The following is a 52720-nucleotide window of genomic DNA, read 5'->3' on the forward strand; positions in this document are numbered from 1 at the left end:
GTATGCCGGGCCAGCGGCAGTTGCAGGTCCTGGCCATCGTCGCCGCCGCCGAGGATGATCTGTGCCGGCAGGCTGAGACGGTCAGCGGCGTAGACCTGTTGCAGCGGGGAAATCATCAGGGCAACCGCCAGGGGCGTCAGCCTGAACAGGGGTGCCAAGGTGGCTACGGTATGACTGGGTCCTGTCCGCATGGTCGTGTCCTTTTGTTATTGGCAATCATGCTGCTCGGCACTTTGCCGGTGCGACCAGTTAAGCAGCGAGGCGTCAGCCTCCCCATGGTACTTTGGGCGTATTTATCCCCCAGTTTGGTAGTAGGGCCTGTTGCCGTTTCATTCGCCAGCGCGTTGCATAAAAAAAGGCCCCGAAGGGCCTCAAGATACGCGATAAGCAACCTGCAAGCGTACCGGTGGAGCGGACCGGCACGCCCTCCTCACCCGCTGACGGTCAGAAGAAACCCATCGGATTCACGTCGTAGCTGACCAGCAGGTTCTTGGTCTGCTGGTAGCTGTCGAGGATCATCTTGTGGGTCTCCCGGCCGACACCGGATTTCTTGTAGCCGCCGAAGGCGGCGTGGGCCGGGTACATGTGGTAGCAATTGGTCCACACCCGTCCAGCTTGAATGCCTCTGCCCATGCGGTAGGCGACGTTCATGTCCCTGGTCCAGACGCCTGCGCCCAGTCCGAACTCGGTATCGTTGGCAATGGCCAGCGCTTCGGCTTCATCCTTGAAGGTGGTGACACTCACCACCGGGCCAAAGATTTCCTCCTGGAACACCCGCATCTTGTTATGCCCTTTCAGCAGGGTCGGCTCGATGTAGTAACCACCGCCCAATTCGGCCTCAAGGCGCTCGGCGTTGCCGCCGATGAGAAATTCCGCACCCTCCTCCCGGGCAATCTCCATATAGGACAGGATCTTGTCGAACTGCTGCTCAGAAGCCTGCGCGCCTACCTGGGTCTCGGTATCCAGCGGATTGCCACGCTTGATGCGGCGGGTCCGCTCGAGTACGCGGCCGATGAAGTCATCGTAGATGCTTTCCTGGATCAACGCGCGGGACGGGCAGGTGCAGATCTCGCCCTGGTTGAAGAAGGCCAGCACCAGGCCTTCTGCGGCCTTGTCGATGAAGCTGTCTTCCGCTTTCATGATGTCGGCGAAGTAGATGTTGGGAGACTTGCCACCCAGTTCGGTGGTGGACGGAATGATGTTTTCCGCCGCGCAACGCATGATGTGGCGGCCTACCGGCGTCGAGCCGGTAAAGGCGATCTTGGCAATGCGCTTGCTGGTCGCCAGTGCCTCACCGGCCTCGCGGCCATAGCCGTTGACGATATTGAGTACGCCCGGTGGCAGCAGATCGCCAACCAGTTCAGCCAGTACCAGAATGCTGACCGGGGTTTGCTCGGCTGGCTTGAGCACGATGCAGTTGCCTGCGGCCAGCGCCGGCGCCAGTTTCCAGGCCGCCATCAGGATCGGGAAGTTCCAGGGGATGATCTGCCCCACCACCCCCAATGGTTCATGGAAATGATAGGCCACCGTGGTTTCGTTGATCTCCGCGGCGCCGCCCTCCTGGGCTCGGATACAGCCGGCGAAGTAGCGGAAATGATCAGCCGCCAGCGGGATATCGGCATTCAGCGTCTCGCGCACGGCTTTGCCGTTGTCCCAGGTCTCGGCTACCGCGAGCATTTCCAGGTTCTGCTCGATGCGGTCGGCAATTTTCAGCAGGATATGGGAGCGCTCCTGGACAGAGGTCTTGCCCCAGGCATCCTTGGCCGCATGGGCGGCATCCAGTGCCAGATCGATGTCCTCTGCGCTGGAACGGGGGATTTCGCAGATGGCTTCGCCGGTCACCGGCGTGGTATTGGTGAAGTACTGCCCTTTGACCGGCGCAACGAATTCACCGTTGATGAAGTTGCCATAGCGGTTCTTGAAGGTAACGAGGGAGCCGGCAGCTCCGGGATTGGCGTAAATCATTGTTATGAGTCCTCTGTGCGCAGCCTGCCCCCACGGGCCAGGTCATGATTCGATACTAGTGACTCCATGCGATTCCCGTGAATGCCTCCTTGGCAGGGCTGGGTTCGTTATTTAGTAGTAGGCTCCCCAGGTACTGGGGCAGCACGCTCGGGTGGATGACGGCTGATAATGGTCTGCAGCCTCTGCACCTGCCCCGGCTCGAGCAGCCGTGCATCCGGCCCGGCATTGGCCGCTTCGATGCATACCATGCTGCGATAACCCTCGGCCGGAAACTGGCTCAGGCGCGCGCCCTTTTCCTGCCATGGATTCCATACCACCACCGACTGGCTGTTGCGGCGCTGCACCCACAGTGGCTCTGCTGAAGCATCGATCAGTTGCACATCCGCTGCGGTATCGAAGTACACCCGATCCAGCTCGCCACTGAACCGGATCGGTTCCTGCTCACGGCAAACCGCATCCGCCTGCAATTTGTCGATATAGCTCACCCCCTGCAGACCAAGAACCTCGGTGCTGGCGATATCGTCCACCGGCAGATAGCTGTGCAGGGCCTGACTCAACTGCTGTGCCCGGCTACCGGTGTTGGTGGTGATCAGCGTCACGCTCAGGCTGGCACCCAGCAGCATCTCGACCTGGACGGCCCAGCGCTCATCCGGCAACTGGCGGGCGATTTCCCGTTCGGGAAGCTCCAGCACCAGGCGTACCTGATGCGCATCGGCTTGCGCCAGGCGCAATTGCCAATGGCTGGTACGCGCGATGCCATGCGCCGGGCCAGGGCGTTCATCGGCGAACCACGGCCAGCACAGCGGAATACCGCCGCGCAGTGCGGTGTCAGGCCTGGCCGGATCCACTGGACTCATCCACAGCAACGGTCGCTGGCCGCAGGGCACGCAATCGATGATCTGCGCGCCCTGCTCCGCCACACGGGCACGCACCGATGGGTGATCGATGTCGATGAAGCGGCGCCCATGTTCGTTGCAGGTCAGGGTGATCCCCGATGGTAGCTCCGTCATGCTCTATTGCGCTCCCATGCACAGGTACTTGAGTTCGGTATATTCGTTCAGCCCATGCCGCGAGCCCTCGCGTCCGAGTCCGGATTCCTTTATGCCGCCGAAGGGCGCCATGGGATTGGAAATCAGCCCCTCGTTGATACCGATGATACCCGCCTCCAGCGCATCGGCCACCCGCCATACCCGATGGATGTCGCGGCTGTAGAAATACGCGGCCAGTCCATAGGGCGTGGCGTTGGCCAGGGCGATGGCCTCTTCCTCGGTATCGAAGCGCATGATAGCGGCCAGCGGGCCGAAGGTTTCCTCGTGGCAGAGTTTCATGTCGGTATTGATGTCGGTCAGCAGCACCGGCTGGACATAGTTGCCACGGTCGGTATCCGGCGCGGGTCCGCAGACGCGCTTGGCGCCCTTGGCCAGCGCATCTTCGAAGTGCTCGACGACCTTTTCCACCGCGTCACCGTTGATCAGTGCCGACTGGGTTACGCCCTCCTCGAAACCGTCACCGACACGCAGTTTGCCCATTGCCTCGGCGAGCGCGGCAACAAAGTTGTCATGCACGGCGGACTGCACCAGAAAGCGGTTCGCACAGACGCAGGTCTGGCCGGTATTGCGGAACTTGCACACCATGGCGCCCTCCACTGCCCGGCCGATATCCGCATCATCGAACACGATGAACGGTGCGTTACCGCCCAGTTCGAGGGAGATCTTCTGTATGTGTTCGGCGCATTGGGCCATCAGCCGGCGACCGACATCGGTCGAGCCGGTAAAGCTCAACTTGCGCACTGCCGGGTTGCCGGTCAGGGTTTCGCTGATGGTATCGGCGCTGCCGGTCACCACATTGAATACCCCGTGCGGTATGCCCGCCTCCTCCGCCAGGACTGCCAGAGCCAGGGCCGAGAATGGGGTTGCACTGGCTGGCTTGACTACCATGGTACAACCTGCCGCCAGGGCAGCCCCCACCTTGCGGGTGATCATCGCTGCCGGGAAGTTCCACGGTGTGATCGCCGCGCAGACGCCCACTGGCTGGCGGGTGACCACGATATGCTGGCCAATGCGCGCTCCGGGGATGGTCTCGCCGTACATGCGCCGGGCCTCTTCGGCGAACCAGCGGATGAAGGAAGCGGCATAATCGATTTCGCCCCGGGACTCTCCCATGGGCTTGCCCTGCTCCAGGGTCATCAGGGTAGCCAGATCTTCACGATGCACGAGCATCAGATCATGCCAGTCCATCAGCCGATCCGCCCGCTCCTGCGCGGTACGCGAGCGCCAATGCCGAAAGGCCGTCGCGGCCGCGTTGACCGCCGTATCTATCTCATCCGCCTCCAGCACCGGCACCTGGCCAACCAGCTCGCCATTGGCCGGATTATGGACGTCAAGGGTCTTGCCAGTGCCGGCATCTATCCAGCGGCCATCCACATAGCATTGCTGACGAAACAACCGAGGGGATTTCAGACGGGAAAGGGACATGTGTCCTCCTGCGCGTATGAATGGGAAGGCCCAGGCAGGGATATCGGAGCGGGATACCCGCCGAGGCAAGCCGGCGGTGCAGACACCGCCGGAGGGGGACAGCCGGTCAACTGCCCTCGATACGAAAGCCGACCTTCAGCGTGACCTGAAAGTGCGCGACCTTGCCATCGACAATGTGCCCTCGGGTTTCGGCCACCTCGAACCACTCCACATTCTTCACGCTCTTGCTGCATTCAGCGATTGCGCTGTGGATGGCATCTTCGATGCTGGTTGTCGATGACCCAACCAGTTCGAGTTTCTTGTAAGTGCGATGATCTGACATATCAACCTCCTCTTTGCCTGTTTTGAGTATGGCAAAGGATTGGCTGCTTGGTTCACATATCAGTGGCACCACCGCGCCGCATCTTGCGATTGTCGATGGCCTTGGCTGGGCAACCTGGTGCCCGGCATTTCTCGCCGCGACTGCGCTCCAACTCCTGCAACGCGTGCCACGCACGGCACAGGGATCGGGATGTTCCTGCCATCAAGGTCACATTGCTCATTGGAGCGGCCTCCGGGAATGAAATGGATGAACCGAGTATTGGTCCGCCTGCCCCGCCTGTCAATGAGAATTATTCGCGTTTCATCCAATATTTCCCTACTCGCACATTGCAATATGAAGATACAAGCCTATAATCGCAACGCAAATCATTATCACCGGAAGACGGGAAGCAATTTATGGTACGCACCTTTCGCTACACTTCGCTGGCTCTAACCATCTCTGCTGCAATGCTGCTGACCGCATGCGACAACAAGCAAGACGATCCCGTCGCACAATCTCCGGTGACTACCGAGTCCGGCAGCATCGAGGCTGACCAGAGCGCCGCCAATATCGACACCCCGGCAGAGACCAGCATCAGCGAAGCGGACGTGGCTACCCATTATGCCGACCTGGCCCATGCAACCTATCTCGACGCACTGACTACCGCACAGGCGCTCGACAAGGCCGTTGATACCCTGCTGGCCGACCCTACCGAGGCCAACCTGGAGGCAGCCAAGCAGGCCTGGCTCGCCGCGCGTGTCCCCTACCAGCAATCCGAGGTGTTCCGTTTCGGCAATGCCGTGGTGGATGACTGGGAGGGTCAAGTCAATGCCTGGCCGCTGGATGAAGGGTTGATCGATTACGTTGCCGCCGAGGATTATCAGTACGAAATGGGCAACGAGGGTGCCACTGCCAACCTGATCGCCAACCAGACATTGACCATTGGCGGCGAGACCCTGGATGTCAGCGAACTGACTCCCCAGGTGCTGGCGGATCTGAACGAGGTGGGCGGCTCCGAGGCCAACGTCGCCACCGGCTACCATGCCATCGAGTTTCTGTTGTGGGGTCAGGACCTGAACGGCTTCGAGGCGGGCAGCGGCGAGCGCCCGGTGACCGATTACGCCCAGGGCGATGATTGCACCAATGGCAACTGTGACCGCCGCGCCAGCTACCTGGACGCTGCTACCGACCTGCTGGTCAGCGACCTGCAATGGATGGTCGATCAGTGGTCCGCCGATGAAGGCGGCAATTACCGCGCCGAATTGCTCGCCATGCCGGCCCAGGACGTATTCCAGAAGATGCTGTTCGGCATGGGCTCGCTGTCATTGGGTGAGCTGGCCGGTGAGCGGATGAAAGTCGCGCTGGAGGCCAACTCCTATGAAGACGAGCATGACTGCTTCAGCGACAACACCCACAACTCCCACTACTACAACGGCAAGGGCATCCAGAACGTCTACCTGGGCAGCTATGAGCGCCAGGATGGCTCGGTCATCAGCGGCCCTTCGCTCTCTGCCCTGGTGGCCGAGAAGAACCCGGAACTGGACCAGAGCCTGCGTGACGATCTGGACAACACCATGCGGGCGCTGACCACCATGAAGGAGGCTGCCGAAGGCGAACCGGCCATGGCCTTCGACATGATGATCGCTCCGGGCAATGAAGCCGGTGCCAAGATCATCAACGACGCCATCGCCGCACTGGCCCAGCAGACCGGTTCCATCGAGCAGGTTGCTAGCGTGGTTGGTGTGGAATCCCTGCAGCCCGACGATGCCGGCCATTCCTTCTGATCAGCGATGATCAAGTCCAAGCCATCGGTGAGCCACGCGCTGCCGATGGCTTTTGCGTTCATGCTTTTATCCAGGCGATATAGATCCGTATACATGAAACCGCTGTTATTGATACCCGCTCTGGCCCTCTGCTTGGCTGCCGGCCCGAGCCTGGGTGCTGACCATCCGCTGCAGGATACGCCGCAATCCGGCGGTGACGGCACCGTTGCCCAGAGCGATCACAATGCCTATTCCCTGCCCCAGGGCAACCTGCCGATATCCAAGCGACTGGATTTCAGCGTGGGCAACAGTTTCTTTCGCAACCCCTGGGTTATCGCCCCATCCAGCACAGATGCCCGCGATGGCCTGGGCCCGCTGTTCAATACCAACTCCTGTCAGGGCTGCCATCTCAAGGACGGGCGTGGTCATCCGCCTGCACCTGGCGAAGCTGCGGTCTCGCTGTTCCTGAGGTTGTCGATACCCGCCGGGCCGGATACCGATCCGCAGCTGCTGCAACAACATGGCTTCGTGCCCGCCCCGGTGTATGGCAGCCAGCTGCAGACCGCCGCCATACCCGGCATGCTGCCCGAGGCCCAGTTGAACATAGAGTGGCAGGCGCGCGAGGAAACACTGGGTGATGGGACCAGAGTAAGTCTGCGCAATCCCGTGTACCGCATCGACAACCCCAACTACGGCCCTCTACCCGACAACCTGTTGATCTCCCCCCGGGTAGCTCCGCCGATGATCGGGCTCGGTCTGCTGGAAGCCATTCCGGAGCAGGCGATTCTTGCTGCCGAGGACCCCGACGACCTGGATGGCGACGGCATTTCCGGCCGTGCCAATTGGGTATGGGATCGCGTCGAGCAGCGCACCGCTCTCGGGCGCTTCGGCCTGAAGGCCGCCGAGGTGAACGTCATGCAGCAAAGCATGGCCGCCTTCGCCGGGGATATGGGACTGAGCTCCAGCATAGTGCCGGATACCGATTGCACCGCCGAGCAGCAGTGTGAGCGGTTTGTCGACGGCGGCCACCCGGAGGTCAGCGACAAGATTGCCGCCTTCGTCAACTTCTACGCCATGAGCCTGGCCGTACCGGCCCGCCGCGATATGGACAGCCCCGCCGTGCAGGAAGGGGCCCAGTTGTTCAACGATATCGGCTGCGCCGGCTGTCATACCCCGCGGCATACCACTGGCGAGCTGGCCGATCGACCGGATCTGAGCAATCAGGTGATCTGGCCCTATACCGATCTGCTGCTGCATGACATGGGCCCGGGTCTGGCCGATGGTCGCCCCGAATTCCTCGCCGACGGCAACGAGTGGCGCACCCCACCGCTGTGGGGGGTGGGGCTTGCGCAACAGATCAACCCGCGTGCGGGCTTCCTGCATGATGGCCGCGCGCGGACGCTGGAAGAAGCCATCCTCTGGCACGGCGGCGAAGCCCAGGCGAGCACCGAGCAATATCGTCAATTGCCGGCCGCACTGCGCCAATCGTTGAATGCCTTTTTAAACTCCCTGTAAACGGATCCCACATGCCTTCATTATCCGCCTCGAGCCTGCGCACCCTCAGACGGGCTGGCGCCGCCGCCCTGCTCACTGCCTCCTTCTGCAGCACCGTCTGGGCGCAAACGCCCCGCGAGACATGGCATGACTCGCTGGCCACCGGTTACGCCGCGCTGGCCGATGATATCGCCACCCTCGACCAGGCCGCGACGGCCTATTGCAATGCGCCCTCAACCGATGCCCGTGGCCAGCTCGAGGCTGCCTGGTATGAAGCGTTCGACAGCTGGCAGGCGGTGCGCTTCGTCGATTTCGGTCCGATCGAGCAGGACAATCTGTCCTGGCAGTTCCAGTTCTGGCCGGATTCCAAGAATACCGTCGCCCGCAAGGCGAACCAGTGGCTGGGCAGCGAACAGCCGATCAGTATCGACCAGCTCCGCAGCGACAGCGTGGCGGTCAAGGGCTTCCCGGCCCTGGAATACCTGCTGTTCGATCCGCAGGCAGCCAAGAGCCAGCCGTTGCCACAGGAACGGGCCTGTGCCCTGCTGACCGGCATCAGCGGGTTGCTTGCGCAGAACACTGCACAGCTGCAGCAGCAATGGCAGGCCTTCCGCCCCCATTACCTGGGCACCGAGCAATTTCAGCGCACCACGGTGCTGGCGGCCATGCATGGCGTCGAGACCCTGCGCAACAAGCGCCTGGCCGCCCCCATGGGGCTGGAAGGCAAGCCCCGCCGCAACCCCTATCTGGCGGACGCCTGGCGCAGCGAACATTCCCTGCCCGGTATGCGCGCCAGCCTGATCGGTTTGCAGCATTATTTCCTTCCCGGCCTGCGCGAACTGATGGTCGATGACCAAGGCACGGAACTGACTACCCGCCTCGACCAGCAACTGACGGCGACCATCAAGCGTCTGGAAAGCCAGGAGGCGGACATGCAACAGTTGCTCGCCGACGATGACGGATACCGCAGCCTGCAGTTGATATTCATCGAAGTCGACAAGCTGAATCAGTTACTGTCCGGCAACATCGCCAGTGAACTGGGGATCATCCGCGGTTTCAACTCGAGCGACGGGGACTGAGATGCAGCGCCGCCAGTTCATCCAGCTGAGCCTGCTCGGCGTCGCTGTAGCCTGCAGTTGGTCCAGTTATGGCAACGATCCTGAACAACCACAGCTGCGTTTTCTCAGTTCGGTCAATGATGCGTTTGGCGAGCATTTCATTGTCGCTGGCAATGCCGCCGGGGAAGAGTTGTTTCGCATAGCGGTAGCCGAGCGCTGCCATAGCGGCTGCCTGCACCCGGGCGCCGGGCAGGCAGTCATCATGTCACGCAGACCGGGTATAAACCTCTATGTAATCAATATGCTGGAAGGAACTCTTGATACGCTGGTTGAAGCTGGGGAGGACTTCCACTTCTACGGTCACGGGGTCTTCAGCCAGGATGGCACACGCTTCTACGCCACCGCCAACCACTACCCCAGCGGCGCAGGCTATATCCGCGTCTATGCCGCGGATGAGAACTACCGGCATCTGCAGGACCTTCCCGTGGCGGGCATGGACCCCCATGAGCTGCGCCTGCACCCGGATGGCGAGCGGCTGGTCGTGGCGCTGGGCGGAATCAAGACCCACCCGGACTATGGCCGCATCAAGCTGAACCTGGAGTCCATGCAGCCGGCACTGGTGGTGATGGACCGCCATAGCGGTGCGATACTGCAACGCTGCGAACCTTCCCATCATCAGCTCAGTTGTCATCACCTGGATATCAGCCGTGACGGCATCGTCATTGCCGGTTACCAGTTCGAAGGCCCGCAATGGGAAACACCGCCGCTGATCGCCCGACTGGATACCAGCACGGGAGAGTTCAGCGAAATCGCACTGCCGGGTCCCGATCAGGCCAGTCTGGGCAACTACACCGCCAGTGTCGCAATCAGCCGCCATTCGCCGGTCGCCGCGATTACCGCGCCCCGGGGCGATTGTGTGTTGCTGCTGGACTATCGTTCCGCAGAGCCCCTGCACATTGTGCCGCTGGCTGACCCGGGTGGTGTGCTGGCTGAACGGGACGGCAGTTTTATCGTGTCATCCGGGGCTGGTGGTGTGTACCGGGTCGAGGCGACCGGCAGCGAACCGCAGCTGCTGGTCCAGCATGCCTTGCATTGGGACAACCACCTCACCCGGGCCTGATATCCCGGTCGCTGGCGGCACCTGCGGTCAGCGGCTGGAAACCATGCGCTCTATGCAGCGGCGGGACTCATCGGGCAGATGGGTGAACTGCAACCCGGTCCAGTACTGACCGCCGGCCATGCTTTCCCGGTGCCAGCGGCTTTCCGCATCCAGCATGAACTCACTGACGCCGTTGAGCGTCATCGGCAGATTGACCTGCAGTGCCCAGGCCCGGTTCAGCTCGATCGGCCGCTCGCTCAGCAGCATCAGTCCCTCGGTATGGAGGTCCACAACGCGCCCCAGCAATTCCCCACTGTCCAGGTCATATACCTCCAGGCTGCTGCTCACGTGATGGCGCTCCAGTTTCCGTCTTTCGTTCATGACATGTTCTGCCTGATATAGGGCCACAAGTGTGAGGTTTTTGCGTAATGGCGAAAAGCTATAGTTCACGTATTTATGTAAACATTGAAGCGGTTTGTGACCCAGGTCAATTCTTTGTCGGCTTGCGCCTGGGAGGGCCGTCACCCATACTCGGGCCGACTCGAACAACAGGCATTCATCAGCCCATCAGCGGCTGTACACCGGGGGACAATCATGCGATTCATCCACATCAGTCTGCTGCTTGGCACAGCATTGTTCAGCGCCCAGTCGATGGCCCACGACTATACCGCAGGTGACCTGCATATCGAGCATCCCTGGTCCCGGGCGCTACCGCCAGTGGCCCCCACCGGGGCTGCCTATCTGACCATAGAGAATCGAGGGCAACACAGCGACAGGCTGCTCGCCGCCGACACGCCCATCGCCGGTCACGCCGAACTGCACGAACATGTCCACGAGGATGGGCTGATGAAGATGCAGCAGATCAACGATATCGAAATCGCCCCCGGTGAGCGGGTGGAATTCACCCCCGGCGGGCACCACATCATGTTGTTCGATCTCCAGCAGCCGCTGGTGGCTGGGCACAGCTACCCTCTGACCCTGACCTTCGAACAGGCTGGTGAAGTGGCTATAGAGGTGGTGGTCAGTGCCGACGATGCCAATCACGCGCATGCCGGTGATGGCCACCACCCCGCTCCTGAGCACCACGACCACCACCATTGAGCGATATGCTGGCCGGTCGGCGCCGACTCAGTCCTTGCGAGTCGGCGTGCGCATGGTGACGAACTCCTCCGCCGCGGTGGGGTGAATCCCCAGGGTGGCATCGAACACCGCCTTGGTCGCCCCCGCCTTGACCGCCACGGCCAGCCCCTGAATGATCTCCCCCGCATCCGGGCCGATCATATGTATGCCCAATACGCGATCGCTCTGCTGGTCGACCAGCAGCTTCATGAAGCTCTGTTCCTGATTGCCCGCCAGGGTGTTGCGCATCGGCCGGAAGCGACTCTCGTAGATGTCCAGCTTGTGCCCCTGGGCACGGGCCTGCTCTTCAGTCAGCCCCAGGGTGGCGATGTTGGGAATGCAGAACACGGCGGTAGCGATATCCGCATAATCCACCGGCCGGTACTCCTCCGGGCGATACAGCCGCCGCGCCAGGGCCATTCCCTCGGCCAGGGCAACCGGGGTCAGCTGGATGGTATTGGTTACATCGCCAACGGCAAAGATCGCCGGGTCGGTGGTCTGGTAGTCGTCATCCACCCGAATGAAGCCCTTGTCGTCGAGCGAGACGTCGGTGTTTTCCAACCCCAGACCATCCAGTTTCGGGCGCCGCCCGGTGGCATAGAGCACCAGGTCCGTTTCCAGAGTGTCACCGTTCTTCAGTGTTACCCGCAGGCTGCCATCAGCCTGTTTGTCGACCTGCGCGACGTCGGCGTTGAACTGCAGATTCAGCCCCTTGTTCTGCAGCGTCACCACCATGTGGTCACGTACACCCTGGTCGAAACCACGCAGGAACTGCTCGCCGCGATATACCAGGCTGGTATCGCAACCCAGGCCATGGAAGATGCTGGCGAACTCGATGGCGATATAGCCGCCGCCGACAACCAGACAACGCCTGGGCAACTCGTCGAGGAAAAATACCTCGTTGGAACTGATGACGTGCTCCCGACCCGGAAACGCGGGGATGAATGGCCAGCCACCGGTGGCGATCAGAATGCGCTCTGCACTGAAGCGCTTGTCACCAACCGCAACGGTGTGTGAATCCAGCAGTTGCGCCCGACCATGCACCAGCGTCACACCAGCGGAAGTCAGCAGATTATGGTATATCCCATTGAGGCGGGTGATTTCGGTATTCTTGTTTTCAACCAGCCGCTTCCAGTCGAAACCTGTGCCAGAGAGGTTCCAGCCGTAGCCCTGGGCGTCGCTGAAGTCCTCGGCGAAGTGGGCCGCGTAGGCGAACAGTTTTTTCGGCACGCAGCCGACGTTGACACAGGTCCCACCCAGATACAATTCCTCGGCTACCGCCACCCTGGCACCGAACCCGGCCGCCATTCGGCTGGCACGCACACCCCCGGAGCCGGCGCCGATCACGAAAAGATCAAAATCATATTGCGACATGCTTGCTGTCCTGCGACTGATACAAGGGGCACAGCATACCCGATTGGTTCATGGCGAGTGTAAACGTCGAGATAGACGTTTTTAATTTCCATAAGCGGTACTACACTGCCTGTCAGCGCTTTGATATTGAAAGGACGCAGTTGATGAGCCACACGGCCGCTCGCAAGACGCACTGGATAGTGAGCCTCAATCACAGGAACCGCAGCGGCTCATTCATCTTGCTGTTCGGCGCTCTGGGGTTACATCTGGCGGACCGGGGCTACGGCTTCATCACCTGGTTGCTGCTGGCACTGCAGTTCCTTGTCTATCCCCACCTGGTTTACCTGGCAGCGCTGCGTTCGAGCAGGATGCTGCAGACGGAAATGAACAACCTGATGCTGGACTCGACCCTGTTCGGCTGCTGGGTCGCTGCCTTGGGCTTTCCACTGTGGATCACCTTCACCCTGCTACTGAGCGTGCATATCAACCTCACCGTCTTCCGCGGGCTGCGCGGATTGGCCGAGTGTCTGCTGGCTGCGCTGTGTGGTATCGGTATCGGCTTGTTGATCGGCGGTGCGAGGGTGGACATGTATACCGCCTGGCCGACGACTCTGGCTTGCATCGCCTCCCTGACGTTGTATCTGCTGATGGTCAGCCAGGTCTCATTCCAGCGCAACCTGAGTCTGCGCAAGGCCCGTGAGCGGCTGCGTGACAGCGAACGCCTGCTGCAACGCCAGCTCGAGGAGATCCATGGTCTGCAGAATCAGCTGCGCGAGCAGGCCAGCCGCGACCCGCTGACCGGGCTGTACAACCGCAGGCACCTCGATTCAGCGCTGGAAAGGGAGCTGATCAGCCGCCGCCAGCAGGAATCTCTGTGCATGCTGCTGATCGATATCGACCACTTCAAGCAGATCAACGATGCCTTCGGGCACCAGGCTGGAGATCGGATACTGGGGAAGTTGGCAAGTATCCTTACCGGCCATTCCCGGCCGCAGGATGTCATCTGCCGTTATGGCGGCGAGGAGTTCATGATTCTTATGCCGAACATGACCCTGGAACTGGCCCGGCAGCGTGCCGAGTCGATTCGCCAGGCGTTTGCCGAAATGACCATCGGCTTCGAGGGTGAACAGCTGCAGGCAACCCTGTCGGTAGGCCTGTCCGCCAGTCCAGACCACGCCGAGTCGGTCAGCGGCCTGATCCGCTGTGCCGACCAGGCGCTGTATCAGGCCAAGGCAGGCGGACGCAACAAGACGGTGGTATGGGGCCCGGAAACGGTGGCGGTGCCCATCCCGGACAATTGATCAGGCCTGCCCGAGCAGTTCGTCATACTCGTCGTTGTATTGCTCGGCCAGTTCGCTCTTCTGCTTGTCGGTGAGCAGTTTGCCGGCCATCTGGAAGAACTTCTGTTCCTCCTCTTCGAGATGATGCAGCACCTTGTCACCCAGGGCACGGGCAGTGGCCAGCCAGGCGGAGCTGGACATCTCGATCTCATCCAGCTTCTCCATCAGCTCATCCATCTCATGGTGTTCGGCGATCGCATGCCGGCTCAGGTCGACCCCATTTTCATGGGCCATCAGCGGAATATAGAAGTAACGTTCTTCGGCGGTCTCGTGGGCCTGCAGCTCTTCCTTGAGTTGCTGATAGGCATCCACCCGCTCCGGCGTATCGCCACTGGTCAGCAACACAGCCTCGACATACTGCCGCTGCCTGTCGTGGCTCACCCGCAATGCTTCGAAGATGGTCATGGCACAGATCTCCGTTCAGCTCTGTAGCGCTTTCGACCCGCCTCCCTGAGCGAAGTTCAGCTCCCCCCTTTCATAACCTGGCCGGCAGGCATACAATACGGCAACTCGACGCGAACGGTAGTTCAGGTCCGCGCATATAACCAATAATCAAGCCGTTTCTCCAAGGAGTCCGGCATGCCTGATGCTGTATCAACACTGCCCCACAACTGGGCATTGGCTGCTTTTCTGCTGGGCGTTCTCGGCCTGTGCGCTTTCATGTTGCTGCTATCGAGCATCCTCGGTAGCAGAGCCTGGGGGCGCAGCAAGAACGAACCCTTCGAGTCCGGTATCGTTTCCACTGGCGATACCCGCCTGCGCTTCTCCGCCAAATTCTATCTGGTCGCGATGCTCTTCGTGATCTTCGATGTCGAAGCCCTATTCCTGTTTGCATGGGCCGTCTCGGTGCGCGAAAGCGGCTGGGCCGGTTTCATCGGAGCCTCTATCTTTATTTCAATTCTAGTTGCGGGTCTTGTCTACGAAGCGTCTATCGGTGCCCTTGATTGGTCACCGGCAGGCCGCCGCAGGAGGCAAGCGAAGCTAAAATGAGGCTTTTAACATGCAATATGAACTTATTCGGATCGATCCGGATGCCGTCAATGACGAGTATCCCATCGGTACCAGGGAGAATGTCGACGATTCGCTGCTGAAAGACCAGGTTCACCGCAACATCTTCATGGGCAAACTGGAAGATGTCATCAGCGGCGCGGTGAACTGGGGGCGCAAGAACTCACTCTGGCCGTATAATTTCGGTCTCTCCTGCTGTTATGTGGAGATGACCACCGCATTCACCGCCCCGCACGATATCGCGCGCTTTGGGGCGGAAGTTATCCGTGCCTCACCGCGCCAGGCGGACTTCATGGTCATCGCCGGCACCTGCTTCATCAAGATGGCTCCGGTCATCCAGCGACTGTATGAACAGATGCTGGAGCCCAAGTGGGTCATCTCCATGGGCGCCTGCGCCAATTCCGGCGGCATGTACGATATCTATTCTGTCGTTCAGGGAGTGGACAAGTTCCTTCCCGTGGACGTGTACATCCCCGGCTGCCCGCCCCGACCCGAAGCCTTCCTGCAGGGATTGATGCTGCTGCAGGACTCCATCGGCAAGGAGCGTCGCCCGTTATCCTGGGTCGTTGGAGACCAGGGTGTCTACCGGGCGGATATGCCTTCGCAACGCGAGCAGAATCATGACCGTCGTATCCAGGTCACCAATCTGCGTACCCCAGACGACGTGTGAATCGGCAAACGCCAACACCGCCGCCGTATTTCACCGTTGACCGATAGCGATTCATATGAAGACTGCAGACCAGGCGCTGTACATACCTCCATACCAGGCTGATGACCAACGCGTCGTCGCCGAGCTGACCGCCCATTTCGGTGCGCCCAGCCTTAGCATCCAGCCCAGCCTGACCGGCATGCCGGTGATCTGGGTGGCACGTGAACAACTACTGGCAGTGCTGCGCTTCCTGCGCCAGCTGCCGCAACCCTACGTCATGCTGTATGACCTGCATGGCGTGGATGAGCGCTTGCGCACGCACCGTCAGGGACTGCCTGACGCGGACTTCAGCGTGTTCTACCACCTCATGTCGCTGGAGCGGAACAGCGATGTGATGATCAAGGTGGCACTCAAGGAAGGCGACCTCAATGTGCCGACTGCCTCTACCGTCTGGGCCAACGCCGACTGGTACGAGCGCGAAGTCTGGGACATGTACGGCATCCACTTCGAAGGCCACCCGCGCCTGACCCGCTTGCTGATGCCGCCGACCTGGGAAGGCCACCCGCTGCGCAAGGACTATCCTGCACGTGCCACCGAGTTCGACCCCTACGCCCTGACGGCGGCCAAGCAGGACCTGGAACAGGAAGCCATGCGCTTCAAGCCCGAAGACTGGGGTATGAAGCGCGGCGGCGAGCATGAGGATTTCATGTTCCTCAACCTGGGGCCGAACCACCCTTCGGCCCACGGCGCATTCCGCATCATCCTGCAACTCGATGGCGAAGAGATCGTCGACTGCGTGCCAGAGATCGGCTACCACCACCGTGGTGCCGAGAAGATGGCCGAACGCCAGAGCTGGCACAGTTTCATTCCCTATACCGACCGCATCGACTACCTCGGTGGGGTGATGAACAACCTGCCCTACGTGTTGGCGGTGGAAAAACTGGCCGGCATCACCGTGCCGCAGCGGGTCGATGTGATCCGCATCATGATGGCCGAGTTCTTCCGCATCCAGAACCATCTGCTGTACCTGGGTACCTATATCCAGGACGTCGGCGCCATGACCCCGGTGTTCTTCACCTTCACCGACCGCCAGCGCGCCTACAAGGTGATCGAGGCGATTACCGGTTTCCGCATGCACCCGGCCTGGTATCGCATCGGCGGCGTGGCCCACGACTTGCCGCGCGGTTGGGACCGGCTGGTGCGCGAGTTCCTCGACTGGATGCCCAAGCGCCTCAACGAATACGAAAAGGCCGCGCTGAAGAACAGCATCCTGATCGGCCGTACCAAGGGCGTGGCTGATTACAACACCAAGGAGGCCCTCGAATGGGGCGTCACCGGTGCCGGCCTGCGCGCCACCGGTTGCGATTTCGACATCCGCAAGGCGCGTCCCTATTCCGGCTACGAGAACTTCGAGTTCGAAGTGCCGCTGGCGGTCAACGGTGATGCCTATGACCGCTGCATGGTCAAGATGGGTGAAATGCGCCAGAGCCTACGGATCATCGAGCAGTGCCTGAACAACATGCCCGAAGGGCCGTACAAGGCGGACCACCCGCTGACCACACCGCCGCCGAAGGAACGTACGCTGCAGCACATCGAGACGCTGATCACGCACTTCCTGCAGGTGTCCTGGGGTCCGGTGATGCCGGCCAACGAGTCGTTCCAGATGATCGAGGCGACCAAGGGCATCAACAGCTACTACCTGACCAGTGACGGCAGCACCATGAGCTACCGCACGCGTATCCGCACGCCCAGCTTCCCGCACCTGCAGCAGATTCCGTCGGTGATTCGCGGCAGCATGGTGTCGGACCTGATCGCCTATCTGGGCAGTATCGACTTCGTTATGGCTGACGTGGACCGCTGATTATGACTACGTTGATTAAGACTGATCGTTTCACTCTCAGTGATGCCGAACGCGCGGCCATCGAACATGAAATGCATCATTATGAGGACCCGCGTGCGGCCTCCATCGAGGCGCTGAAGATAGTTCAGCAGGCGCGGGGCTGGGTACCGGACGGTGCCGCCGATGCCATTGGCGAGATCCTCGGCATTCCGGCCAGCGATGTGGAGGGTGTCGCCACCTTCTACAGCCAGATCTTCCGCCAGCCGGTCGGGCGCCACATCATCCGCGTATGCGACAGCATGACCTGCTATATCGGTGGCCATGAAAGCATCCTGGCAGGCATCCAGTCTCAGCTCGGCATCGCCCCCGGGCAGACGACCGATGACAACCGCTTCACCCTGCTGCCGGTGTGCTGCCTGGGTAACTGCGACAAGGCCCCGGCACTGATGATCGATGACGATACCTTTGGCGATGTCACTGCTGACGGCGTGGCCGCACTGCTGGAGGCCTACCCATGAAAACCTTCGCTTCCTTCGGCCCTGCCAACCGTATTGCACGGACCGAAGAAACCCATCCGCTGACCTGGCGCCTGCGCGATGACGGCCAGCCGGTATGGCTGGAAGAGTACCAGCAGAAGAACGGCTACGCTGCAGCACGCAAGGCGCTGCAGGAAATGGCCGAGGCCGATATCGTCAGCACGGTGAAGGACTCCGGGCTCAAGGGCCGCGGCGGCGCCGGCTTCCCCACCGGGGTCAAATGGAGCCTGATGCCGGCGGACGAGTCGCTGAACATACGTTACCTGCTGTGCAACGCGGATGAGATGGAGCCCAATACCTGGAAAGACCGTATGCTGATGGAGCAGCTGCCGCACCTGCTGATCGAAGGCATGCTGATCTCGGCGCGCGCGCTCAAGGCCTACCGTGGCTATATCTTCCTGCGTGGCGAATATGTAGACGCTGCCACCAACCTCAAGCGCGCCGTCGAGGAAGCCAAGGCGGCAGGCCTGCTGGGCAAGAACATCCTCGGCTCGGGTTTCGACTTCGAGCTGTTCGTGCATACCGGTGCCGGACGCTATATCTGCGGTGAAGAGACCGCGCTGATCAACTCGCTGGAAGGTCGCCGCGCCAATCCACGGGCCAAACCGCCCTTCCCTGCCGCCGTCGGCGTCTGGGGCAAGCCGACCTGCGTCAACAACGTGGAAACCCTGTGCAACGTACCGGCGATCATCGGCAACGGTGTGCCCTGGTACACCGCGTTGGCGCGCCCCGACAGCGGCGATCATGGCACCAAGCTGATGGGCTTCTCCGGCAAGGTGAAGAATCCCGGCATCTGGGAACTGCCCTTCGGCATCACCGCCCGTGAACTGTTCGAAGAGTATGCCGGCGGCATGCGCGACGGTTACACCCTCAAGTGCTGGCAGCCCGGCGGTGCCGGTACCGGTTTCCTGCTGCCGGAACACCTGGAAGCGCAGATGTATTCCGGCGGTATCGGCAAGGTCGGTACGCGCATGGGCACCGGTCTGGCGCTGGCGGTGGACCACACCGTCAACATGGTCTCGTTGCTGCGCAACATGGAGGAGTTCTTCGCTCGCGAGTCCTGTGGCTGGTGTACCCCCTGCCGTGACGGCCTGCCCTGGAGCGTGAAGACCCTGCGTGCGCTGGAACGCGGCCAGGGCCGCCCCGAGGATCTGGAAGTCCTGCTGCGGCTGGTGGACTTTCTCGGGCCTGGCAAGACCTTCTGCGCCCACGCGCCAGGGGCCGTCGAGCCGCTGGGCAGTGCGATCAAGTATTTCCGCAGCGAATTCGAGGCCGGCATCGACCAGACGGCCACGGCCGGCAAGCCGACCGCCGAGTTCGTGCAGGCATGACGAGATAAGCGGATCTGCCGGGGATGTTGGGCGACCATTTCCCCCGTCGGGTCCGCCAAAGGTATTCCATTAGCAGCACCCGTATAACGGGTAAGAAGAAAGTACAACCATGGCCACTATTCATGTAGATGGTAAAGACTACGAAGTCGACGGGGCGGACAACCTGTTGCAGGCCTGCCTGTCCCTCGGCCTCGATGTTCCCTACTTCTGCTGGCATCCTGCGCTGGGCAGCGTGGGCGCCTGCCGCCAGTGCGCGGTCAAGCAGTACAGCGACGAGAACGATACCCGCGGTCGCCTGGTCATGTCGTGCATGACCCCGGCGACGGACAACAGCTGGATCTCGATCGACGACGAGGAAGCCAAGGCATTCCGTGCCAGCGTCATCGAGTGGCTGATGATCAACCACCCGCATGACTGCCCGGTGTGCGAGGAGGGTGGTCACTGTCACCTGCAAGACATGACGGTGATGACCGGCCACAATCAGCGCCGCTACCGCTTCAACAAGCGCACCCACCAGAACCAGGAACTGGGCCCGTTCATCGCCCATGAAATGAATCGCTGCATCGCCTGCTATCGTTGTGTGCGCTACTACAAGGACTATGCCGGCGGTACCGACCTGGGCGTGTTTGGTGCCAATGATCAGGTGTACTTCGGCCGGGTCGAGGACGGTACGCTGGAAAGCGAGTTCTCCGGTAACCTGACCGAGGTCTGCCCCACTGGCGTCTTCACCGACAAGACCCACTCCGAGCGCTACAACCGCAAGTGGGACATGCAGTTCGCCCCAAGCATCTGCCATGGCTGCGCCTCCGGCTGCAACACCAGCCCCGGCGAGCGCTATGGCGAGATTCGCCGCATCGAGAACCGCTTCAACGGCTCGGTGAACCACTACTTCCTGTGCGACCGCGGCCGCTTCGGCTATGGCTATGTCAACCGCAAGGATCGTCCGCGCCAGCCGGTCGTCCAGCGCTCCAAGCTGAGCATGGGTATCGATGCCGCACTGGATCAGGCCGCCGGCCTGCTCAATCGTCGCCGCATCATGGGTATCGGCTCGCCCCGCGCCAGCCTGGAAAGCAACTTCGCCCTGCGCGAGCTGGTCGGCGCAGAGGATTTCTTCTCCGGTATCGCCCGCCATGAACTGGACAATATTCATGCTGTTCGCAACATCCTGCAGCATGGCCCGCTGCCGGTGGCAACGATCCGCGACATGGAAAGCCATGATGCGGTATTCGTACTCGGCGAGGACCTGACCCAGACCGCAGCGCGCATCGCCCTGGCCCTGCGCCAGGCCGCCAAGGGCAAGGCTACCGAGATGGCCGAAGCCGCTGGCATCCAGAGCTGGCACCAGGCGGCAGTACAGAACATTGCCCAGGGCGCCTTGAACCCGGTATTCATCGCCAGCGTGGACAGCACCCGGCTGGATGATATTGCCGCCGAAACGGTACAGGCCGCACCGGATGACCTGGCCCGGCTCGGCTTTGCCGTGGCCCACGCCATCGACGCCAGTGCGCCTGCAGTGGCCGGACTGGAAGCCGAGGCCCTGGAGCTGGCACAACGTATCGCCGAGTCGCTGCTGGCTGCCAAGCGTCCGCTGCTGGTCTCCGGCGCCTCGCTGGGCAGCCGCGCGATCATTGATGCAGCGGCGAACATCGCCCAGGCCTTGAAGAACCGTGGAAAGGACGCTTCCATCAGTCTGGTGGTGCCGGAAGCCAACAGCATGGGTATGTCGATCCTGCTCGCCGACGAGCAGACCGACAGGTCCGTCGAAGCCGCCCTCGCCGCCTTGAGCGCCGGCCAGTACGACGCGCTGGTAGTACTGGAGAACGACCTGTATCGCCGGGCCGACAAGGCCAGCGTCGATGCGGCACTGGCCGCAGCCAATGTGGTCATCGTCGCCGATCACCAGCAGACACCGACCACAGACAAGGCGCACCTGCTGCTGCCCGCGGCCAGCTTCGCCGAAGGCGATGGCACCCTGGTCAGCCAGGAAGGCCGCGCCCAGCGCTTCTTCCAGGTATTCGATCCGGGCTACTACAATCCCGACGTGCTGATTCGCGAAGGGTGGCGCTGGCTGCATGCTCTGCGCAGTACCCTGCTGGGCAAACCGGTGGACTGGACCACCCTGGATCAGGTAACCGAGGCCTGCGCCGCGGTACATCCGCGCCTGGCATCCATTACCGAGGCGGCGCCGGACGCCGACTTCCGCATCAAGGGCCAGAAGCTGGCGCGTGCGCCGCACCGCTACAGCGGCCGCACCGCGATGCGCGCCAATCTCAGCGTGCATGAGCCGCGTCAGCCGCAGGATCCGGACAGCCCCTTCGCGTTTTCCATGGAAGGCTACGCCGGCAGCAGCGAACAGCGCCAACAGATTCCCTTCGCCTGGTCACCCGGCTGGAACTCACCACAGGCGTGGAACAAGTTCCAGGACGAGGTGGGTGGTCATCTGCGCAGCGGCGATCCCGGTGTGCGCCTGCTGGATGGCGCGCGCATGGATCTGAACTGGGCCCAGGCACCGGCTGCGTTTGCGCCGGCTGCCGGGACCTGGCAGGTGGTGCCCCTGCACCACCTGTTCGGCAGCGAGGAGAACAGCAGCCGGGCCGAGCCGATTCAGCAACGCATGCCCCAGCCGTATATCGCCCTGGCTGACGCCGAGGCTGCTCGCCTGGGCGTTACCGAGGGAGCCACGGTGAGCCTGGTACTGGGTGACCAGCAGTTGCAGTTGCCGGTACGCATCAGCAGCGATCTGCCGCTGGGCGTGGTTGGCCTGCCGGCAGGTCTGCCGGGTATCCCGCCGCTGACGGCCACCAGCGTGGTGACCGAACTGAGGGAGGTGGCACAATGAGCTGGTTCACTCCCGAGGTGATTGCCATCCTGATCGGTGTGATCAAGGCCATCGTCATCCTGCTGGCAGTGGTCATTGCCGGCGCCCTGCTGAGTTTTGTCGAGCGCCGCCTGCTGGCAGTATGGCAGGACCGCTACGGGCCCAACCGGGTCGGTCCCGGCGGCATGTTCCAGATCGTCGCGGACATGATCAAGATGTTCTTCAAGGAAGACTGGACGCCGCCGTTTTCCGACAAGCTGATCTTCACCCTGGCACCGGTGGTGGCGATGAGTTCGCTGCTGGTGGCCTTTATCGTGGTGCCAATCACCCCGACCTGGGGCGTGGCGGACCTGAACATCGGCCTGCTGTTCTTCTTCGCCATGGCCGGGTTGACGGTCTACGCGGTACTGTTCGCCGGCTGGGCCAGCAACAACAAGTTCGCCCTGCTCGGCGGTCTGCGTGCCGCGGCCCAGACGCTGTCCTACGAGGTGTTCCTGGGGCTGTCGCTGATGGGGATCGTGGCGCAGACCGGCTCGTTCAACATGCGCGATATCGTCGCCTACCAGGCCGACAACCTGTGGTTCATCATTCCGCAGTTCTTCGGCTTCCTGACCTTCTTCATCGCTGGCGTTGCGGTCACCCACCGTCATCCCTTCGACCAGCCGGAAGCGGAGCAGGAACTGGCCGACGGTTATCACGTGGAATATGCCGGGATGAAATGGGGCATGTTCTTCGTCGGCGAGTACATCGGCATCGTGCTGGTGTCGGCGCTGCTGGCGACGCTGTTCTTCGGTGGCTGGCACGGCCCCTTCGATCTGTTGCCGCAACTGCCGTTCCTGTGGTTCGCCTTGAAGACCGGCTTCTTCATCATGATCTTCATCCTGCTGCGCGCCTCGCTACCCAGGCCGCGCTATGACCAGATGATGGCATTCGGCTGGAAGGTCTGTCTGCCATTGACCCTGATCAATCTGCTGGTGACCGGCGCAATTGTGCTGGCAGCGGCCTGAGGAGAACGCCATGATCAAATCGATTATTCATGTAGTGCATGGCACCTATACGCAACTGCGCAGCCTGGTGATGATTTTCGGCCACGCGTTCCGCAAGCGTGACACCCTGCAATATCCGGAAGAGCCGGTGTATCTGCCGCCGCGCTACCGTGGCCGTATCGTGCTGACCCGCGACCCCGACGGCGAGGAGCGCTGCGTGGCCTGCAACCTGTGCGCCGCGGCCTGCCCGGTTGGCTGCATTTCCCTGCAGAAAGCCGAGACCGAGGACGGACGCTGGTACCCGGAGTTCTTCCGCATCAACTTCTCGCGCTGCATCTTCTGCGGCCTGTGCGAGGAAGCTTGCCCGACCACCGCCATTCAGCTGACACCGGATTTCGAGCTGGCCGAGTACAAACGCCAGGATCTGGTGTTCGAGAAGGAAGACCTGATGATTTCCGGCACCGGGAAGAATCCGGACTACAACTTCTACCGGGTGTCCGGCCTGTCGATTGCCGGCAAGCCCAAGGGCGCCGCGCAGAATGAGGCCGAGCCGGTCAACGTCAAGGGCCTGCTGCCATGATCAGTGTGAGGAATACCTGATGGAATTCGCCTTTTACTTCTCCGCCGGAGTGGCCGTGGCGGCCACGCTGATGGTGATCACCAATACCCGCGCGGTACACGCGCTGCTGTATCTGGTCACCTCGCTGCTGGCGGTGTCCATGTGCTTCTTCTCCCTCGGTGCGCCCTTTGCCGGCGTACTGGAAATCATCGTCTATGCCGGCGCCATCATGGTGCTGTTCGTATTCGTGGTGATGATGCTCAACCTCGGTAGTGACAGCCGCAACCAGGAACGCCAGTGGCTCAGCCCGCGTGGCTGGATCGGACCGGGTATCCTGTCCGCGCTGCTGCTGGCCCAGTTGCTCTATGTGCTGTTCAGCCAGCCCTCCTCCGGCACCATCAGCGGCGCCACCGTGGATGCCAAGGCGGTCGGCATCGCCCTGTTCGGCCCCTACATCCTGGCCGTCGAGCTGGCGGCGATGATGCTGCTGGCGGCCATGGTCACTGCCTTCCATATAGGTCGTCACGAAGCCAAGGAGGTGGCATGAACGGTGTCCCCATGGAACACGGCCTGGCCTTGGCCGCCGTGCTGTTCAGCCTCGGCCTGGCCGGGTTGATGATCCGCCGCAACATTCTGTATGTGCTGATGAGCCTGGAGATCATGATGAATGCCGCCGCGCTGGCCTTCGTCGTGGCTGGAGCCCGCTGGGAGCAGCCCGACGGCCAGGTGATGTTCATCATGGTGATCACCCTTGCAGCCGCCGAGGCGAGTATCGGCCTGGCCATATTGCTGCAACTGTATCGCCGCTTCAGGACCCTGGATATCGATGCTGCCAGTGAGATGCGCGGATGAACCTTCTATTTCTTACCCTGTTGTTTCCGCTGATCGGCTTCCTGCTGCTGGCGTTCTCCCGCGGGCGCTGGTCGGAAAACCTCTCGGCGCTGATCGGTGTCGGCTCGGTGGGTCTCTCAGCGCTGGTCAGCGCCTGGATCATCTGGCTGTTCAGTAGCGGCGCGCTGCAGGATGGCGCCTATATCCAGGTGCTCTGGCAATGGATGGCGGTGGGCAACTTCACTCCCAGCCTGACCCTGTATCTGGATGGCCTGTCGCTGACCATGCTCGGCGTGGTGACTGGCGTCGGTTTCCTCATTCACCTGTTCGCCAGTTGGTACATGCGCGGCGAGGCCGGTTATTCGCGTTTCTTCGCCTACACCAACCTGTTCATCGCCAGCATGCTGTGCCTGGTACTGGCCGATGACCTGCTGTTTCTCTACCTGGGTTGGGAAGGCGTGGGCGTGTGCAGTTACCTGCTGATCGGCTTCTACTATACCGAACGCAAGAACGGCAACGCTGCGCTCAAGGCTTTCCTGGTTACCCGGGTGGGCGACGTGCTGATGGCCTTCGGTCTGTTCATCCTGTTCGTGCAACTGGGTACGCTGAATATCCAGGAACTGCTGGTTCAGGCGCCGCAGATGTTCGCCGAGGGCGACTTCTGGATCACCCTGGCGACCTTGTCGCTGCTCGGTGGCGCCGTGGGTAAATCCGCGCAGTTGCCATTGCAGACCTGGTTGGCTGACGCCATGGCCGGCCCGACACCGGTCTCGGCACTGATCCACGCGGCGACCATGGTCACAGCCGGGGTCTACCTGATCGCCCGTACCCATGGCCTGTTCCTGCTCACGCCGGACATCCTGCAGCTGGTCGGTATCGTCGGTGGCGCCACCCTACTGCTGGCCGGCTTCGCTGCCCTGGTGCAGACCGATATCAAGCGTATCCTCGCCTACTCGACCATGAGCCAGCTTGGCTACATGTTCCTGGCGCTGGGTGTCGGCGCCTGGGAAGCGGCGATCTTCCACCTGATGACCCATGCGTTCTTCAAGGCGCTGCTGTTCCTCGCTTCCGGCTCGGTGATCCATGCCTGCCACCATGAGCAGAACATCTTCCGCATGGGCGGGTTGTGGAAGAAACTGCCGGTTGCCTACGCCAGCTTCATCGTCGGCGGTGCGGCGCTGGCGGCATTGCCACTGCTGACGGCCGGTTTCTATTCCAAGGATGAAATCCTCTGGGAAGCCTTCGCCAGCGGTAACAGCGCGCTGCTGTATGCCGGCCTGCTGGGCGCCTTCCTGACCTCCATCTATACCTTCCGGCTGATCTTCGTGGTGTTCCACGGCGAGGCGCAGACCCAGGCCCACCCGGGCACAGGGCTGGCGCACAACCTGCCGCTGATCGTGCTGATCATTCTTTCGACCTTCATCGGTGCGTTGATCACCCCGCCACTGGCAGGCGTACTGCCGCAGAGCGTCGGACACGCCGGTGGCGAAGGCCGTGTCGGTCTGGAGGTGCTGTCCGGGGTTATCGCCGTGGCGGGCATCCTGCTGGCAGCCTGGCTGTACCTGGGGCGCCGCAGCGTGGTCAAGGCGATCGGCAACAGTGCGCCGGGGCGCTTCCTGACTGCCTGGTGGTACGCCGCCTGGGGCTTCGACTGGCTGTATGACAAGGTGTTCGTGCAGCCCTACCTGTGGCTCACCCGGGTGCTGGCCCGTGACCCGCTGGATCGCACCATCGGCATTGTGCCGCTGCTGGCGCGGGGCGGCCATGCGCTGCTCAGCCGCAGCGAGAATGGCCATATCCGCTGGTATGCGGTGTCCATTGCTGGTGGTGCCGTCCTGGTGATCGGCATGTTGCTGCTGTCGGCAGTCTGATTATGAATTTACGCAAGGAAATGATCCCGTCATGATTCTGCCCTGGCTGGTCCTGATTCCCTTCATCGGCGGCCTGTTGTGCTGGCAAGCCGAACGCTTCAGCAGCGCCCTGCCCCGCTGGCTGGCATTGCTGACCATGGGTCTGGTGCTGGTCCTTAGCCTCTGGCTCTGGGTCAGTGCCGACTATTCACTGGCTGGTGTGACCGATGGTGTACCGGTCTGGACGCTGGAGTTCAAGCACGTCTGGATCGAGCGCTTCGGTATCAACCTGCACCTGGCGCTGGATGGTCTGTCGCTGCTGATGCTGATCCTCACCGGTATCCTGGGTGTGCTGTCGGTGCTGTGCTCGTGGAACGAGATCCAGCATCGCATCGGTTTCTTCCACCTCAACCTGATGTGGATTCTCGGCGGCGTGGCCGGTGTGTTCCTGGCCATGGACCTGTTCCTGTTCTTCTTCTTCTGGGAAATGATGCTGGTGCCGATGTACTTCCTCATCGCGCTCTGGGGGCACAGCGGCGAAGGCAAGAAGACCCGTATCAATGCCGCCACCAAGTTCTTCATCTTCACCCAGGCCAGCGGTCTGATCATGCTGGTGGCGATTCTCGGCCTGGTGCTGGTGAACTTCAACCAGACCGGTGTGCTCACCTTCGCCTATGACCAGTTGCTCGGACTCGAGATGCCGCCGGGGGTGGAATATATCCTGATGCTCGGCTTCTTCATTGCCTTCGCGGTGAAGTTCCCCATCGTACCGCTGCACTCCTGGCTGCCCGACGCCCACGCCCAGGCGCCGACCGCGGGCTCGGTGGACCTGGCAGGTATCCTGCTGAAGACCGCCGCCTACGGCATGCTGCGCTTCGCCCTGCCGCTGTTTCCCAACGCCTCGGTGGAGTTTGCACCGATTGCCATGACCCTGGGCCTGATCGGTATCTTCTACGGGGCGATCCTGTCCTTCGCCCAGACCGATATCAAGCGCCTGGTGGCCTATTCCAGCATCTCGCACATGGGCTTCGTGCTGATCGGCATCTATGCCAGTACCCATCTGGCCCTGCAGGGCGCGGTGGTGCAGATGGTCGCCCACGGCCTGTCGGCGGCGGCGCTGTTCATCCTCTGCGGCCAGCTGTACGAGCGCATCCATACCCGCGACATGCGCGAGATGGGCGGGCTCTGGGCGCGCCTGCCGTACCTGCCGGCGCTGAGCATGTTCTTCGCCATTGCCTCGCTGGGCATGCCGGGCACCGGTAACTTCGTCGGTGAGTTCCTGATCCTGTTCGGCAGCTTCGCCAACAACCCCTGGGTCGTGGTCATCGCCACCTTCGGCCTGGTACTGGCCTCGGCCTATTCGCTGATCATGATCCATCGCGCCTATTTCGGGGCTGAACGCTCCGGCGAAGCATTGCGCGGGCTGGATCGCCGCGAATTGCTCATGGTGCTGTCGCTGGTGGTACTGCTGGTAGGGCTCGGGCTGTACCCGCAACCGGTGCTGGATACTTCTGCGGCAAGCATGAGCGGTGTGCAGCACTGGCTCAGCGACGCTCTCTCCAACCTCGTTCCGGCCCGGTAGCAGCTTGATGGAAAATGACGCTATGCAATATACCCTGTCCCACTTCGTCGCCCTGCTGCCGCTGCTGATTGTCGGTATCACGGCCATTGTGGTCACGCTGGCCATCTCCTGGCGGCGCAAGCATGACCTGACCTTCGTACTGACCGCGCTGGGCTTGAACCTGGCCCTGCTGTCACTGATCCCGGCGCTGCAGGTAGCGCCGCTGCAAGTGACTGCCTTGATGCAGGTGGACCGCTTCGCGCTGCTGTACATGGGCATCATCCTGGTTGCAACCCTGGCCTGTGCGACCCTGGTCCATGCCTATCTGGGCAAGACCAACACCGGTGAGGGGTTTCCCGGCAATCGCGAGGAAATGTACCTGCTGATGCTGCTGTCCGCTGCCGGTGGGCTGGTGATGGTCAGCGCTTCACACCTGGCCACGCTGTTCATTGGTCTGGAGCTGCTGTCGGTCCCGATCTACGGTATGGTCGCCTACGCCTTCTTCAACAAGCGCTCACTGGAAGCCGGCATCAAGTACATGGTGCTGTCGGCGGCTGGCTCGGCTTTCCTGCTGTTCGGCATGGCCCTGGCCTATGCCGAATCCGGCAGTCTGGAGTTCGCCGCCCTGGGTGCGATCGCCGTCACCCCGATCCTGCAGATCGGCTTCGGCATGATGCTGATCGGGCTGGCCTTCAAGCTGTCGCTGGTGCCCTTCCACCTGTGGACGCCGGACGTCTATGAGGGTGCTCCGGCACCGGTATCGGCATTCCTCGCCACCGCTGCCAAGGTCGCCGTGTTTGCCGTGTTGCTGCGCCTGTATCAGGTATCTCCGGCCACCAGCGGTGGCTGGCTGAATGAATTGCTGACCGTCATCGCCATCGCCTCGATCCTGTTCGGCAACCTGCTGGCGCTGATGCAGAGCAACCTCAAGCGCCTGCTGGGTTACTCGTCGATTGCCCACTTCGGCTATCTGGTGATTGCCCTTATCGCCAGCGGCGGCCTCGCTACAGAGGCGATCGGGGTATATCTGGCCACCTATGTACTGACCACCCTCGGCGCGTTCGGTGTGGTCACGCTGATGTCCACTCCGTTCAAGGGTCGCGATGCCGACGCACTGTACGAGTATCGTGGCCTGTTCTGGCGCCGTCCGTACCTGACCGCGGTACTCGCGGTGATGATGCTGTCGCTGGCGGGCATCCCGCTGACAGCGGGCTTCATCGGCAAGTTCTATATCATCGCCGCGGGTGTCGAGTCGCAGCTGTGGTGGCTGCTGGGCGCGCTGGTGCTGGGTAGCGCCATCGGCCTGTACTACTATCTGCGGGTCATGGTCACCATGTTCCTGGTCGAACCGGGCATCCGCCGTCGCGACGCACCGCTGAACTGGGGGCAGCATGCAGGTGGGATCATGCTGCTGCTGATGGCGCTGTTGGTATTCGTCCTTGGCGTGTATCCGCAGCCGTTGCTGGAGCTGGTGCAGAACGCTACGCTTGCTACCCTGTAACGGAACAAGGTCCCGGCAAGCCGGGACCTTGTTCATCTGCTGGATCGATTTTACCCGCGGTACGGTCAATACTTGATCCATCCGCTATCTGGACAGCGGGCCTGGTTCGCGACGTCCGAAGAACTGAAAAAAGGATACCTCTCATGCAACGCATTCCCCTGATCATCGCCACTGGTCTGCTGGCCCTCGTCGGCAGCGCCCATGGCAGCAGCTTCATCGGCACCACCGATGCCATCGGTGGGTCCCTGGTCAACACTATTGACGCGACCAGTGATGCGACTTCCGGCAACAACAAGGTGGTGCTGGAAGCCCGCGAGGATGCGGCCAGCTTCGTCGGCAGCGATGGCCACCTGCGCAGTGCCCGCCTCGAAGCCGCCCTGCTGCACATTCGCCAGTCCAATCCCGAGCTGGAAGCAACCGACATGCAACTGGCCGAGGCGATTCTCGCACTGTGATGCATGTTTGAGGTCAATGCCCGTTATCCGATAGCTGCAGCGGTCGACCAGCTTGGGTAGGGTACTGTCCATTGCAGGCCGCCTGCTGTGTATCGGGATGCTGCTGGGTAGCCCCCTCGCCCAGGCAGAGCTGCAGCTGGTACTGGACCAGCGCAAGCTCACTCCCAGCCAGGCACGCGCCAGCCAGACACTGCTCGCTGAGGCTACCGCGCTTTTGCCACCCTCGCTGGTGGAGCAGATGAACCTCAGGGTGCCGGTGCGCTGGAGCGAGCGGCTATCAGAGCCGGTGTTCGGGCGAGCCACCCCTGGTGGCGCGCTGGAGTTGAACCGGCTCTGGCTGGCGGACCTCAGCGCCGGGCGTGACGGCCGTTTTCCGCAGGGGCGCCAACACGGTACCCTGCGCCAGGAGTTGCTGGCCACCCTGGTACACGAGATCACCCATCTGTATGACCGAGGCCGCCATTGGAACACTGAGCAGCGCTCGCTCTTGCAGCAATGCCGCAGCCGTTATCGAACCCAGGGTGAGGTCGGCCTGCCCTCGCAGTGCCGCGGCCAGACCGAGCGCCGCTTTACCCTGAGCGACGATCCGCGTTTCCTCGACCTGGCCGGTTGGCCCCAACAAATCGGGCGCCGGGGGGCGCGCGAGCCCACCAATCACCAGACCTACCGCAGCCCGGACAACTACGAGTTGCACAGCCCCGGGGAATACCTGGCGGTCAATTTCGAGTACTTCCTGCTCGATCCGCAATACTCCTGTCGACGTCCGGCCCTGCATGCCTATTTCACGGATCATTTCGGCTGGGCACCGCCGCAGGCGGCAGATTGTCCCAACGAAGTCCCATACCTGTATGCCGGCCTGGATGCACAGCGCCCGGCCCTTGGCTGGCTGGACCCGGAACGCATCTATGCAGTGCATTACCTGCTGGCTGAAGCCAATGAGCAATGGGCCAGCCGCTGGGGCCACAGCATGCTGCGGCTGGTGATCTGTGCGCCCGGCCGCACGCCCGGCCCCGACTGCCTGCTGGACCTGGACCACCATCTGGTGCTGTCCTTCCGCGCCTTTGTCGATGACCTGCAACTGTCCAGCTGGGATGGCTTGATCGGCAACTACCCCTCACGGCTGTTCATGCTGCCGCTACAGAAGGTGGTCGACGAGTATACCCGGCTCGAACTCCGCAGCCTCAGCTCGGTACCGCTGCGACTGGACGAACAGGCGCGCCGCCAACTGGCCCAACAGGCTGCCGCCCTGCACTGGAGCTATGACGGCACCTATTACTTCATCAGCAACAACTGCGCCGTGGAAACGCTGAAGCTGCTACGCAGCGGCAGCGCCCTTCCCCAGTTGCACGACTTGGACAGCCTTACCCCCAACGGCCTGCTTGAGGTTCTCCACGCGCGCGGGCTGGCGGATCTGCAGCCGTTGCAGGACCGTCAGGCAGCGCTGCGCCAGGGTTACTATTTCGACTCCCACCGGGAACGCTACCAGCATATGTTCGAGGTAATCCGCAGCAACCTGCAGATACCCACTGAACATATCGAGGACTGGCTGGCCAGCCCCGCCGAGCAGCGGCAGAGCTGGTTCGCCAGCGCAGACACCCGATCCACCGCAGCCCTGCTGGTGCTGGAAGAAGCCATTCGGCGTCGCCAGATGCTGCTGATTCAGCAGGATCTCAAGCAACGGTTCCTGTCTGCAGATGCCCCACCGGAGCTCACCGAAGTCGCCCAACTGGCACAGGGATTGATGAGCGCCAGCAGCTTTCTGAGCCGTCCCGGGGAGCTGTTGAGCGAAGGCTACGGCCTGCCACAGCCGCAGGAATCGCAGCGTTTTCTCGAGCTCGCCGGTGCCAGACAGCAGGCGCTGCTGGCCACAGCCGATGATGTGGAGCAGCGCCTGCTAGCACTGATCAATCCGCAACAGCGCCAGCAACTGGACGCCACGAGCGACAACATCAGTCTACTGGCCCAGCAATTGCGGCGGTTGCATGAAGAAGCCGGTGGGATTCAACTGCCCTGAATAGCTGGATTGGCGGCACCATTCAAAGCGGGTCGCTTCTATCGGGGATGTCCGGTTCATCATGCCCTTTCGGTATGGTTCCCGGCGGCTGCGCCCTGGGCCGCGGCACCATATCCGGCGCTTCCTCCGGCGCCTGCTGCGGCACCTCATCCGGTCCCGGTGGCTCCGTGGGTGAAGGTTCCGGAGGCGTGCCTGGATTGGGTCCCTGGCCGGGATCCTGCCCCGGCACCGGATCATGCGGCCCTTGCGGGCGATCAAGTGGATCGATACTCATGACTGACCTCCTGGAGAACCTGAATGGCTCTCTTGATTGGAGGTGGCGCCGGGATGATGGTTCAGATTGGCAGTCTGCTTCGTCAGTAGAAAGTTCTTGTTCCGGCGATATGATGTGTGTAACATTCTGAATCTCTTGGAATTATGGTCGGATTCAGTTCCATCATGCAGGCCATTTTCAAGTTTTAGGTGCCAGCCAGCCCGGATGGCGAAACTGGTAGACGCAAGGGACTTAAAATCCCTCGGTGGCAACACCGTGCCGGTTCGATTCCGGCTCCGGGCACCATTTAGATCAGCGATTCATCATTCGTATCTCACAAGTTCGACAAGCCGGAACTTGTGCCCCCTCTTTCCTGCACCAGCCTTCCCGTTGGGACAATATCCTCTGTATTGACTTGAGCTTAGCGGCCGTCGACCGAGTACTTGCCCGGCCCAGTCACCACCAGCAGCAATAGCCCGCCAACAATGCTGATGTTCTTGAAGAACTGGGTCATGTTCGCGCCTCTCTCCGGATCAACCATCGTCCAGTACTGGTGCCCGATCAATGCGGTACCCAGCACGAACAGTGCGTAAAGCAAGGCAACAGGCCGCGTATAGAAACCGATGATCAGCAGTATCGCGGCCAGGATCTCCATGACCACCGCGACAGCCGCGGCCACAGCGGGCAGCGGTGCGCCCAGAGAGGCCATATAGGCGACGGTACCGCTGAACCCCGTCAGTTTGGGCCAGCCCGAGAGAAGGAACAGCACCATCAGCAGAATACGGGCCAGTAGAATGACTTCATTGCGCTGATTGCCGAGCAGGGTATATCTCATGGTATGCACCTTCAGGGAGTTTCCATTGAGATTAGCTCACAATGTACGCTGCACCAGCCCGGAAGAGTCGCCCTAACCCAGAAGCAAAAAGCCCCGCAGCCCCCTATTTAAACGGGCTCGACCTACCCTGCATATAGGCAATGCCGAGCCCGCTGGCGATGATCATGCCGATGCCGAGCATCGCACCAAGGTCAGGTGCTTGATCGAAGGCGATGAAGCCGACAAGCCCTGCAAAGACGATCTGGCCATAGGTAAAGGGGGCCAAGGTTGCCGCGCTGGCAAAGCGATACGCATTGGTCAGTAACAGATGACCCAGCGTTGTTACGCATCCAAGGCCGACCATTAACCCTACGTCCGTTACGGTAGGCGTGCGCCAGTTGAAGATCACCAGAACGCTCAGTACCGTTGCTCCCACCAGACTTGCGAGGAAATTGCTGGTCACCGGGTGATCGGTACCGGCAAGACGGCGGGTAAGTAATTGGTAAACCGTGAACGACAGTGCAGCACCAAACGGCAACAGTATCGCCGGAGTAAACAAGGAACTGCCGGGGCGGACGATAAGCATCACACCCAGCAGACTGAAAACCACCGCAGCCCATTGGCTGCGATTGATATGCTCCCCGAGCAGCGCCGACGCCACAGTCACCATTAGCGGTGCCAAAAAAATCACCGCTGTCGCTTCGGCCAGAGGAATGTAGCGCAGGCCACTAATGAACAGAATGCTCACCGCAACGAGACTCACCCCGCGTAGCAATTGTGGCCAGGGGCGCAGGGTAACGAACACGCGGCGCCCCATGCGTGGCGTAAAAAGCGCCACCATCAGTACCGTCTGCACCAGATAGCGCACCCACACAACAAGTATGACGGGATACAGCTGCGTCAGGTATTTTGACAGACCATCATTAATGGCCAATAACAGCCCTGCCGCCAGAATCAACAGGGCGCCGAGCAACGGCTGATGTGAGTTATTCAAGGAAGGAACACCGGTATGATAGGCAGCAGCTTAAGGCCTGCGATTGAGCTTTGCATGGGCAACCATGGGGCAGAGGCCATAAAGGTGCTAGGGATTATTTCTTTCTGGAGAATTACGAATAGGCAAATGATCGACCGAACCCGGAAAGCAAAAATCCCTGCAGACCTGGAGGTCTGCAGGGATTTAATACTGGAGGCCGAGGTCGGAATCGAACCGGCGTTCACGGATTTGCAATCCGCTGCATGACCACTCTGCCACCCGGCCTCTAACTGGGCTGTTGAGCCGCGAACGCAGCACAACGAAATTGGAGCGGGAAACGAGACTCGAACTCGCGACCCCGACCTTGGCAAGGTCGTGCTCTACCAACTGAGCTATTCCCGCTTTGGAACGGCGCCTATTCTATCGTGCTGCGGCGCCCTGTCAAGTCATTGATTCGAAAAGTTTATCTATTATTTTCTTCGCCGGCGTCAGGGCGCAGATGCGGCCAGGCAGCGCGCAGATATACCACCATGGACCACAGGGTCAGTACGGCGGAAATCATCAGCAGTACATAGCCCAGAATGACCCAGCTGCCCATCGGTACTGCGGGATTGGCCAGCAGCACCACCAGCGCCACCATCTGCGCGGTGGTCTTGTACTTGCCCAGGTTCGACACTGCCACCTGCGAGCGGGCACCGATCTCGGCCATCCATTCGCGCAACGCGGAAATCACGATCTCGCGTCCGATGATGACGACTGCCGGAGCGGTGACCCAGAAGTTGCCATGGCTCTGAACCAGCAGGATCAGTGCCACGGCAACCATCAGTTTATCGGCTACGGGATCGAGAAAGGCGCCGAAGGGCGTACTCTGCTCCCATTTACGTGCCAGGTAGCCATCCAGCCAGTCGGTGATGCTGGCCAGGGTAAACACCACGGCGGCGGCGAGATAGCTCCAGTGAAAAGGCAGGTAGTACAGCAGGATGAAGATGGGGATCAGCGCGACCCGCATCAGGGTAAGGATATTGGGAATGTTCATGACGTCTCTGGGAACGGGTTTTGTCAGCATTCTAGTCGCTATGCAGAGCAGTATAAATCTGTTCCGCCAGTTTTTTGCTGATGCCGGGTACTTTGGCGATTTCCGCGCCACTGGCGCGGGTCAGTTCCTGGAGGCCGCCGAAGTGCTTGAGCAGCTCCCTGCGGCGCTTCGGGCCGACGCCGTCTATGCCTTCCAGGGTCGAGGTGTTGCGTGTCTTGCCCCGGCGCTGGCGATGGCCGGTAATGGCGAAGCGGTGCGCCTCGTCACGGATATGCTGGATCAGGTGCAGTGCCGGTGAGTGGCCGGGCAGCACCAGTTCGTTGTGCGGATCGTTGAGATACAGGGTTTCCAGTCCCGCCTTGCGGGTGACGCCCTTGGCTACGCCAAGCAGCGTCAGGTCATGGATGGCCAGCTCCTGCAACACCTCGCGGGCCATCTTCATCTGCCCCTTGCCACCGTCGACCAGGAGAATGTCCGGCATCTTGCCTTCACCGTCACGCAGTTTGGTGAAGCGCCGCATCAGCGCCTGGTGCATTGCCGCATAGTCATCGCCAGCGGTCACCCCTTCGATGTTGTATCGGCGGTAGTCGCTTTTCAAGGGGCCTTCCGGGCCGAATACCACGCAGGAGGCCACCGTGGACTCGCCACTGGTATGGCTGATGTCGTAGCACTCCAGCCGCGTAGGCATTTCCTCAAGCCCCAATGCCTCCTGCAGCGCCTCGAAGCGTGCCTGTACGTTCTGTCGGTTGCTGAGCATGGAGGCCAGCGCCTGTTCGGCATTGGTGACCGCCATGCTCTGCCAGCGGCTGCGCGTGCCACGCACCTTGTGACTGAAACTCACCGAAAAACCACGTGCCTGCGCGAGTGCATCAGCGATGACCGGCAGGTCGTCATGCACGGCATTGACGATGATCTCGCCGGGCAGTTCCCGCTCGGCACCGCCCAGGTAGTATTGCGGCAGGAAGGCGGCCAGCACCTCGCCGGGGCTCTGCTCGATCGGCACCCGTGGAAAATGGTTACGACTGCCCAGCACCCTGCCCTGCCTGACCATGATCACGTGCACACAAGCGCCACCGGGCAGTACTGCGGCGGCGACAATATCCACGTTGCCGTATTCGGTATCGATGTTCTGCTGGTCCTGCACCCGGCGCAGTTGACTGATCTGATCGCGCAGCTCCGCTGCACGCTCGAACTCCAGATTCTGTGCTGCCGTCTCCATCGCCTGGTTCAGCTCGTCGGTCAGGGCATTGCTGCGCCCTTCGAGGAACATGACCGAATGGCGCACGTCCTCGGCGTACTCCTCTTCGCTGACGAAGCCGACGCAGGGCGCCTTGCAACGCTTGATCTGATATTGCAGGCAAGGCCGGGTGCGGTTGCGAAAATAACTGTCCTCGCACTGGCGGACCTTGAAGGTCTTCTGCAGCAGTCCCAGACTTTCACGAATCGCGCCAGCGCTGGGGTATGGGCCGAAATAGCGCCCCTTGGCCTTCTTCGAGCCCCGGTGCAAACCCAACCTTGGGTAGGCATCGAGACTGGAGAGATACACGTAGGGATAGGACTTATCGTCCCGCAGAAGGATGTTGTAGGGTGGTCGCGATACCTTGATCAGGCTCTGCTCGAGCAGCAGCGCTTCGGTCTCGTTGGCGGTGATGGTGGTATCTATATGCTGGATACGCGCCACCAGTGCCGCGGTCTTTGGACTCAGGCCGGATTTGCGGAAGTAGCTGGACAGTCGCTTCTTGAGGTTGTTCGCCTTACCGACATACAGCAGGTCACCCTTGGCATCAAACATCCGGTAGACACCGGGTTTGGCGGTAACGGCAGACAGGAAGGCGGAAGCGTCAAAATGCGTTGCGTTCATACCTGATCTAGGGAGGCGTCGATCATGCCATGACGCACTGCCAGCAGGGTGAGCTCGACATCACTGGTAATGCCGAGCTTCTCGAAGATACGGTATCGATAGGTGTTCACTGTCTTGGGACTGAGATGCAGCTTTTCGGAAATGCCCTGTACCTTTTCACAGCCGACGATCATCAATGCAATCTGCATTTCCCGCTCCGACAGGGCATCGAAGGGGCCGGCATTGCCTGGTTCATACATCCGCGCCAGCAGTAGCTGGGCGATATCCGGACTGATGTGGCGCTGACCGGCGGCGACCTTGCGGATGGCGCTGACCATTTCTTCCAGCGCTGCTCCCTTGGTGACGTAGCCCACTGCTCCAGCCTGCATCAGCCGAGTCGGGAAAGGCTCCTCGTCACAGACCGTCACGGCGATGACGCGGATGCTGCGGTCATGCTGCAGCAACTTGCGCGTTGCTTCGAGGCCACCGATGCCGGGCATACGCACATCCATCAGAACAACATCCGGCTTCAACGCCCGGGCCTGGGTGATGGCTGATTCGCCGCTGTCCGCTTCGCCGACAATCGACAGACCCGGCACATCACTGAGCATGCGGGTGATACCCATACGCACCAGATCATGGTCGTCAACCACCAATACCTTGATCAATTCCAACCCCTTTCGTGAGCACAACGGGCAATAGAATACAGCCTGCAACATCTCGCAATGGCGTCACGATAGCAAATCGGTGGTTTTTGTGGAATCTATCACATTTTATGTGCGACGCACCTCGCACCTGCTGGCTCCTCCAGTAGCGCTGCCAATTCGTCCAGGCAGCCAGGGTCTTCGATGGTCGAAGGAACCACCCAGGCCTCGCCGCGCACCATCTGCCGCAGGATGCGCCGCAGAATCTTGCCGGAGCGCGTCTTTGGCAAGCGAGTGACGATCAGGGTCCGCTGGTAACAGGCCAGAGCGCCGATCTCCTCGCGCAGCAATGCCGACAACTGCTCGTTCAATTGGTCCAACTGCGCGACGGCATCGTTCTTCAGCACAACCAAGCCCATCGGCAATTCACCCTTGATGGCGTCAGGCACCCCGATGACCGCACACTCGGCCACCGCTGGGTGGGAACCTATGACCTCCTCCATCTCCCCGGTGGACAGGCGGTGGCCTGCGACGTTGATGATATCGTCGGTGCGCCCCATGATGAAGACGTAGCCGTCCGCATCCACATAACCCGCATCCCCCGTCTGGTAATAACCGGGAAACTGACTCAGATAGCCGGCACGCAGGCGCTCGGGGTTGCCCCAGATGGAGGTCAGGCACCCCGGCGGCAGCGGCAGGCGGATGACGATATTGCCCTGATTGCCCGCTGTCACTGGCCGTGCTTCATCATCGAGAATATCCAGCAGATAGCCGGGCAACGGGAAGGTCGCCGAGCCGGGGCGCACCTGCTCGAGCCCATAGCCCACCGGATTGGCTGCAATCGCCCAACCGGTTTCGGTCTGCCACCAATGGTCCAGTACCGGCCGCTGAATATGCTCCTGGAGCCAGGTCCAGGTAGGCGGATCGAGGCGCTCACCGGCCAGATACAGGCGCTCCAGCCGGCGCAGGTCATATTGCCTGGCCAGGGCTGCCTGTGGGTCTTCCTTGCGTATGGCGCGGAAGGCGGTGGGCGCAGTGAACAGGGCCTTGACCCCGTACTCGGCACAGACTCGCCATACTGCACCGGCATCCGGGGTGCGTACCGGCTTGCCTTCGAACATCACCGTGGTGCAGCCGCTCAGCAGCGGTCCATAGACAATATAGGAATGGCCAACCACCCAGCCGACATCCGACGCAGCCCAGAACACCTCGCCCGGCTGCATGCCATACACCGCATTCATGCTGTAACGCATGGCCACGGCGTGGCCGCCATGATCACGCACCACGCCCTTGGGTTTGCCGGTAGTGCCCGAGGTATACAGGATATACAGTGGGTGGGTAGCGGCAACGGGTACCGCTTCGGCGGGCTTGGCACGGTCCACCTGCTCCTGCCAGTCCAGATCCCGTCCCGCTTGCATGGCGGCGACAGCCTGCGGGCGCTGCAGCACCACGCAATGGCGCACCTGGTGCGTGGCCCGGGCGATAGCCTGGTCGACCAGCGGCTTGTATTCAATTATCCGGTCGATCTCGATGCCGCATGAGGCGGTCAGGATGATATCGGCCTGGGCATCGTCGATGCGCACTGCCAGTTCATTGGCGGCGAAGCCGCCAAATACCACGCAGTGCACCGCCCCGATGCGTGCGCAGGCGAGCATCGCAACGATGGCCTGGGGCACCATGGGCATGTAGATGATTACCCTATCGCCCTGCTGTACCTGCAAGTCACGCAGCATACCGGCACACTGGCTGACCTGATGGTGCAGTTCGCTGTAGCTGATACGCGCCTTGCTCGCCGTCACCGGCGAGTCGTAGATGATCGCGGTCTGCTCGCCACGACCGTCTTCGATATGGGCATCGAGCGCCAGCCAGGCGGTGTTCAACTTGCCATCAGGAAACCATTCGACCAGGCCATCAGCGGTGGCAGAGGGCCTGCTGGTGACGGTTGGCGCGGTGTGCCATTTGAGCTGGACGGCTTGCTCGGCCCAGAACTGATCGGGATCGCAGGCAGCCTGTTGCCAGGCATGCTGATAGGTCGACGAAGTGGACATGCTGGACTCCTTTTTTGTTATACCCCCAGACTAGTCCAACCGTATTCAAACAAAACTAGACTTATGTCGGGGCCGCGGCTCCTGACAGCACTACACTTACGTCGGATTGGCAGACAGTGACAACTGCGCTGAACTGTCCTTTTCACGAGGCGCCCATGAGCAGAGACGACTCCTTCGATCAGATCGGCAAAACGGCGGTGAAGCAGAATATTCACGGCACCCTGAGCTTTCTGCTCGGCCACCCACCGTTCAACCAGATGGAAACCAACCACCTGGCGTGGATGGTGGAGCAGTGCCAGCTGCGCTTCTACGCCCAGGGCGACAGCATCATCCGGCCGCAGGATGGGACCGTGCAGCATTTTCATATCGTCAAGCAGGGGCGCGTGCGCGGCGAACGCCTGCTCACCGGCCAAGCGACCCCCGACACCACCTTCGAAATCAGCGTCGGTGAATGCTTTCCGTTGGCGGCCCTGGTCGGCGATCGGGCCACGCGCACCGAACATATCGCTGGCGAGGACAGCTTCTGCCTGCTGCTGCACCGCGATGATTTCCGGAAGCTGGTCAGCATGTCCCCGGAATTCCGCGATTTCGCTCTGCGCGGTGTCAGCAGCCTGCTGGAACAGGTCAACCAGCAGGTGCAGCGCCAGGCCGCCGAAATGGTGGGCGCCCAGTACTCGCTGGATACTCCGCTGGCCAAGATCGCCCTCCGCCAGCCCATCACCTGTTCACCGGACACACCTATCGGCACCGCAGTGAGGCTCATGCACGAGGCCAGCGTCGGCAGCATCATCATCACCGATGCCCAGTCCACCCCGCAGGGCATTTTCACCCTGCGCGACCTGCGGCGGATCGTGGCCGAAGGCGAAACCGACCTGCAGCAGGCCATGTCCGCGGTAATGACGCCCTCCCCCCGTCGCCTGCCCTCGTCGGCCAGCGCCTTTGACGCGGCCATCAGCATGACCCGCGAGCATATCGGGCATATCTGCGTGATGAACGGCCGGCAGTTGGCCGGCGTGGTCTCGGAGCGCGACCTGTTCTCCCTGCAACGAGTGGATCTGGTGCACCTGGCGCGCACTATCAGCCAGGCCGTGGACATAGCGGCCCTCGTCTCGCTGCGAGTGGACATCCACCGCCTGGTGGACAACATGCTGGCCCATGGCGCCTCTGCCGCCCAGGTGACTCACATCATTACCCTGCTCAACGACCACACTACCTGTCGGGTGATCGAGCTGTGCCTGCGCGAGCATGGCGATCCGGGCATTGCCTTCACCTGGCTATGCTTCGGCAGCGAAGCCCGCCGCGAACAGACGCTGAAGACCGACCAGGACAACGGCATCCTGTTCGAGGCGGACACCGATGAGCAGGCGCAGCAGCTCCGTCAGCAGCTGTTGCCGCTGGCGCGGCGGATCAATCAGGCGCTGGCCGAGTGCGGCTTCACCCTGTGCAAGGGTGATATCATGGCCGGCAATCCCGAGCTGTGCCTTTCGCGCCGGGAATGGCACAAGCGCTTTGCCCAGTGTATCCGTACTGCCACGCCGGAGAACCTGCTGGCCTCCTCGATCTTCTTTGATTTCCGGGTAGTCTGGGGCGAGCCCGATGGGGCTGAGGAGCTGTTCCAGTCCGTGCTGAAGATGGTCGCCGACAACCCTACCTTCCAGCACCTGCTGGCGCGGAATGCACTGGCCAACCGGCCACCACTCGGTTTCTTCCGCACCTTCGTGGTCTCGGGCAGCGGCCAGGAGAAACATACTCTGGACCTTAAGATCCAGGGGCTCACGCCCTTTGTCGATGGTGCTCGCATTCTGGCCCTGGCCAATGGCATCAGCGACACCAGCACCGTCAGGCGGCTGCAGCAGCTCAAGCAGCGCGGCGTGATCAACGCGCTGGACGCCGACGCTTACGAGGAGGCCTACCAATACATCCAGTTGCTGCGCATGCAGCAACACCAGTACCAGGAGCGCAAGCAGCGCCCATTCAGCAATCGGGTCGACCCTGACACCCTGAACCATCTGGATCAGCGCATACTCCGGGAGTCCTTCCGTCAGGCCCAGCGCCTGCAGTCCAGCCTTGCCCTGAGATACCAGCTGTGAAACTGCGCAGCCTGTTCGGTCGCCCCGCCCTTCGCCTGGCCCAGCGGGCCAACCTGCCTGAGCCACAACCGCTTGATAGCACGCCGCTCGGCCGCGCGCGTCTGGTGGTGCTGGACCTGGAGACCAGCGGCCTGGATACCCAGCGCGATGACATCCTGTCCATTGGCGCCGTCGCCATCGACGCCGGCGTACTGAACATGGCAGATCAATTCGAATGCACGCTGTACCAACCCGAGCACCGCGCCAATCAATCCACACTGCTGCATGAAATCGCCCCCAGTCATATCCAGTCAGGGCGTGCCGCCGATGCGGCACTGTCCGATTTCATGACTTTTGCCGGCCGCAGTGTGTTGCTCGCCTTCCATGCCGGTTTCGATCAACGCATGCTGGCCCGCGGTCTGCGCAGAGATCTGCACTACCGCTTGCAGCACCGTTTTCTGGATGTGGCGGAAATGGCTCCCATGCTGTTTCCCGAGGCAGCCGAACGCTGCTCCTCCCTGGATGACTGGCAGCATTACTTTCATCTGGCCAACAGCGAGCGCCACAACGCGGCCGCAGATGCCCAGGCCACGGCGGAGATACTGCTGATTTTGCTGAACCGCCTGGCCAAACAGGGCACTAATACTCTGGCGGAGCTGAACAATCGCCTGTCCTTGTGGCGACGATTGCAGCATACCCGCTCGGGTCGGTTGTAACGGCAGCGGCTGCCTCCTCATGCCCGGCGGGAAACACAGCCACAAAATGACTGATCAGTCTTTCGCCGACGATTACGTTTTTTAACGTAAATTACACCCAATTTCCAACCGATATCATGGCGCCATCGGGATATTCCTGCTAGTTTGCGCGCCCTAACAAATCAACAGGAGCAGCTTGATGATCAAACACGCCTGGTTCAAGACCACCCTTGCAGTAGCAGTCGCCAGCGCCTCGTGCCAACTGATGGCGAACGGTTTGGCCATCAACGAACAAAGCGTCAGCAGCATGGGTACCGGCTTTGCCGGCCGCTCTTCGTCTGCCCAGGATGCCAGTACCGTATTCGGCAACCCGGCTGGCATGTCGCGCCTGGAGCGCGCGGAGGTCAGTGGGGGCCTGGCTGCAATCAAGGCCAATACCGATATCAGCAATGCCAGCTCACCTGTTGTCGGGACGAACAAGGGTGACATTGCTCCCGAGGCAGCGGTGCCCTTCGGCTATTACGTACGCCCGCTGAACGATAAATGGCATGTCGGCGTGGGCTTCTACGTCCCCTTCGGTGTGATCAGCGATTACGAGAGCAACTTTCAGGGTCGTGACCTCGGCCTGTACAGCAAGGTGCAGGTAATGACCCTGCAACCGACCCTGAGCTACAAGATCAATGATCGCGTCGCCATCGGCTTCGGCCCCACCATCAACAAGATCGATGGCAAGCTGACCAGTAATCCCCTCGCGAGCATGGGCTCTCCTGCGGAAGTCAACATCAAGGGCGATGACATCGGCTACGGCTTCAACCTGGGCGTGTTGGTCGATGTCACCGACCGCCTGGCCTGGGGCCTGACCTATCACTCGAAAGTCGACTACGAGCTGGACGGCCGGGTGCGTGCCACAGGCTTCCCTGCGCAGATGCCGGTCGATGGTAGCTACAGCGCAACACTGGACTTCACTTCACCGGAATCGGCGGATACCTCCGTCACCTACAAGGCCAACGACAAGTGGACCCTGTACGGTGGTGCAACCTGGACCCGCTGGAGTCGGCTCAAGGAGATCCATGCGGTCAACAATGGCCCGCTCGACCCCAGGGAAGAGCTGAACTGGGAGGACACCTGGTCCTACGCCATTGGCATGGCCTACCAGGTAAACCCGACATGGGTACTGCGTGGCGGTTTCACCCTCGACGAGTCGCCCACCAGCAACGCCGACCGCACCGTGCGCATCCCGGTCAGCAATCGCAAGATCGTGTCTCTGGGTGCCGGCTGGAACATCAACCGGGATTGGACCATGGACTTCGCCTATGCCTATCTGCGCGAGAGCAAGGGAAGTGTGAGCCAGGTCAATCATTCAACCGGTACCCAGTACTCCGCCGACTACCGCAACAGCGCCCATGGCGCTGGTGTACAGTTGACTCACCGTTTCTGATCAGCAGAACCGCAAAACAGAACGCCCCGGCCTGACCGGGGCGTTCTGTTTCCATACTGTCTGTTTCAGTGTTCAGTGTGCAATGGCCCCTCCCGCCCCACGAGGCACGCGAATATCCTCGATCAAGTGCTGGATATCCTCCGGCGGCGCCTTGGTCACCGAGGCCACGGCAACCGAGACCACGAAGTTCAGGATCATCCCCAGACTACCAATGCCCTCCGGAGATATACCGAACCACCAATGTTCGGCATTATCGAACTCGGGGCTGATGAACTTGAAGAACACGATATAGCTGAAGGTAAAGATCAGACCAACGGCCATACCCGCGATAGCGCCCTCCTTGTTCATCTTCTTGGAGAAAATACCCATCACGATCACCGGGAAGAAGGAGGCCGCCGCCAGGCCAAAGGCAAAGGCCACCACCTGTGCCACGAAGGCCGGTGGATAGATGCCGAACAGGCCGGCGACAATCACCGCCACCCCGGCGGCAATCCTCGCTGCCAACAGCTCGCCCTTCTCACTGATATCCTTCTTGAAGTTGCTTTTCAGCAAGTCATGGGATATCGAGGTCGAGATCACCAACAGCAACCCTGCCGCGGTAGACAACGCTGCAGCCAGGCCGCCAGCAGCGATCAGGGCGACAACCCAGCCCGGCAGGTTGGCGATCTCGGGGTTGGCCAAGACGATGATATCGCGGTCGACATACAGCTCGGTCTCGTCCGCCGTCGGGGCATTGCTTACCAGGCGCTCATTGTGCTCGCCACGCTCATTGGTGAACTGCGGCGCACCGGCAAAGGGCGCACCAGCACCGTACTGGATGATGCCGTCGCCATTCTTGTCCTGCCAGGCGATAAGACCTGCATTCTCCCAGGTCTTGAGCCACTGTGGCGCCTGCTCATAGCTCACACCGGGAATGCTGGTAAGCAAGTTCGTCCGGGCAAAGGCAGCCACAGCCGGCGCGGTGGTATAGAGGATTGCAATGAACAATAACGCATAACCTGCTGATTTTCTTGCATCTCTCACTGTCGGCGTAGTAAAGAAACGAACGATGACATGCGGCAGCCCAGCGGTACCGACCATCAGCGCCAGGGTGATGGCGAACACATCAATGGTGGACTTGGTACCATCGGTGTAGGCAGTGAAGCCCAGCTCCGCTCCCAAGCCATTGAGTCGATCCAGGACCGACGTATCCGTACCGCTGACCGTGCTGCCGAAACCCAGTTGGGGAATGGGATTGCCGGTGATCAGGATGGAGATGTAGATGGCTGGCACCATGTAGGCAAAGATCATCACGCAATACTGCGCCACCTGGGTATAGGTGATGCCCTTCATGCCGCCCAGAACGGAGTAGAAGAACACGATCGCCATACCGATGATCACGCCCATGTTGATATCGATTTCCAGATAGCGGGAGAACACGATGCCGACACCACGCATCTGCCCTGCCACATAGGTGAAGGAAATGAAGATCACACAGATCACCGCCACTACCCGTGCCGTTTGTGAGTAGTACCGCGTACCGACGAATTCAGGCACCGTATAGCGACCGAACTTGCGCAGATAGGGCGCCAGGCACATTGCCAGCAGCACATAGCCTCCGGTCCAGCCCATCAGGTATACACTGCCATCGTAGCCAGTGAACGAGATGATGCCAGCCATGGAGATGAAGGATGCCGCCGACATCCAGTCGGCACCGGTAGCCATGCCATTGGCGACCGGATGCACCCCCTTGCTGGCGACATAGTATTCACTGGTACTGCCAGCCCGGGTCCAGATGGCGATACCGATGTACAAAGCAAACGTGGCGCCAACCACCAGGTAAATCAGCGTTGTGGTTTCCATATGCAAGACTCCTGATGGTTATTCTTCGTGGAGGTCATACTTGCGATCAAGCGTGTTCATCCTCAGCACGTAAACCAGGATGAGCAGCAGAAAACCGTAGATGGAGCCCTGCTGGGCAAACCAGAAACCAAGGGGAAAACCGAAGAACTGGATATGGTTGAGCAGATCGACAAACAGAATGCCGGCACCGAAGGACACGACGAACCAGATGGTCAGCAAGATCAGCATCAACCGCAGGTTCTCTTTCCAGTAGGCTCGGGCTGCGTCTTCTTTGGATAAAGACATGTGCATCTCCTATTGTTGTTCTTATGTTGCAAATGTTGCCTATGTGTTGCAGATAAAAAACTAGCAGGTGATTTGCCAGAACGAGACTACGACTTTGGTATAAAAATACAAAAAAGGCGCCGAACGGCGCCTTTTCCTCAACTGTCTCTGTCACTACTGTCAGTCGCGCAGCAGATTCCCATCAGGGTCGATAACCTGCTGGTGGGAGTAGTCGCTGCGCAGCGGCAGACCCACCGTTCCCATTTTGCTGAAGTAGTCCACCAGACTCTGGGTATACAGCAGGAAGGTGTTGACATTGCGCCCATCGGCCGTCACCAGGCCAAGGGTGTCGTAGCCATCGCGACCCTCGGCAATGAAGTCGTTGGTCACCATCACATAGGTCTGCGCCGGGTCGATCGCAGTCCAACTGCCCTCTTCGCTTCGCACCTGCACATTGCTGAAGCGGTTACCTCTGGCCTGGGACATATCCAGATCCCAGCGCAGCCCTGCCGCATAGGGTTGGGAGCCATCGGAGCCAATGTCGTCAAGATGATTGGCAACGGCGTCCTCCAACGCCGCTGCCACCTCGGCTCCGGTGATATCCAGCTCCACCAGTACGTTGGTGAATGGCAGCATGATAGCGGCAGTATTGAAGGTAATCTCCCCTGCCGGCATTGGCACCCTTACCCCGCCGGCATTCTGCAGCGCAAAGTCGGCACGCAGACTGGCATCCAGAAAGGCCTCGGCAACCAATTGAGCCGCGTCACTGCCCCTGGCCAACTGGTTGGCATCCTCGCAGCCAGGTGTGCCCGCGCTACGGTTGGTAGCCTCCCCCGGCACCCGCACCAGGCAGAATGAGTCCAGCGCGGTACCGATCTGCTCGGCTTTCTTGTCGTCGATCTGGCCCTTGTACTGTTCCAGTATTGCCTGTGCCTGTGGGTCCGGCTGGACGACCACAATCTCCGGCATGGTATCCAGCTGCGCCAGCAGCTCCGTGGTCTCCGTGCCGCTCAGCACGACCTCGGTGCCATCGACGGTACGCGAGAAGCTGTCGCCAATCACCAGTGAAGCCTGCCCCTCGCAACTGGCAACAGAACCATCAGCCTCGAAATTGACGGTCATCCTGCCGAAGACCTTCGAGTACTCCCAGGCCTGACCGATACAGACGGTGTCACCATCCCTGTTGCTGGTTACGGTCGGATAAGGCCCCGCGGAGGAAAAGCCGACACTCTGGAAGTCCCCCAGCAGGGTATGGGAGTCACCGCCGATGATCACATCTACACCGCTCAGTTGCGCAGCCATCGCCTTGTCATTCTCGTAGCCCTGATGCGTCAGCAATACGATGTGCTCGACATTGTCGGCCTGCAGTTCATCGATGGCATTCTGCGCTGCAGTGACCTCGTTCTCGAACACCGTCGTTGGCAGCGGGCGTGAGGAGTTCTGCGTTTTACCGGTGATGTCGATACCGACGATGCCCACCCGGACCCCGTCGACTTCCTTGATCACATAGGGCTTGATGTAGTCATCCTGCGCAGACGGTGCCAATGGAGTGCCAATCTCAGGCTTGACGTTGGCCGCCAGCACAGGAGTATCACAGGCACCACTGTTGAGATAATCGAGGAACGTCACCAATCCCTCGTCCCCACCGTCAAACTCATGATTGCCCAGCGCGAAGGCATCGAAGCAGACCGTGTTCATCAGATCCGCATCAGCCTCTCCCTGGTAGAAGGTGTAGTACAGGGTACCGGTGATGGCATCACCGGCATGCAGCTTCAGCAGGTTCGGCGTCTGCGCCTCGGCCTCGGCAAACAGACGGGTAATACGCGGAAAGCCGCCCAGCTCGACCATCGTCTGCTGGCCATTGAACTCCATTACCGTGCCCGCAAACGGCTCAAGATTGGAATGATGATCGTTGATGTGGGCGATATTCAGCACCAATGGGTCGGTACCGACCTGCTCATCATCATCGTCACTGCCGCTATTGCAGGCAGCCAGCGACACACAGGTCGCCAGCAGGGTAAGAACGGTCCACTGGGTATGACGCATAACGGGGCTTCCCTGATAAGTGATAGGCACTTAACACTAGGAGCCCCGCATGACGTCTCGATGACGGTGAAAAAACATCCGATTAAGGATCAGTGACGCCTCAATATCCTGTACTGTCCGAGACGGTCATCACACCCCGGACCAACCGGTTACTGGTCCAGATCCATGCCGGATCCGGGTGCTGGCGTGGTTTCGTTGGTATCGGCCGGGATACCCGGCTGCGGCATGTTGTTCTGTGGTTCTGCCGAAGGTGGCATGGCGTCGCCCTCATCGATACGGTCGCCCTCATCCGGACCGCAGCCGGCAAGCATCAAGGCAAAGGCGGGCACCAGCAAGTACGTCAGTCGCATACAAAGATTCCTTATAAGTAAGTTGCCCGAATTTTGACAGGAACGACTGGATTTAGTGCCGCTTGCAGTCCGCTGGATATTACCCTCTGCGCCAAGCTGGCCGGTTGACTGCCGGCTCGGCGCTTACATCGGACAAGGAAACCGTGATGGCACCTGGGTTGCCCCCAGAAACAACAAAGCCCCGAAATACGGGGCTTTGAGAATAGGAAGTGGCGGAGGGACAGGGATTCGAACCCTGGGAAGGCTTTCACCTTCGCCGGTTTTCAAGACCGGTGCATTCAACCGCTCTGCCATCCCTCCACGGCGGGCAATACTACCGGAAACTCCTGCGCAGTCAATGGATTAATGACGCATCAGGTAACGTTTTTTCCAATTGCCGGTTTTGATCACCAAGGGTTAGCAGGTATGATCTGGAATCAGAAAGGATCGTCCGTATTGCAACCACTGGAGCCATGAACCATGCAAATGCAAGAACGCCATAATACGCTGCAACATGCCGGTGTGAGCGAAGCCGAAGTCAGCAAGTTGTTTCGCAACACCTACTCTCTGCTGGCCATGACCCTGGCATTCAGTGCCCTGGTCGCATTCGTGTCGATGAGTCTGAACCTGCCTCGTCCCGGCCTGATCGTCACGCTGGTGGGCTTTTATGGGCTGCTGTTCGGTATCCACAAGACCCGCAACTCGGGCTGGGGCCTGGTACTGGCTTTCGCCCTGACCGGCTTCATGGGCTATACCCTAGGCCCGTTGCTGAATTACTACCTCTCATTGAATAATGGCGGCCAGCTGGTCAGCATGGCTCTGGGCATGACCGCCATGGTGTTCTTCGGCCTATCCGCCTATGCGATTCTGACCCGCAAGGACTTCAGCTTCCTGTCCGGCTTCATCATGGCCGGCTTCGTCGTTCTGCTATGCGCGGTGGTAGCCAGCTTCTTCGTTCAGATGAGCGGTCTGCACCTGGCCATTTCCGCAGGCTTTGTATTGTTTTCCTCAGCGGTCATTCTGTATCAGACCAGTGCCATCATCCATGGCGGCGAAGACAACTACATCATGGCCACCATCACCCTGTTCGTGTCGATCTACAATCTGTTCCTGAGCCTGCTGCAACTGCTCGGTGTTTTCAGCAACGACTGACTCAGCGGTATTGGTTATACTCCGGAGGCTCGTCACATGGCGGGCCTCCCCTGTTTTTACTGGTCAAATCCATGAATTTTGCCATCGCCCTGTTAGCCGGACCGCAAGACCCAGCGGCCCGAAGTGCGCTTGAGTTCGCCCGCGCCGTGCTGTCTTCCGGCCACCAGATCAGCCGCCTGTTCTTCTATCGTGATGCAGTGCATCTGGCCTCACAACTGGGCGTACAACCCCAGGATGAAAGCGACATCGCCGCCGAATGGCGTCAGTTCATCGCCGAGCATCAGCTTGATGCAGTGGTGTGCATCGCTGCTGCGCTGCGCCGCGGGGTTCTCGACGAGGCAGAGGCCAGGCGCTGGAGTCGGCCGGTAGCCAATATCTCTGCCCCCTGGGCGTTGTCCGGCCTCGGCCAATGGGTCGATGCCCTGCAGAGCGCTGACCGCGCCGTCACCTTTGGGACCTGACATGAAAAGCCTGTTGATCATCAGCCGCCACCCACCAGCACGCCAACCAGCGCGAGAAGCGCTGGATGTCGCGCTCGCTGCCGCGGCCTTTGGTGTGCCCTGCGGCATTCTGTTCATGGACGATGGCGTATTCCAGTTGATGAAAGGTCAGGATGCCGCCCAGATCAAGCAGAAGTCCCTGGCCGCCAACCTCCAGGCTCTACCCCTGTTCGGGGTCGAGGATGTCCTGGTGTGCCAGCATTCCCTTGGCGAACGGGGCCTGCAGGCGAATCAATGCATGCTGGATGCCCAAGTGGTCAATAATGCGGAGATCGCCACCTTGCTCGAACACTATGATCAGATCGTTACGCTCTGAACTACAGGACGGATGACCACCATGCTGCATATCCTGCGTCACTCCCCCCACTCCGAATCGCGCTTCGCCAGTTGCCTGCGCGCTGTCAATGCCAACCAGAGCCTGCTGCTGATCGAGGATGCCGTGTATGGCCTGCTGCCTGGCACCAGCACGCGCAACGCCTTGGAGTACCTTCCGGCCAGCGTGAACCTGTATGCCATGGAAGCCGATCTGCAGGCACGTGGCCTGGCCCTGGATGACCTGTCTTCGCGTATCAGGGTGGTCAACTACGCCATGATGGTGGCGCTCTGCGCAGAACATGCCAAGGTGGTGAGCTGGTGAATACGCTGAAGGTGGACGGCCGGGATATCGAACTGGATGATGACGGTTTTCTGCTCGACCTGGCCGACTGGTCCGATGCCGTCGCCATCGCCCTGGCCGAGCAGGAAGGGCTGAGCTTGAATGAGGCGCACTTCGAGGTAATCCATGCCCTGCGCCAGTTCCACGCCCAATACCAGTTGTCGCCGGCCATGCGCCCCCTGGTGAAATATATCGGTCAGCAACTCGGCAAGGACAAGGGCAGCAGCCTGTACCTCCTTTCACTGTTTCCAGGCAGCCCGGCCAAACTTGCCAGCAAGCTGGCCGGGCTGCCCAAACCTGACAACTGCCTCTAATAACATGACTCACAGGTTGCCATGGACTACGTGCACAGCATTCTCGGCTGGACTTTCGCGGGGTTTTACTGGCTGCTGACCGCCTCGGTCACCATCCGCATCATCGCTCTGCGCCGCCCGGTCAGCGTGACACTGGCCTGGTTGCTGATCATCTACATCCTCCCCATTGTCGGCGCGGCCCTGTATCTGCTCATCGGCGAACTGAATCTGGGGCGCAAGCGTGCCGCACGATCAGGCGAAATGGTCGAACCCTATCTGACCAACCTGACCACCAAGTTCCAGGACAACAGCTGTCCACTTCCCGGTGGCGACCTGAGCCTGGCGATCAACCGGCTGATGACCACTCAGGTAGGCATCGGCGCGCTGAACTACGGTGAACTGGAGGTGCTCAACGCACCCCAGCAGATATTCGAACGGTTGATCGAGGATATCCGCAACGCCAGGCAGAGCGTGGTGCTGGAAACCTACATATGGCACCCCGGTGGGCTGGTGGACCAGCTTACCGCCGAGCTGATCGCAGCCAGGCAGCGCGGGGTTACCGTCAAGCTACTGATCGACCATGCTGGCAGCCGCCGCTTTTTCCGTTCAGCCTGGTGCAAATCCATGCGTGAGGAAGGCATCCAGGTTGTTGCCGCCCTGCCCGTGCGATTGTTTCGGGCACTCGCACAACGCATCGACCTGCGGTTGCATCGCAAGCTATTGGTGATCGACGACCAGATAGCCTATACCGGGTCGATGAACATGGCGGATCCCGCCTACTTCAAGGTCGAAGCCCAGGTTGGCCAATGGGTCGATATGATGCTCCGCCTGGAAGGTGAAGCTGCCGCAGGGCTGGCGAAGGTGTTCGCCTGGGACTGGGAAGTGGAAACGGGTGAACGCTGTTTTCCCAGCGTCATCGAGCCCTCCGGCCTGCCGCGCCATTGGCTGTCGATCATCCCTTCCGGCCCAGGCCTGGGTGACCTCATCAACCAGACGGTGCTAGCCAGCATCTACCGCGCGAATAAGAGCATCACCATCAGTACGCCCTACTTCGTACCATCGGAATCGGTGCTGGAAGCCCTGTGTCAGGCCGCCAATCGCGGGGTTCAGGTCAAGCTGCTGCTACCACGCAAGAACGATTCGCTGATGGTCGGCTGGGCCAGCCGCTCCTATTTCGATCTGCTGCAGGAGTCCGGGGTACAGATTCTGCTGTTTGATGGCGGCCTGCTGCATACCAAGGCCATGTTGATGGATGATCAACTGGCCCTGGTGGGCAGTGTCAACCTGGATATCCGCAGCTTCCAGCTCAATTTCGAGCTCACCGTGGCGCTGTTCACCCCTGAAAGCTGCACTGCTATTGGCGAACTGCTACGCAGCTACGAAGCCGGTAGTGAGCTTCTCCAGCCAGAGCGCTGGGCCCAGCGCAGCAAGCCTGCCCGGGTGCTGGAGCGGTTGATGTTCTTCATGAGCCCACTGCTCTAAGCCGGCGCTCACCGTCACGACCAGCACTCTCTAGTAGTTCCTCAGCTGGGCCTCTCCAGCGCGGGGTGTGGCGCACCTGTGCCATGCTTGATATCTTGAGCGCGTTATCGAGTTCCACTCCTTACTCAGGCTCACCACAGGCGTACTCCCATCGTGGAGTGTAGTGCGCCAAGTCCGAATTCGGGATCGACACAGGGATGTACTGCCGCGCCAGGCGTAGCGCAGGCGCGCTACACCCCGCTTACCGCTCCCGGGTTGTCGAGCGCCTGTGACCTGCTCGACGACGGCGGTGCTGGCAGGACACATTGGGAGCCCAGAAAAGACAAAACCCCGATCAGTATTCTGATCGGGGTTCTGCGTTTAGCGCTTGACGATGACCTACTCTCACATGGGGAAGCCCCACACTACCATCGGCGATGCATCGTTTCACTGCTGAGTTCGG

49 protein-coding genes and 4 tRNA genes are annotated in these 52720 nt (G+C 60.9%); 31 read left to right on the forward strand and 22 right to left on the reverse strand.

Features of this window, described 5'->3' with window-relative positions:
- The 5 genes from CQ007_RS17415 to CQ007_RS17435 all read right to left on the reverse strand — a co-directional run.
- Positions 1 to 191: hypothetical protein (locus CQ007_RS17415; RefSeq protein WP_146114605.1), on the reverse strand; the 191-nt coding region annotated here is incomplete at its 3' end.
- Positions 192 to 444: 253 nt separating this feature from the next.
- Entirely contained in the window at positions 445 to 1965 is a 1521-nt protein-coding gene (locus tag CQ007_RS17420) for an aldehyde dehydrogenase family protein (RefSeq protein WP_105647114.1), read from the reverse strand.
- A 107-nt stretch (positions 1966 to 2072) separates the two neighbouring features.
- Entirely contained in the window at positions 2073 to 2975 is a 903-nt protein-coding gene (locus CQ007_RS17425) for a D-hexose-6-phosphate mutarotase (RefSeq protein WP_105647115.1), read from the reverse strand.
- 3 nt (positions 2976 to 2978) lie between these two features.
- Complete coding sequence (locus CQ007_RS17430; RefSeq protein ID WP_105647116.1) at positions 2979 to 4439, reverse strand: NAD-dependent succinate-semialdehyde dehydrogenase; 1461 nt, start codon at positions 4437 to 4439, stop codon at positions 2979 to 2981.
- Positions 4440 to 4545: 106 nt separating this feature from the next.
- Positions 4546 to 4761: a dodecin gene (locus CQ007_RS17435; protein ID WP_105647117.1), complete on the reverse strand. Its 216-nt coding sequence runs from the start codon at positions 4759 to 4761 to the stop codon at positions 4546 to 4548.
- A gap of 395 nt (positions 4762 to 5156) precedes the next feature.
- Between CQ007_RS17435 and CQ007_RS17440 the strand changes: the two genes are divergently transcribed.
- From CQ007_RS17440 to CQ007_RS17455, 4 genes are all read left to right on the forward strand, one after another.
- Positions 5157 to 6524 carry an imelysin family protein gene (locus CQ007_RS17440; RefSeq protein ID WP_105647118.1) on the forward strand — a complete coding sequence of 456 codons (1368 nt, stop codon included), beginning with the start codon at positions 5157 to 5159 and terminating at the stop codon, positions 6522 to 6524.
- 93 nt (positions 6525 to 6617) lie between these two features.
- On the forward strand, positions 6618 to 8018 hold the full coding sequence (locus tag CQ007_RS17445) for a di-heme oxidoredictase family protein (protein WP_105647119.1): 1401 nt from the start codon (positions 6618 to 6620) through the stop codon (positions 8016 to 8018).
- 11 nt (positions 8019 to 8029) lie between these two features.
- Positions 8030 to 9076 carry an imelysin family protein gene (locus CQ007_RS17450; protein ID WP_105647120.1) on the forward strand — a complete coding sequence of 349 codons (1047 nt, stop codon included), beginning with the start codon at positions 8030 to 8032 and terminating at the stop codon, positions 9074 to 9076.
- Between the two features lies 1 nt (position 9077).
- Positions 9078 to 10175 carry a DUF1513 domain-containing protein gene (locus CQ007_RS17455; RefSeq protein ID WP_105647121.1) on the forward strand — a complete coding sequence of 366 codons (1098 nt, stop codon included), beginning with the start codon at positions 9078 to 9080 and terminating at the stop codon, positions 10173 to 10175.
- Positions 10176 to 10202: 27 nt separating this feature from the next.
- Here CQ007_RS17455 and CQ007_RS17460 read toward each other — a convergent pair whose 3' ends face one another.
- Positions 10203 to 10535: a PilZ domain-containing protein gene (locus tag CQ007_RS17460; RefSeq protein WP_105647122.1), complete on the reverse strand. Its 333-nt coding sequence runs from the start codon at positions 10533 to 10535 to the stop codon at positions 10203 to 10205.
- Positions 10536 to 10748: 213 nt separating this feature from the next.
- On the opposite strand from CQ007_RS17460, the gene CQ007_RS17465 reads away from it, so the two are divergent.
- Positions 10749 to 11255, forward strand: a complete 507-nt coding sequence (locus CQ007_RS17465) for a copper chaperone PCu(A)C (RefSeq protein WP_105647123.1) — start codon at positions 10749 to 10751, stop codon at positions 11253 to 11255.
- A 27-nt stretch (positions 11256 to 11282) separates the two neighbouring features.
- On the opposite strand, the gene gorA is transcribed toward CQ007_RS17465, so the two are convergent.
- Positions 11283 to 12647 (reverse strand): glutathione-disulfide reductase, encoded by a 1365-nt coding sequence (gene gorA, locus CQ007_RS17470; protein WP_105647124.1) that lies wholly within the window; start codon positions 12645 to 12647, stop codon positions 11283 to 11285.
- A gap of 143 nt (positions 12648 to 12790) precedes the next feature.
- Between gorA and CQ007_RS17475 the strand changes: the two genes are divergently transcribed.
- Positions 12791 to 13927 carry a sensor domain-containing diguanylate cyclase gene (locus CQ007_RS17475; protein ID WP_158256800.1) on the forward strand — a complete coding sequence of 379 codons (1137 nt, stop codon included), beginning with the start codon at positions 12791 to 12793 and terminating at the stop codon, positions 13925 to 13927.
- On the opposite strand, the gene CQ007_RS17480 is transcribed toward CQ007_RS17475, so the two are convergent.
- A complete protein-coding gene (locus CQ007_RS17480; protein WP_105647126.1) occupies positions 13928 to 14371 on the reverse strand; it encodes a hemerythrin domain-containing protein in 444 nt (147 codons plus the stop codon).
- Between the two features lie 174 nt (positions 14372 to 14545).
- Between CQ007_RS17480 and CQ007_RS17485 the strand changes: the two genes are divergently transcribed.
- The 15 genes from CQ007_RS17485 (at position 14546) to CQ007_RS17555 (ending at position 31905) form a co-directional block, all read left to right on the forward strand.
- Entirely contained in the window at positions 14546 to 14956 is a 411-nt protein-coding gene (locus CQ007_RS17485; RefSeq protein WP_105647127.1) for an NADH-quinone oxidoreductase subunit A, read from the forward strand.
- Positions 14957 to 14966: 10 nt separating this feature from the next.
- Entirely contained in the window at positions 14967 to 15644 is a 678-nt protein-coding gene (locus tag CQ007_RS17490) for an NADH-quinone oxidoreductase subunit B (protein WP_105647128.1), read from the forward strand.
- A 55-nt stretch (positions 15645 to 15699) separates the two neighbouring features.
- Positions 15700 to 17484 carry an NADH-quinone oxidoreductase subunit C/D gene (gene nuoC, locus CQ007_RS17495; protein ID WP_105647129.1) on the forward strand — a complete coding sequence of 595 codons (1785 nt, stop codon included), beginning with the start codon at positions 15700 to 15702 and terminating at the stop codon, positions 17482 to 17484.
- A 2-nt stretch (positions 17485 to 17486) separates the two neighbouring features.
- Entirely contained in the window at positions 17487 to 17981 is a 495-nt protein-coding gene (nuoE, locus tag CQ007_RS17500) for an NADH-quinone oxidoreductase subunit NuoE (protein ID WP_105647130.1), read from the forward strand.
- A complete protein-coding gene (gene nuoF, locus CQ007_RS17505; RefSeq protein ID WP_105647131.1) occupies positions 17978 to 19330 on the forward strand; it encodes an NADH-quinone oxidoreductase subunit NuoF in 1353 nt (450 codons plus the stop codon). The genes nuoE and nuoF overlap by 4 nt, the downstream gene beginning before the upstream one ends.
- A 109-nt stretch (positions 19331 to 19439) precedes the next feature.
- The gene (gene nuoG, locus CQ007_RS17510) at positions 19440 to 22169 is read left to right on the forward strand and encodes an NADH-quinone oxidoreductase subunit NuoG (RefSeq protein ID WP_105647132.1); all 2730 of its coding nucleotides are present in this window, start codon (positions 19440 to 19442) and stop codon (positions 22167 to 22169) included.
- Positions 22166 to 23155, forward strand: a complete 990-nt coding sequence (gene nuoH, locus CQ007_RS17515; RefSeq protein ID WP_105647133.1) for an NADH-quinone oxidoreductase subunit NuoH — start codon at positions 22166 to 22168, stop codon at positions 23153 to 23155. Before nuoG ends, nuoH begins: the two co-directional genes overlap by 4 nt.
- A gap of 10 nt (positions 23156 to 23165) precedes the next feature.
- The gene (gene nuoI / locus CQ007_RS17520; RefSeq protein ID WP_105647134.1) at positions 23166 to 23714 is read left to right on the forward strand and encodes an NADH-quinone oxidoreductase subunit NuoI; all 549 of its coding nucleotides are present in this window, start codon (positions 23166 to 23168) and stop codon (positions 23712 to 23714) included.
- A 19-nt stretch (positions 23715 to 23733) separates the two neighbouring features.
- Positions 23734 to 24240, forward strand: a complete 507-nt coding sequence (gene nuoJ / locus CQ007_RS17525; protein WP_105647135.1) for an NADH-quinone oxidoreductase subunit J — start codon at positions 23734 to 23736, stop codon at positions 24238 to 24240.
- A complete protein-coding gene (gene nuoK, locus CQ007_RS17530; RefSeq protein ID WP_105647136.1) occupies positions 24237 to 24545 on the forward strand; it encodes an NADH-quinone oxidoreductase subunit NuoK in 309 nt (102 codons plus the stop codon). The genes nuoJ and nuoK overlap by 4 nt, the downstream gene beginning before the upstream one ends.
- On the forward strand, positions 24542 to 26395 hold the full coding sequence (nuoL, locus tag CQ007_RS17535) for an NADH-quinone oxidoreductase subunit L (protein ID WP_105647137.1): 1854 nt from the start codon (positions 24542 to 24544) through the stop codon (positions 26393 to 26395). The genes nuoK and nuoL overlap by 4 nt, the downstream gene beginning before the upstream one ends.
- A gap of 31 nt (positions 26396 to 26426) precedes the next feature.
- Positions 26427 to 27956 (forward strand): NADH-quinone oxidoreductase subunit M, encoded by a 1530-nt coding sequence (nuoM, locus tag CQ007_RS17540; protein ID WP_105647138.1) that lies wholly within the window; start codon positions 26427 to 26429, stop codon positions 27954 to 27956.
- Between the two features lie 22 nt (positions 27957 to 27978).
- A complete protein-coding gene (gene nuoN, locus CQ007_RS17545; protein WP_105647139.1) occupies positions 27979 to 29436 on the forward strand; it encodes an NADH-quinone oxidoreductase subunit NuoN in 1458 nt (485 codons plus the stop codon).
- A 143-nt stretch (positions 29437 to 29579) separates the two neighbouring features.
- Positions 29580 to 29891: a DUF2388 domain-containing protein gene (locus CQ007_RS17550; RefSeq protein WP_105647140.1), complete on the forward strand. Its 312-nt coding sequence runs from the start codon at positions 29580 to 29582 to the stop codon at positions 29889 to 29891.
- A gap of 97 nt (positions 29892 to 29988) precedes the next feature.
- Positions 29989 to 31905, forward strand: a complete 1917-nt coding sequence (locus CQ007_RS17555; protein ID WP_105647159.1) for a DUF4105 domain-containing protein — start codon at positions 29989 to 29991, stop codon at positions 31903 to 31905.
- 22 nt (positions 31906 to 31927) lie between these two features.
- Here the strand turns inward: CQ007_RS17555 and CQ007_RS18980 are convergent, their stop codons facing one another.
- A complete protein-coding gene (locus CQ007_RS18980) occupies positions 31928 to 32179 on the reverse strand; it encodes a hypothetical protein (protein WP_158256801.1) in 252 nt (83 codons plus the stop codon).
- 198 nt (positions 32180 to 32377) lie between these two features.
- On the opposite strand from CQ007_RS18980, the gene CQ007_RS17565 reads away from it, so the two are divergent.
- Positions 32378 to 32464: transfer RNA gene (locus tag CQ007_RS17565), tRNA-Leu, on the forward strand.
- 115 nt (positions 32465 to 32579) lie between these two features.
- Here the strand turns inward: CQ007_RS17565 and CQ007_RS17570 are convergent.
- The 8 genes from CQ007_RS17570 to CQ007_RS17605 all read right to left on the reverse strand — a co-directional run bounded on the left by CQ007_RS17570 (position 32580) and on the right by CQ007_RS17605 (position 39513).
- Positions 32580 to 32993 (reverse strand): DoxX family protein, encoded by a 414-nt coding sequence (locus tag CQ007_RS17570; RefSeq protein WP_105647141.1) that lies wholly within the window; start codon positions 32991 to 32993, stop codon positions 32580 to 32582.
- 103 nt (positions 32994 to 33096) lie between these two features.
- Positions 33097 to 33966 (reverse strand): DMT family transporter, encoded by an 870-nt coding sequence (locus CQ007_RS17575; RefSeq protein WP_105647142.1) that lies wholly within the window; start codon positions 33964 to 33966, stop codon positions 33097 to 33099.
- Between the two features lie 190 nt (positions 33967 to 34156).
- Positions 34157 to 34230: transfer RNA gene (locus CQ007_RS17580), tRNA-Cys, on the reverse strand.
- A gap of 41 nt (positions 34231 to 34271) precedes the next feature.
- Positions 34272 to 34347: transfer RNA gene (locus CQ007_RS17585), tRNA-Gly, on the reverse strand.
- Positions 34348 to 34408: 61 nt separating this feature from the next.
- Positions 34409 to 34981: a CDP-diacylglycerol--glycerol-3-phosphate 3-phosphatidyltransferase gene (gene pgsA, locus CQ007_RS17590; RefSeq protein WP_105647143.1), complete on the reverse strand. Its 573-nt coding sequence runs from the start codon at positions 34979 to 34981 to the stop codon at positions 34409 to 34411.
- Between the two features lie 31 nt (positions 34982 to 35012).
- On the reverse strand, positions 35013 to 36842 hold the full coding sequence (gene uvrC / locus CQ007_RS17595; RefSeq protein WP_105647144.1) for an excinuclease ABC subunit UvrC: 1830 nt from the start codon (positions 36840 to 36842) through the stop codon (positions 35013 to 35015).
- Positions 36839 to 37489: a UvrY/SirA/GacA family response regulator transcription factor gene (gene uvrY, locus CQ007_RS17600; protein ID WP_105647160.1), complete on the reverse strand. Its 651-nt coding sequence runs from the start codon at positions 37487 to 37489 to the stop codon at positions 36839 to 36841. Before uvrY ends, uvrC begins: the two co-directional genes overlap by 4 nt.
- A 98-nt stretch (positions 37490 to 37587) precedes the next feature.
- Positions 37588 to 39513 (reverse strand): acetate--CoA ligase, encoded by a 1926-nt coding sequence (locus CQ007_RS17605; RefSeq protein ID WP_105647145.1) that lies wholly within the window; start codon positions 39511 to 39513, stop codon positions 37588 to 37590.
- A gap of 155 nt (positions 39514 to 39668) precedes the next feature.
- Between CQ007_RS17605 and CQ007_RS17610 the strand changes: the two genes are divergently transcribed.
- From CQ007_RS17610 to CQ007_RS17620, 3 genes are all read left to right on the forward strand, one after another.
- Positions 39669 to 41603 carry a DUF294 nucleotidyltransferase-like domain-containing protein gene (locus tag CQ007_RS17610; protein WP_105647146.1) on the forward strand — a complete coding sequence of 645 codons (1935 nt, stop codon included), beginning with the start codon at positions 39669 to 39671 and terminating at the stop codon, positions 41601 to 41603.
- A complete protein-coding gene (locus tag CQ007_RS17615; protein ID WP_105647147.1) occupies positions 41600 to 42298 on the forward strand; it encodes a PolC-type DNA polymerase III in 699 nt (232 codons plus the stop codon). Before CQ007_RS17610 ends, CQ007_RS17615 begins: the two co-directional genes overlap by 4 nt.
- Positions 42299 to 42479: 181 nt before the next feature.
- On the forward strand, positions 42480 to 43715 hold the full coding sequence (locus tag CQ007_RS17620; RefSeq protein ID WP_177424394.1) for an OmpP1/FadL family transporter: 1236 nt from the start codon (positions 42480 to 42482) through the stop codon (positions 43713 to 43715).
- Positions 43716 to 43787: 72 nt separating this feature from the next.
- Here the strand turns inward: CQ007_RS17620 and CQ007_RS17625 are convergent, their stop codons facing one another.
- From CQ007_RS17625 to CQ007_RS17645, 5 genes are all read right to left on the reverse strand, one after another.
- On the reverse strand, positions 43788 to 45557 hold the full coding sequence (locus CQ007_RS17625) for a sodium:solute symporter family protein (RefSeq protein ID WP_105647149.1): 1770 nt from the start codon (positions 45555 to 45557) through the stop codon (positions 43788 to 43790).
- 18 nt (positions 45558 to 45575) lie between these two features.
- Positions 45576 to 45842, reverse strand: a complete 267-nt coding sequence (locus CQ007_RS17630) for a DUF4212 domain-containing protein (protein ID WP_105647150.1) — start codon at positions 45840 to 45842, stop codon at positions 45576 to 45578.
- 159 nt (positions 45843 to 46001) lie between these two features.
- A complete protein-coding gene (locus CQ007_RS17635) occupies positions 46002 to 47867 on the reverse strand; it encodes a bifunctional UDP-sugar hydrolase/5'-nucleotidase (protein WP_105647151.1) in 1866 nt (621 codons plus the stop codon).
- A gap of 149 nt (positions 47868 to 48016) precedes the next feature.
- Positions 48017 to 48217, reverse strand: coding sequence for a hypothetical protein (locus tag CQ007_RS17640; RefSeq protein ID WP_105647152.1), 201 nt, complete (start codon positions 48215 to 48217; stop codon positions 48017 to 48019).
- A gap of 210 nt (positions 48218 to 48427) precedes the next feature.
- Positions 48428 to 48517, reverse strand: a tRNA-Ser gene (locus CQ007_RS17645).
- A gap of 165 nt (positions 48518 to 48682) precedes the next feature.
- Between CQ007_RS17645 and CQ007_RS17650 the strand changes: the two genes are divergently transcribed.
- The 6 genes from CQ007_RS17650 (at position 48683) to cls (ending at position 52278) form a co-directional block, all read left to right on the forward strand.
- On the forward strand, positions 48683 to 49348 hold the full coding sequence (locus tag CQ007_RS17650) for a Bax inhibitor-1/YccA family protein (protein ID WP_105647153.1): 666 nt from the start codon (positions 48683 to 48685) through the stop codon (positions 49346 to 49348).
- Positions 49349 to 49419: 71 nt separating this feature from the next.
- On the forward strand, positions 49420 to 49809 hold the full coding sequence (tusD, locus tag CQ007_RS17655) for a sulfurtransferase complex subunit TusD (RefSeq protein ID WP_105647154.1): 390 nt from the start codon (positions 49420 to 49422) through the stop codon (positions 49807 to 49809).
- 1 nt (position 49810) lies between these two features.
- On the forward strand, positions 49811 to 50164 hold the full coding sequence (tusC, locus tag CQ007_RS17660; protein ID WP_105647155.1) for a sulfurtransferase complex subunit TusC: 354 nt from the start codon (positions 49811 to 49813) through the stop codon (positions 50162 to 50164).
- Positions 50165 to 50185: 21 nt separating this feature from the next.
- Complete coding sequence (gene tusB / locus CQ007_RS17665; protein WP_256582329.1) at positions 50186 to 50485, forward strand: sulfurtransferase complex subunit TusB; 300 nt, start codon at positions 50186 to 50188, stop codon at positions 50483 to 50485.
- The gene (locus CQ007_RS17670; RefSeq protein WP_105647157.1) at positions 50482 to 50817 is read left to right on the forward strand and encodes a TusE/DsrC/DsvC family sulfur relay protein; all 336 of its coding nucleotides are present in this window, start codon (positions 50482 to 50484) and stop codon (positions 50815 to 50817) included. The genes tusB and CQ007_RS17670 overlap by 4 nt, the downstream gene beginning before the upstream one ends.
- Positions 50818 to 50838: 21 nt before the next feature.
- On the forward strand, positions 50839 to 52278 hold the full coding sequence (gene cls, locus CQ007_RS17675) for a cardiolipin synthase (protein WP_105647158.1): 1440 nt from the start codon (positions 50839 to 50841) through the stop codon (positions 52276 to 52278).
- Positions 52279 to 52720 lie beyond the last annotated feature (442 nt).

The sequence above is a fragment of the Pseudomonas sp. MYb185 genome, from assembly GCF_002979975.1.
Lineage (GTDB): Bacteria > Pseudomonadota > Gammaproteobacteria > Pseudomonadales > Pseudomonadaceae > Halopseudomonas.

What these genes read in the sequence shown, in the direction of transcription:
- CQ007_RS17420 (WP_105647114.1), bottom strand. Translation starts at nt 1,965, where the DNA reads ATGATTTACGCCAATCCCGGAGCTGCCGGCTCCCTCGTTACCTTCAAG.
- CQ007_RS17425 (WP_105647115.1), bottom strand. Translation starts at nt 2,975, where the DNA reads ATGACGGAGCTACCATCGGGGATCACCCTGACCTGCAACGAACATGGG.
- CQ007_RS17430 (WP_105647116.1), bottom strand. Translation starts at nt 4,439, where the DNA reads ATGTCCCTTTCCCGTCTGAAATCCCCTCGGTTGTTTCGTCAGCAATGC.
- CQ007_RS17435 (WP_105647117.1), bottom strand. Translation starts at nt 4,761, where the DNA reads ATGTCAGATCATCGCACTTACAAGAAACTCGAACTGGTTGGGTCATCG.
- CQ007_RS17440 (WP_105647118.1), top strand. Translation starts at nt 5,157, where the DNA reads ATGGTACGCACCTTTCGCTACACTTCGCTGGCTCTAACCATCTCTGCT.
- CQ007_RS17445 (WP_105647119.1), top strand. Translation starts at nt 6,618, where the DNA reads ATGAAACCGCTGTTATTGATACCCGCTCTGGCCCTCTGCTTGGCTGCC.
- CQ007_RS17450 (WP_105647120.1), top strand. Translation starts at nt 8,030, where the DNA reads ATGCCTTCATTATCCGCCTCGAGCCTGCGCACCCTCAGACGGGCTGGC.
- CQ007_RS17455 (WP_105647121.1), top strand. Translation starts at nt 9,078, where the DNA reads ATGCAGCGCCGCCAGTTCATCCAGCTGAGCCTGCTCGGCGTCGCTGTA.
- CQ007_RS17460 (WP_105647122.1), bottom strand. Translation starts at nt 10,535, where the DNA reads ATGAACGAAAGACGGAAACTGGAGCGCCATCACGTGAGCAGCAGCCTG.
- CQ007_RS17465 (WP_105647123.1), top strand. Translation starts at nt 10,749, where the DNA reads ATGCGATTCATCCACATCAGTCTGCTGCTTGGCACAGCATTGTTCAGC.
- gorA (WP_105647124.1), bottom strand. Translation starts at nt 12,647, where the DNA reads ATGTCGCAATATGATTTTGATCTTTTCGTGATCGGCGCCGGCTCCGGG.
- CQ007_RS17475 (WP_158256800.1), top strand. Translation starts at nt 12,791, where the DNA reads ATGAGCCACACGGCCGCTCGCAAGACGCACTGGATAGTGAGCCTCAAT.
- CQ007_RS17480 (WP_105647126.1), bottom strand. Translation starts at nt 14,371, where the DNA reads ATGACCATCTTCGAAGCATTGCGGGTGAGCCACGACAGGCAGCGGCAG.
- CQ007_RS17485 (WP_105647127.1), top strand. Translation starts at nt 14,546, where the DNA reads ATGCCTGATGCTGTATCAACACTGCCCCACAACTGGGCATTGGCTGCT.
- CQ007_RS17490 (WP_105647128.1), top strand. Translation starts at nt 14,967, where the DNA reads ATGCAATATGAACTTATTCGGATCGATCCGGATGCCGTCAATGACGAG.
- nuoC (WP_105647129.1), top strand. Translation starts at nt 15,700, where the DNA reads ATGAAGACTGCAGACCAGGCGCTGTACATACCTCCATACCAGGCTGAT.
- nuoE (WP_105647130.1), top strand. Translation starts at nt 17,487, where the DNA reads ATGACTACGTTGATTAAGACTGATCGTTTCACTCTCAGTGATGCCGAA.
- nuoF (WP_105647131.1), top strand. Translation starts at nt 17,978, where the DNA reads ATGAAAACCTTCGCTTCCTTCGGCCCTGCCAACCGTATTGCACGGACC.
- nuoG (WP_105647132.1), top strand. Translation starts at nt 19,440, where the DNA reads ATGGCCACTATTCATGTAGATGGTAAAGACTACGAAGTCGACGGGGCG.
- nuoH (WP_105647133.1), top strand. Translation starts at nt 22,166, where the DNA reads ATGAGCTGGTTCACTCCCGAGGTGATTGCCATCCTGATCGGTGTGATC.
- nuoI (WP_105647134.1), top strand. Translation starts at nt 23,166, where the DNA reads ATGATCAAATCGATTATTCATGTAGTGCATGGCACCTATACGCAACTG.
- nuoJ (WP_105647135.1), top strand. Translation starts at nt 23,734, where the DNA reads ATGGAATTCGCCTTTTACTTCTCCGCCGGAGTGGCCGTGGCGGCCACG.
- nuoK (WP_105647136.1), top strand. Translation starts at nt 24,237, where the DNA reads ATGAACGGTGTCCCCATGGAACACGGCCTGGCCTTGGCCGCCGTGCTG.
- nuoL (WP_105647137.1), top strand. Translation starts at nt 24,542, where the DNA reads ATGAACCTTCTATTTCTTACCCTGTTGTTTCCGCTGATCGGCTTCCTG.
- nuoM (WP_105647138.1), top strand. Translation starts at nt 26,427, where the DNA reads ATGATTCTGCCCTGGCTGGTCCTGATTCCCTTCATCGGCGGCCTGTTG.
- nuoN (WP_105647139.1), top strand. Translation starts at nt 27,979, where the DNA reads ATGCAATATACCCTGTCCCACTTCGTCGCCCTGCTGCCGCTGCTGATT.
- CQ007_RS17550 (WP_105647140.1), top strand. Translation starts at nt 29,580, where the DNA reads ATGCAACGCATTCCCCTGATCATCGCCACTGGTCTGCTGGCCCTCGTC.
- CQ007_RS17555 (WP_105647159.1), top strand. Translation starts at nt 29,989, where the DNA reads ATGCTGCTGGGTAGCCCCCTCGCCCAGGCAGAGCTGCAGCTGGTACTG.
- CQ007_RS18980 (WP_158256801.1), bottom strand. Translation starts at nt 32,179, where the DNA reads ATGAGTATCGATCCACTTGATCGCCCGCAAGGGCCGCATGATCCGGTG.
- CQ007_RS17570 (WP_105647141.1), bottom strand. Translation starts at nt 32,993, where the DNA reads ATGAGATATACCCTGCTCGGCAATCAGCGCAATGAAGTCATTCTACTG.
- pgsA (WP_105647143.1), bottom strand. Translation starts at nt 34,981, where the DNA reads ATGAACATTCCCAATATCCTTACCCTGATGCGGGTCGCGCTGATCCCC.
- uvrC (WP_105647144.1), bottom strand. Translation starts at nt 36,842, where the DNA reads ATGAACGCAACGCATTTTGACGCTTCCGCCTTCCTGTCTGCCGTTACC.
- CQ007_RS17605 (WP_105647145.1), bottom strand. Translation starts at nt 39,513, where the DNA reads ATGTCCACTTCGTCGACCTATCAGCATGCCTGGCAACAGGCTGCCTGC.
- CQ007_RS17610 (WP_105647146.1), top strand. Translation starts at nt 39,669, where the DNA reads ATGAGCAGAGACGACTCCTTCGATCAGATCGGCAAAACGGCGGTGAAG.
- CQ007_RS17625 (WP_105647149.1), bottom strand. Translation starts at nt 45,557, where the DNA reads ATGGAAACCACAACGCTGATTTACCTGGTGGTTGGCGCCACGTTTGCT.
- CQ007_RS17630 (WP_105647150.1), bottom strand. Translation starts at nt 45,842, where the DNA reads ATGTCTTTATCCAAAGAAGACGCAGCCCGAGCCTACTGGAAAGAGAAC.
- CQ007_RS17635 (WP_105647151.1), bottom strand. Translation starts at nt 47,867, where the DNA reads ATGCGTCATACCCAGTGGACCGTTCTTACCCTGCTGGCGACCTGTGTG.
- CQ007_RS17640 (WP_105647152.1), bottom strand. Translation starts at nt 48,217, where the DNA reads ATGCGACTGACGTACTTGCTGGTGCCCGCCTTTGCCTTGATGCTTGCC.
- CQ007_RS17650 (WP_105647153.1), top strand. Translation starts at nt 48,683, where the DNA reads ATGCAAGAACGCCATAATACGCTGCAACATGCCGGTGTGAGCGAAGCC.
- tusD (WP_105647154.1), top strand. Translation starts at nt 49,420, where the DNA reads ATGAATTTTGCCATCGCCCTGTTAGCCGGACCGCAAGACCCAGCGGCC.
- tusC (WP_105647155.1), top strand. Translation starts at nt 49,811, where the DNA reads ATGAAAAGCCTGTTGATCATCAGCCGCCACCCACCAGCACGCCAACCA.
- tusB (WP_256582329.1), top strand. Translation starts at nt 50,186, where the DNA reads ATGCTGCATATCCTGCGTCACTCCCCCCACTCCGAATCGCGCTTCGCC.
- cls (WP_105647158.1), top strand. Translation starts at nt 50,839, where the DNA reads ATGGACTACGTGCACAGCATTCTCGGCTGGACTTTCGCGGGGTTTTAC.